Annotated in this window: 50 protein-coding genes and 3 pseudogenes (1 of these 53 only partly in view); 26 read left to right on the top strand and 27 right to left on the bottom strand. The window is 60.9% G+C overall.

What is annotated here, in order from left to right; translation table 11 throughout:
- Window positions 1–601, top strand: partial view of a hypothetical protein gene (locus tag ACFX4T_RS13120; protein ID WP_377652249.1) — the 3' portion only. 152 nt of this gene lie to the left of the window's left edge; the window shows 601 of its 753 coding nt (coding positions 153–753); its start codon lies off the left edge, out of view; the stop codon is at window positions 599–601.
- A 44-nt stretch (window positions 602–645) separates the two neighbouring features.
- On the opposite strand, the gene ACFX4T_RS13115 is transcribed toward ACFX4T_RS13120, so the two are convergent.
- The 6 genes and pseudogenes from ACFX4T_RS13115 to ACFX4T_RS13090 all read right to left on the bottom strand — a co-directional run bounded on the left by ACFX4T_RS13115 (window position 646) and on the right by ACFX4T_RS13090 (window position 5,583).
- Window positions 646–1,254: a recombinase family protein gene (locus ACFX4T_RS13115; protein ID WP_377652248.1), complete on the bottom strand. Its 609-nt coding sequence runs from the start codon at window positions 1,252–1,254 to the stop codon at window positions 646–648.
- A gap of 303 nt (window positions 1,255–1,557) precedes the next feature.
- A complete protein-coding gene (locus ACFX4T_RS13110) occupies window positions 1,558–1,836 on the bottom strand; it encodes an aspartate 1-decarboxylase (RefSeq protein ID WP_377652247.1) in 279 nt (92 codons plus the stop codon).
- Between the two features lie 168 nt (window positions 1,837–2,004).
- A complete protein-coding gene (locus tag ACFX4T_RS13105) occupies window positions 2,005–2,235 on the bottom strand; it encodes a hypothetical protein (protein ID WP_216926680.1) in 231 nt (76 codons plus the stop codon).
- Between the two features lie 157 nt (window positions 2,236–2,392).
- Complete coding sequence (locus ACFX4T_RS13100) at window positions 2,393–3,529, bottom strand: bifunctional 2-methylcitrate synthase/citrate synthase (RefSeq protein WP_377652246.1); 1,137 nt, start codon at window positions 3,527–3,529, stop codon at window positions 2,393–2,395.
- A gap of 26 nt (window positions 3,530–3,555) precedes the next feature.
- Window positions 3,556–3,935: pseudogene (locus ACFX4T_RS13095) on the bottom strand (methylisocitrate lyase); the annotation flags it as partial.
- 448 nt (window positions 3,936–4,383) lie between these two features.
- Window positions 4,384–5,583, bottom strand: a complete 1,200-nt coding sequence (locus ACFX4T_RS13090) for an FAD-dependent monooxygenase (protein WP_377652302.1) — start codon at window positions 5,581–5,583, stop codon at window positions 4,384–4,386.
- Window positions 5,584–5,718: 135 nt separating this feature from the next.
- Here ACFX4T_RS13090 and ACFX4T_RS13085 point away from each other — a divergent pair, with 135 nt between their 5' ends.
- The 4 genes from ACFX4T_RS13085 (at window position 5,719) to ACFX4T_RS13070 (ending at window position 9,332) form a co-directional block, all read left to right on the top strand.
- Window positions 5,719–6,507, top strand: a complete 789-nt coding sequence (locus tag ACFX4T_RS13085) for an IclR family transcriptional regulator (protein ID WP_377652245.1) — start codon at window positions 5,719–5,721, stop codon at window positions 6,505–6,507.
- A gap of 115 nt (window positions 6,508–6,622) precedes the next feature.
- A complete protein-coding gene (locus ACFX4T_RS13080; protein ID WP_377652244.1) occupies window positions 6,623–7,756 on the top strand; it encodes a cupin domain-containing protein in 1,134 nt (377 codons plus the stop codon).
- Window positions 7,753–8,577 carry a fumarylacetoacetate hydrolase family protein gene (locus tag ACFX4T_RS13075; RefSeq protein ID WP_216926676.1) on the top strand — a complete coding sequence of 275 codons (825 nt, stop codon included), beginning with the start codon at window positions 7,753–7,755 and terminating at the stop codon, window positions 8,575–8,577. Before ACFX4T_RS13080 ends, ACFX4T_RS13075 begins: the two co-directional genes overlap by 4 nt.
- Window positions 8,577–9,332 (top strand): maleylpyruvate isomerase family mycothiol-dependent enzyme, encoded by a 756-nt coding sequence (locus tag ACFX4T_RS13070; RefSeq protein ID WP_216926675.1) that lies wholly within the window; start codon window positions 8,577–8,579, stop codon window positions 9,330–9,332. The genes ACFX4T_RS13075 and ACFX4T_RS13070 overlap by 1 nt, the downstream gene beginning before the upstream one ends.
- 165 nt (window positions 9,333–9,497) lie before the next feature.
- Here ACFX4T_RS13070 and ACFX4T_RS13065 read toward each other — a convergent pair whose 3' ends face one another.
- On the bottom strand, window positions 9,498–9,824 hold the full coding sequence (locus tag ACFX4T_RS13065) for a hypothetical protein (RefSeq protein WP_216926674.1): 327 nt from the start codon (window positions 9,822–9,824) through the stop codon (window positions 9,498–9,500).
- A 339-nt stretch (window positions 9,825–10,163) separates the two neighbouring features.
- Window positions 10,164–10,868: a mycofactocin system transcriptional regulator gene (gene mftR, locus ACFX4T_RS13060; RefSeq protein ID WP_377652243.1), complete on the bottom strand. Its 705-nt coding sequence runs from the start codon at window positions 10,866–10,868 to the stop codon at window positions 10,164–10,166.
- Window positions 10,869–10,965: 97 nt separating this feature from the next.
- Here mftR and ACFX4T_RS13055 point away from each other — a divergent pair, with 97 nt between their 5' ends.
- The 6 genes from ACFX4T_RS13055 (at window position 10,966) to ACFX4T_RS13030 (ending at window position 19,763) form a co-directional block, all read left to right on the top strand.
- Window positions 10,966–11,520 (top strand): alpha-hydroxy-acid oxidizing protein, encoded by a 555-nt coding sequence (locus ACFX4T_RS13055; RefSeq protein WP_377652242.1) that lies wholly within the window; start codon window positions 10,966–10,968, stop codon window positions 11,518–11,520.
- A 70-nt stretch (window positions 11,521–11,590) separates the two neighbouring features.
- The gene (locus ACFX4T_RS13050) at window positions 11,591–12,868 is read left to right on the top strand and encodes a cytochrome P450 (protein ID WP_377652241.1); all 1,278 of its coding nucleotides are present in this window, start codon (window positions 11,591–11,593) and stop codon (window positions 12,866–12,868) included.
- A 1,202-nt stretch (window positions 12,869–14,070) separates the two neighbouring features.
- Complete coding sequence (locus ACFX4T_RS13045) at window positions 14,071–15,771, top strand: thiamine pyrophosphate-binding protein (RefSeq protein ID WP_216926670.1); 1,701 nt, start codon at window positions 14,071–14,073, stop codon at window positions 15,769–15,771.
- A gap of 55 nt (window positions 15,772–15,826) precedes the next feature.
- The gene (locus ACFX4T_RS13040; RefSeq protein WP_216926669.1) at window positions 15,827–17,065 is read left to right on the top strand and encodes an FAD-dependent monooxygenase; all 1,239 of its coding nucleotides are present in this window, start codon (window positions 15,827–15,829) and stop codon (window positions 17,063–17,065) included.
- Entirely contained in the window at window positions 17,062–18,756 is a 1,695-nt protein-coding gene (locus ACFX4T_RS13035) for an FAD-dependent oxidoreductase (RefSeq protein WP_377652240.1), read from the top strand. The genes ACFX4T_RS13040 and ACFX4T_RS13035 overlap by 4 nt, the downstream gene beginning before the upstream one ends.
- A complete protein-coding gene (locus ACFX4T_RS13030) occupies window positions 18,753–19,763 on the top strand; it encodes a hypothetical protein (protein ID WP_377652239.1) in 1,011 nt (336 codons plus the stop codon). The genes ACFX4T_RS13035 and ACFX4T_RS13030 overlap by 4 nt, the downstream gene beginning before the upstream one ends.
- An 875-nt stretch (window positions 19,764–20,638) precedes the next feature.
- On the opposite strand, the gene ACFX4T_RS13025 is transcribed toward ACFX4T_RS13030, so the two are convergent.
- Window positions 20,639–20,911 carry a transposase gene (locus tag ACFX4T_RS13025; protein ID WP_377652238.1) on the bottom strand — a complete coding sequence of 91 codons (273 nt, stop codon included), beginning with the start codon at window positions 20,909–20,911 and terminating at the stop codon, window positions 20,639–20,641.
- A 330-nt stretch (window positions 20,912–21,241) separates the two neighbouring features.
- On the opposite strand from ACFX4T_RS13025, the pseudogene ACFX4T_RS13020 reads away from it, so the two are divergent.
- Window positions 21,242–21,334: pseudogene (locus tag ACFX4T_RS13020) on the top strand (IS5/IS1182 family transposase); the annotation flags it as partial.
- 23 nt (window positions 21,335–21,357) lie between these two features.
- Entirely contained in the window at window positions 21,358–21,714 is a 357-nt protein-coding gene (locus ACFX4T_RS13015; protein ID WP_377652237.1) for a hypothetical protein, read from the top strand.
- A 26-nt stretch (window positions 21,715–21,740) separates the two neighbouring features.
- On the opposite strand, the gene ACFX4T_RS13010 is transcribed toward ACFX4T_RS13015, so the two are convergent.
- From ACFX4T_RS13010 to ACFX4T_RS12990, 5 genes are all read right to left on the bottom strand, one after another.
- Window positions 21,741–22,532, bottom strand: a complete 792-nt coding sequence (locus ACFX4T_RS13010) for an SDR family NAD(P)-dependent oxidoreductase (protein WP_216926664.1) — start codon at window positions 22,530–22,532, stop codon at window positions 21,741–21,743.
- A 40-nt stretch (window positions 22,533–22,572) separates the two neighbouring features.
- Entirely contained in the window at window positions 22,573–23,055 is a 483-nt protein-coding gene (locus ACFX4T_RS13005; protein ID WP_377652236.1) for an HtaA domain-containing protein, read from the bottom strand.
- A complete protein-coding gene (locus ACFX4T_RS13000) occupies window positions 23,052–23,372 on the bottom strand; it encodes a 2Fe-2S iron-sulfur cluster-binding protein (protein WP_216926662.1) in 321 nt (106 codons plus the stop codon). Before ACFX4T_RS13000 ends, ACFX4T_RS13005 begins: the two co-directional genes overlap by 4 nt.
- A 1,289-nt stretch (window positions 23,373–24,661) precedes the next feature.
- Window positions 24,662–25,915, bottom strand: coding sequence for an NAD(P)/FAD-dependent oxidoreductase (locus tag ACFX4T_RS12995; protein ID WP_216926661.1), 1,254 nt, complete (start codon window positions 25,913–25,915; stop codon window positions 24,662–24,664).
- Between the two features lie 124 nt (window positions 25,916–26,039).
- The gene (locus ACFX4T_RS12990; RefSeq protein ID WP_377652235.1) at window positions 26,040–27,218 is read right to left on the bottom strand and encodes a M24 family metallopeptidase; all 1,179 of its coding nucleotides are present in this window, start codon (window positions 27,216–27,218) and stop codon (window positions 26,040–26,042) included.
- A 430-nt stretch (window positions 27,219–27,648) separates the two neighbouring features.
- Here ACFX4T_RS12990 and ACFX4T_RS12985 point away from each other — a divergent pair, with 430 nt between their 5' ends.
- Both ACFX4T_RS12985 and ACFX4T_RS12980 read left to right on the top strand, forming a co-directional pair.
- Complete coding sequence (locus ACFX4T_RS12985) at window positions 27,649–28,758, top strand: zinc-binding dehydrogenase (RefSeq protein ID WP_377652234.1); 1,110 nt, start codon at window positions 27,649–27,651, stop codon at window positions 28,756–28,758.
- Window positions 28,759–28,815: 57 nt separating this feature from the next.
- Complete coding sequence (locus ACFX4T_RS12980) at window positions 28,816–29,658, top strand: HpcH/HpaI aldolase/citrate lyase family protein (RefSeq protein ID WP_216926658.1); 843 nt, start codon at window positions 28,816–28,818, stop codon at window positions 29,656–29,658.
- A gap of 1,027 nt (window positions 29,659–30,685) precedes the next feature.
- On the opposite strand, the gene ACFX4T_RS12975 is transcribed toward ACFX4T_RS12980, so the two are convergent.
- The 3 genes from ACFX4T_RS12975 to ACFX4T_RS12965 all read right to left on the bottom strand — a co-directional run bounded on the left by ACFX4T_RS12975 (window position 30,686) and on the right by ACFX4T_RS12965 (window position 32,884).
- Complete coding sequence (locus tag ACFX4T_RS12975) at window positions 30,686–31,033, bottom strand: DUF4286 family protein (RefSeq protein WP_216926657.1); 348 nt, start codon at window positions 31,031–31,033, stop codon at window positions 30,686–30,688.
- 13 nt (window positions 31,034–31,046) lie between these two features.
- Window positions 31,047–31,433, bottom strand: coding sequence for a hypothetical protein (locus ACFX4T_RS12970; RefSeq protein ID WP_377652233.1), 387 nt, complete (start codon window positions 31,431–31,433; stop codon window positions 31,047–31,049).
- Window positions 31,434–31,726: 293 nt separating this feature from the next.
- Window positions 31,727–32,884, bottom strand: coding sequence for an epoxide hydrolase family protein (locus ACFX4T_RS12965; RefSeq protein WP_377652231.1), 1,158 nt, complete (start codon window positions 32,882–32,884; stop codon window positions 31,727–31,729).
- A gap of 227 nt (window positions 32,885–33,111) precedes the next feature.
- On the opposite strand from ACFX4T_RS12965, the gene ACFX4T_RS12960 reads away from it, so the two are divergent.
- The 7 genes from ACFX4T_RS12960 to ACFX4T_RS12930 all read left to right on the top strand — a co-directional run bounded on the left by ACFX4T_RS12960 (window position 33,112) and on the right by ACFX4T_RS12930 (window position 42,583).
- Complete coding sequence (locus tag ACFX4T_RS12960) at window positions 33,112–34,293, top strand: PucR family transcriptional regulator (RefSeq protein ID WP_377652230.1); 1,182 nt, start codon at window positions 33,112–33,114, stop codon at window positions 34,291–34,293.
- A 71-nt stretch (window positions 34,294–34,364) separates the two neighbouring features.
- Complete coding sequence (locus ACFX4T_RS12955; protein WP_216926653.1) at window positions 34,365–35,198, top strand: mycofactocin-coupled SDR family oxidoreductase; 834 nt, start codon at window positions 34,365–34,367, stop codon at window positions 35,196–35,198.
- 38 nt (window positions 35,199–35,236) lie between these two features.
- A complete protein-coding gene (locus tag ACFX4T_RS12950) occupies window positions 35,237–36,709 on the top strand; it encodes an aldehyde dehydrogenase (protein ID WP_216926652.1) in 1,473 nt (490 codons plus the stop codon).
- Between the two features lie 594 nt (window positions 36,710–37,303).
- Window positions 37,304–39,253: an acetate--CoA ligase gene (locus tag ACFX4T_RS12945; protein WP_377652229.1), complete on the top strand. Its 1,950-nt coding sequence runs from the start codon at window positions 37,304–37,306 to the stop codon at window positions 39,251–39,253.
- A gap of 250 nt (window positions 39,254–39,503) precedes the next feature.
- The gene (locus ACFX4T_RS12940) at window positions 39,504–40,901 is read left to right on the top strand and encodes an NAD(P)/FAD-dependent oxidoreductase (RefSeq protein ID WP_216926650.1); all 1,398 of its coding nucleotides are present in this window, start codon (window positions 39,504–39,506) and stop codon (window positions 40,899–40,901) included.
- A 52-nt stretch (window positions 40,902–40,953) separates the two neighbouring features.
- On the top strand, window positions 40,954–41,790 hold the full coding sequence (locus tag ACFX4T_RS12935) for a mycofactocin-coupled SDR family oxidoreductase (RefSeq protein WP_377652228.1): 837 nt from the start codon (window positions 40,954–40,956) through the stop codon (window positions 41,788–41,790).
- A 19-nt stretch (window positions 41,791–41,809) separates the two neighbouring features.
- On the top strand, window positions 41,810–42,583 hold the full coding sequence (locus ACFX4T_RS12930) for an SDR family NAD(P)-dependent oxidoreductase (protein WP_216926648.1): 774 nt from the start codon (window positions 41,810–41,812) through the stop codon (window positions 42,581–42,583).
- Between the two features lie 903 nt (window positions 42,584–43,486).
- Here the strand turns inward: ACFX4T_RS12930 and ACFX4T_RS12925 are convergent.
- The gene (locus ACFX4T_RS12925; RefSeq protein ID WP_377652227.1) at window positions 43,487–43,780 is read right to left on the bottom strand and encodes a hypothetical protein; all 294 of its coding nucleotides are present in this window, start codon (window positions 43,778–43,780) and stop codon (window positions 43,487–43,489) included.
- A gap of 141 nt (window positions 43,781–43,921) precedes the next feature.
- Here ACFX4T_RS12925 and ACFX4T_RS12920 point away from each other — a divergent pair, with 141 nt between their 5' ends.
- From ACFX4T_RS12920 to ACFX4T_RS12905, 4 genes and pseudogenes are all read left to right on the top strand, one after another.
- Window positions 43,922–45,433, top strand: a complete 1,512-nt coding sequence (locus ACFX4T_RS12920) for an aldehyde dehydrogenase family protein (RefSeq protein ID WP_377652226.1) — start codon at window positions 43,922–43,924, stop codon at window positions 45,431–45,433.
- On the top strand, window positions 45,430–47,037 hold the full coding sequence (locus tag ACFX4T_RS12915) for an NAD(P)/FAD-dependent oxidoreductase (RefSeq protein ID WP_216926644.1): 1,608 nt from the start codon (window positions 45,430–45,432) through the stop codon (window positions 47,035–47,037). Before ACFX4T_RS12920 ends, ACFX4T_RS12915 begins: the two co-directional genes overlap by 4 nt.
- A 573-nt stretch (window positions 47,038–47,610) precedes the next feature.
- Window positions 47,611–47,954: pseudogene (locus ACFX4T_RS12910) on the top strand (transposase); the annotation flags it as partial.
- A 117-nt stretch (window positions 47,955–48,071) separates the two neighbouring features.
- Entirely contained in the window at window positions 48,072–48,878 is an 807-nt protein-coding gene (locus tag ACFX4T_RS12905; RefSeq protein ID WP_216926642.1) for an IclR family transcriptional regulator, read from the top strand.
- Between the two features lie 169 nt (window positions 48,879–49,047).
- On the opposite strand, the gene mftG is transcribed toward ACFX4T_RS12905, so the two are convergent.
- The 9 genes from mftG to ACFX4T_RS12860 all read right to left on the bottom strand — a co-directional run bounded on the left by mftG (window position 49,048) and on the right by ACFX4T_RS12860 (window position 57,417).
- Window positions 49,048–50,715 (bottom strand): mycofactocin system GMC family oxidoreductase MftG, encoded by a 1,668-nt coding sequence (gene mftG, locus ACFX4T_RS12900; RefSeq protein WP_377652225.1) that lies wholly within the window; start codon window positions 50,713–50,715, stop codon window positions 49,048–49,050.
- Window positions 50,712–52,127: a mycofactocin biosynthesis glycosyltransferase MftF gene (mftF, locus tag ACFX4T_RS12895; protein ID WP_377652224.1), complete on the bottom strand. Its 1,416-nt coding sequence runs from the start codon at window positions 52,125–52,127 to the stop codon at window positions 50,712–50,714. Before mftF ends, mftG begins: the two co-directional genes overlap by 4 nt.
- Window positions 52,124–52,879 carry a mycofactocin biosynthesis peptidyl-dipeptidase MftE gene (gene mftE, locus ACFX4T_RS12890; protein WP_216926639.1) on the bottom strand — a complete coding sequence of 252 codons (756 nt, stop codon included), beginning with the start codon at window positions 52,877–52,879 and terminating at the stop codon, window positions 52,124–52,126. The genes mftF and mftE overlap by 4 nt, the downstream gene beginning before the upstream one ends.
- On the bottom strand, window positions 52,876–54,078 hold the full coding sequence (mftD, locus tag ACFX4T_RS12885; protein ID WP_216926638.1) for a pre-mycofactocin synthase MftD: 1,203 nt from the start codon (window positions 54,076–54,078) through the stop codon (window positions 52,876–52,878). Before mftD ends, mftE begins: the two co-directional genes overlap by 4 nt.
- A gap of 33 nt (window positions 54,079–54,111) precedes the next feature.
- Window positions 54,112–55,347, bottom strand: coding sequence for a mycofactocin radical SAM maturase (gene mftC / locus ACFX4T_RS12880; RefSeq protein WP_216926637.1), 1,236 nt, complete (start codon window positions 55,345–55,347; stop codon window positions 54,112–54,114).
- The gene (mftB, locus tag ACFX4T_RS12875; protein WP_377652223.1) at window positions 55,344–55,646 is read right to left on the bottom strand and encodes a mycofactocin biosynthesis chaperone MftB; all 303 of its coding nucleotides are present in this window, start codon (window positions 55,644–55,646) and stop codon (window positions 55,344–55,346) included. Before mftB ends, mftC begins: the two co-directional genes overlap by 4 nt.
- A gap of 15 nt (window positions 55,647–55,661) precedes the next feature.
- Window positions 55,662–55,778: a mycofactocin precursor MftA gene (mftA, locus tag ACFX4T_RS12870; RefSeq protein WP_216926635.1), complete on the bottom strand. Its 117-nt coding sequence runs from the start codon at window positions 55,776–55,778 to the stop codon at window positions 55,662–55,664.
- A gap of 643 nt (window positions 55,779–56,421) precedes the next feature.
- Window positions 56,422–56,988, bottom strand: coding sequence for an AAA family ATPase (locus ACFX4T_RS12865; protein ID WP_377652222.1), 567 nt, complete (start codon window positions 56,986–56,988; stop codon window positions 56,422–56,424).
- Between the two features lie 195 nt (window positions 56,989–57,183).
- Complete coding sequence (locus ACFX4T_RS12860) at window positions 57,184–57,417, bottom strand: hypothetical protein (RefSeq protein WP_377652221.1); 234 nt, start codon at window positions 57,415–57,417, stop codon at window positions 57,184–57,186.
- Window positions 57,418–57,671 lie beyond the last annotated feature (254 nt).

Below are 57,671 nucleotides of genomic sequence, written 5' to 3'. Positions count from 1 at the left end.
CGACGCCCGCGTGAACCAGCTGGCGCACTTCGTCGACAGGTACCGGCCCGGGTCCAAGTTCCAGGTCCTCGCCGACGCGATGGTCAAGAACGACGAAATCCGCACCATCAAGAAAGTCGCCGCCCGGTACGAATCCCGCAAAAACGCCTACCTGCGCCGCAACGCACCTATCGCACCAGTAGACCTCACCCCTGCCATCGTCGACCAGCTCACCACCCTGATCCGTGCCTCCTGGGACCGTCGGGCCCACGGACCCACCTGGACAGAGATCCGCACCGTCATGGGATGGGACGCGGCCAAACCAAGCAGGCCCTCACGCAACTCCGCACCGGCGGACTCATCTCCTTCACCGACGACAGCGGTTCCCTCACCCTCACCAGCAAAGCCGCGCACCACGGCGCGACAGCCAAGAAATCGCCCTGACGCCGTCACTGTCGGGCTCAGAACCAGAAAGAAGCATTGGACGATTAAGTCTTACCGCTCTTCCGAGACGGCCGCCGAAGCCAATTCCTATGGCCACCCACCGAGTGAGCGAGTACGCATGCACGCGATGTTCAAGGAATCCCCACCCTGTGAGTCTTGTGAGTCTCGAAGAAATTAGTTCACTGTTTACCAACGCCGGTAGACGATTTCTCCCTGTCGGCTTCAAGGCGTTTGCGTTTTGAGTAGCGCAGGGACACTCTTCTGTTCCTGCGCTTGAGCGAGACGAAGGTACTGGTAGACGGTCTCCCGGCTGATTCCGCATTCCCTGGCAAGGACCGATTTCGGCACCCCAAGGGCAGCACGGCCAACAAGTTCTGCCGCCTTATCCACAGTGAGGGACTTTTTACGTCCACGGTACGCCCCGCGCTGTTTGGCCAGAGCGATGCCTTCGCGCTGCCGTTCCCTGATCAGCGACCGCTCAAATTCAGCGAAAGCACCCATCACAGAAAGCATGAGGTTGGCCATCGGGGAGTCCTCGCCGGTGAAAACCAATCCCTCTTTGACGAACTCGACCCGAACGCCCTTCCGCGTTAGCGCCTGGACGAGGGACCGGAGGTCGTCAAGGTTCCTGGCCAGCCTGTCCATGCTGTGCACGACGACGATGTCGCCGTCGCGGGCGAAGCGGAGCAACTCGGTCAGCTCGGGCCGGTTCGCGTCCCTTCCTGAGGCCTTATCCGTGAAGACGCGGTCGAGAATTTCACCCTCGAGTTGTCGCCGTTCGTTCTGGTCGAGAGTGCTGACCCGCACGTACCCGATTCTCTGGCCAGCCATAAGTGCCTCCAACCTCGGCATGTCAGGTTGAACTCTAAGAATCCCACCGGGGCCTGTCCAAAAAAAGGCCATCGGGCTCTAACCTGACGTGATATTAGCCGCGTGCCTGACGTCAGGTTGGGGTGTAAGCAAAACCCGACACCGACGTTGCCCCCGCAGGGCGGATAGCCTGTTGTCAGAGCCGGCGTCAATGTATATGGACGACGCTGCTCATCTTCTGTCGCGAACGAGCGTTTTCGTGTCGCTCAGACTGGTGGGTTATTCAGGGCGTGGGACGGGCGCAAGAGCCCTGGCGTGAGGCCTTCAGCCGGGTCGTTGCCCAACTGAATTACCTTGTTGTTGTAGTCCACGTGGCTCGTAGGATTTGGCTTCCTCCGTGGTCATTTCGGCGTAAGTGATCAGAATAACAATGTCGTTTTCCTGTACCAGATGGGCTGCCGGGCCGTTGATGCCGATCACGCGCCCGAGCCGCGCTCTCCAGCGATGGTGTTCGAGCCTGGCGCCGTTGGTTACGTCCACAATGGCCACAAGTTCACCGGGGAGTATGTCTGCAGCGTCAAGGAGGTTCAGGTCAACGGTCACGGAACCGACATAGTGTTAGTCGGCATGGGTGACGGTGGCACGGCGAATTTTGGACTTGATCATTGTTCGATTCATAAGAAGCTCCGGTAGTTGGTCCTTGTTTTAGACTGGTCCACAGGAGCTTGGGATGAAAGTTTTCAGCGTCGAAGGACCGGCCGAAATTGATTTCTAATAGAAGTTCACGGATTCAGGTGCCGGCAGGAAGTGCGCGAAAACCTGGCATCCCTCCTTGCGGAAAATCATCTGCCTTGAGGTGGCACCTTCCGCCGAAATCCAAAGAATCGATTGGTCTGGCATTACGGCCTCTACCGTTCCGTTACGGAAGAATTCCCCGTCTCTCCAAATCTCTACACGCTGCCCAAGGGCGCGATGCCAATCTGGTTGCAGGTGAAGGTCCATAGGGTTACTCCTTTATGCATGCGAGTTGGCTTGGAAGCGCTGTGTCAGTGTTCGGCGAGCCTTGGCGGTGAGGTGCCGCATGGCGTTGCGATAGTTAATGATCCGGGTGATCATCTGACACCTCACCGCAGGATTTTGGGCTGCAGGAGGCTGCCAGCTAGACGGGACGCTGTTCATGCCCGTTATATTCGCTGAGGGGGCGGATCAGAGAGTTGGAGGCCAGTTGTTCCATGATGTGTGCGGTCCAGCCTGTGATGCGGCTGGCGACGAAGATTGGGGTGAAGGTGGGGGTGTCGAAGCCCATGAGGTGGTATGTCGGTCCGGCAGGGTAGTCGAGGTTTGGCTTGATGGCTTTTGCCTCATCCATCGCCAGCTCCAGGCCGTTGTACAGGCCCAGTAGTTCATGCCGGCCGTAGTGGGCGATCATCTTGTCCAGCGCGTCCTTCATGGTGGTCACGCGGGAGTCGCCGTGCTTGTAGACGCGGTGTCCGAAGCCCATGACTTTCTTCTTCTGGGCCAGCGCGTCTTCCATCCATGCCCGGGCCCGTACCGCGGCTTCCTCCATGGCTTCTTCGCTGCGGATGCCGATCTCGTCGAAAGTATGCATGACGGCTTCGTTGGCCCCGCCGTGCAGCGGGCCTTTGAGGGCGCCAATGGCAGCGGTAACTGCCGAGTGCAGGTCCGAGAGGGTGGAAGTGACCACACGGGCGCTGAATGTCGAGGCGTTGAAGGAGTGCTCCGCGTAGAGGATCATCGAGACGTTGAACGCCTCAACTACCTCATCCACGGGGTCTTCGCCGAATGTCATCCACAGGAAGTTCGCGGAGTAGTCCAAGTCCTCTCGCGGTTCCACCAAGTCCAAGCCGTGGCGGCGGCGCTGGTCGAAGGCCACCACGGCGGGCATGGCGGCCCACAGGTCGATGGCTTTTTTCATATTGGCCTCGGGGGAGGAATCCCCTGTCAACTCGTGCCGGGCACCGAGAATGGATGCCGCCGTACGGCATACGTCCATGGGGTGCCCATCTTCCGGCAAGGCATCGATGATGAGTCTGAGGGCCGGATCGAGGGCGCGGCCGGCCCGCTCACGGGCGGTGAATTCAGCGAGTTGGGCCTCGTTTGGCAGTTCACCGTTCCACAGGAGGTAGGCGACCTGCTCGAAGCTGCATTTGGCGGCCAGTTCCTGGACCGGGTACCCCCGGTACAGCAGAGAGTTCGTGTCCGGGTTGACCTTCGAGACGGCGGTGTAGTCCACCACGACGCCGGCGAGGCCTTTTTTGATCGTTGTATCAGTCATGCGAACTCCTTCGTTGCAGTTCTCGTTTATCGTGTGCCGGGGATTTGGAAGTTGAAAATGCCGGAATCGAATTTGTTGTAGGCCTCGTAGTCCACTAGGTCGTAGAGTCGGGTTCTGGTGAGCATTTGAAGCACGCGAACCTCCTGGCTTCCGAGGCTTCTTAGCGTGTCCAAGAACTGTTCAGTGGCGACCATCGCACTGCGCATTAGCGTGACGGGGTAAATGACTATGTTCACTCCGACGTTCTGCAGCTGTTTGGTGGTGAAGAGGTCGTTTTTGCCGAACTCGGTCATGTTGGCCAAGTTGGGCACGTCCACGGTGCCCCGGATGGCACGGAATTCATGGAGGTCACGCATGGCTTCGGGGAGATCGCATCAGCGCCGGCGCCCACGAGGGCCTTCGCCCTGGCGGTTTTGGATTTTAGGCGGATCATCGAAGCCTCTGGGACGATGGAATCGTGATGGTTGCGGCGCGCAAGGCTATAGGTTCCAGCGTTTCGTGCCTGTGGTGAAGCAAGAACTCGTGCCTGTAATGGAGCCCGATCCATGGGGAGGCAGTCATCTCATCGATTTCCAAGCTTAGATGTGAAGGGGACGTCTCTTTCTGAGCCCCTGAGTTGGACGCCCGAGAAGAGGACGCATCTTCGTCACGGCTTGCCGTTGGCGAAAGATCTTGACGTTTGCGCAGGAGCATGGTTTGTCCAGCTTTCGGAGTAGCAGGAATGAAGTGGCTGCGCTGGGGCCTTGTGGTGGTTCCTGTAGGTAGCGCGGAAGAAGAGGATATGGTGTGTAGGCGGAATGCGGCTGCTAGGTGGAGGGGCGGCTGCAGCCGCATCCGCCCAGCTAACTTTGCTGCTAGATAGAGGCCTTAGCCGACTGGCCGGCCACCGGAGCAGGGACGCCAGGTGCGTCCTGTCCATAGAGCCAGTCGCAGTATTGGTAGTTGCCGTCGCCGCGGCTCTTGAACAGCAGGTTCCGCAGCACCCTGCCGAGGCCCGAGACGTGCCAGGACTCGCCCCAGGTGCGGGCGGTGCGCTGGACCTTGGCGGTGCGGGCGGCGCGGGCCTCGTTGAAGGCTTTAAGCGCTTCTCCCCACGCCTCGTTATCAATCCCGTCAGCCTTGAAAACAGTGTCCCGGCTGATGTCCTGCAGTACCGCGGCGTCTTCAAGGGCCTGGCATGCCCCCTGCGCCAGGTACTGCAGCATGGGGTGGGCGGAATCGCCGATGAGCGTCATGCGGCCGTTGACCCAGTTTCCGATGGGGTCCCGGTCGTACATGGGCCAGCGCATGCTGGTTCCAAGGTTCTTCAGTGCGTTGCGCACAGCAGGTACGCAGTCCCGGTAAGCCGCTTCGAGTTCGTCGACTCCGCCGTACTGCTCCTCACCGCGTTCAAAGGATGCGGACTTGAAGACAGCGACCGTGTTCAGGAGTTCGCCCTTCCGAAGCGGGTACTGAACGAGGTGGCAGTCAGGTCCGAGGTACACAATGACGTCTTCCAGGTCCGCTGTTGACGTTTCCGGGGAAATGGGAACCGTCCCGCGGTATGCGACGTAGGCAGATGAGACCGGTCCATCGTTCGCGACGGTTTGGCGCAGCGTGGACTTGAGCCCATCGGCTCCAAGCACGGCATCGGCTTCGAAAACAGCGCCGTCGGCAGCATATGCCCGGGCCCGATTGTCTAGCGTATCTACCCGTTCGATCTTAACGTTGTTCTGCAGGGCAACGCCCAGCTCCTGGCAGGCTTCCAGCAGGATCCGGTGTAGATCACTGCGGTGAATCACTACGTAGGGGGCGCCGTAGCGCTCCTCGAATTCGCCGCCCAGGGTCTGGCGCGTGAGTTCTTCTCCGGTTATCGCATCGCGGAACACCAAATGCTTCGGCCGAACGCCGATCTCCAGTGCCTTCTCAAGCAAGCCCCAGCGCTTCAGTGTGCGGGTGGCATTGGGTGCCATCTGCAGGCCAGCGCCGACTTCGCCGAATTCAGGGGCCATTTCTACCAAAGTGACGTCGGCTCCGTTTTCCCGGAGCGCCAATGCTCCGGCAAGTCCCGCCATTCCGCCACCGACGACGAGTACATCTGTGGACGATGAGGTTTTAGACAAGATTTACTCCTATTTGGGCTGTGCTTCTGTGTGATAGTGGGCACTAGCATCGTTCGCACCCGGGAATCGCAGCAATACAATTCTGATATGCAGAATCAGCGCATCCAGAAAAAACCGATGTACCCCATTGAGGCAGTAGACAACGCGCTTCGCCTGCTCCAGTTGCTGCGCGATGGTGGAAGCCTTCGGCTCAAGGACGCGGCGGCCGAGCTTAGTGTGGCGCCCTCAACTGCGCACCGGCTGCTCGCAATGCTGGTGTATCGGGGGTTTGCCGTACAGGACGAATCACGAGTGTACTACCCGGGTGCAGCCGTCGGCGCGGGGCCATCGGGGCTTGGCTGGGCACGTCTCCTGCGCACAGTTGCCCAACCTCACTTGGAGCTCTTATCTACAAAGATCAACGAAACAGTTAATCTGATGGTCCGGGTCGGCACCAACGTCCGGTTCCTGAGTACCGTCGAAGGTACCAACGCACTCCGGGTCGGAGACCGTCAGGGGAGCGTCATGCCAGCGTACAAAGCATCCGGTGGCAAGGCCATCCTGGCGGAATTGGATCCGGAGATGGTCAGGAAGCTTTTCGGCAGCGGCACCGCTGAAATCTCGGGGGACAGTATCCCAAGCCAGGACTATCCGGCATTCGCCAAGGAATTGGAGCTTGTCCGCCAGCGGGGCTTTGCTGCCAACTTTGAGGGTACTGAGGAGGGCATCAGCGCGCTAGGGATGGCTCTTCATAATGGTAAGGGTGAAGTAGTGGGCGCATTAAGTGTCGCCACGCCTGTGGCGCGCTTCCGCCCCTTGTTCGATCGGGACCTTGTGCCCATCATGGCTGAGACAAGACGGCAACTCGAGATCGATATAGCTGCCAATCCCGCCTAACCCCGTTCAGAGAAATTTGGCGAACAGATTCTTTTGGCCAGAATATTCTGTGGTCCCGGGGAATGCACGCTTACTGTGGCACTAGCCAGTGAACTTTGCCCTCGAGGAGGCCCCCGTGTCCATCAGTGCCGAAAACGCTACTCACGAGTCGGTAGCGGCTGCTCACTCTGTTCCGGAGCATACGCCTGAAGAAGCTGTCCAGCTCAAGCAGCTGTATAAGGACTTCGACCGGGAAAACCTGATCCCTTTGTGGACGCAGATCGCAGACCTGATGCCGATGGTCCCGTCCCCTAAGGCGCTGCCGCATGTCTGGCGCTGGAATGATCTCTACCCGCTCGCTGCACGCTCCGGAGACCTGGTTCCGGTTGGCCGGGGCGGGGAGCGCCGGGCGATCGCCCTTGCCAACCCGGGGCTGGGTGGCAAGCCCTATGCGACACCGACGCTGTGGGCAGCCATCCAGTACCTCGGCGCTCGGGAAACAGCCCCCGAGCACCGGCACTCACAGAATGCCTTCCGGTTCGTCGTCGAAGGGGAGGGCGTCTGGACGGTCGTGAACGGTGATCCTGTCCGAATGTCCCGCGGCGACTTCCTGCTGACCCCGGGTTGGAATTTCCATGGGCACCACAACGACACCGATGAGCCGATGGCTTGGATCGATGGCCTGGACATTCCTTTCGCGCATTACGCCGATGCCGGGTTCTTCGAGTTCGGCACCGAACGGGTCACCGACGAAGCCACTCCTGACATCTCCCGCTCGGAGCGGCTCTGGGCCCACCCCGGACTGCGCCCGCTGTCCGGCCTGGACAACACCACAAGCTCCCCGATCGCCGCGTACCGCTGGGAATACACCGACCGGGCACTGCGCGAACAATTGCTGCTGGAGGACGAAGGACACCCGGCCACCGTTTCGCAAGGCCACGCCGCGATCCGGTACACCAACCCGACCACGGGCGGCGATGTCATGCCCACCATCCGCGCCGAATTCCACCGTCTCCGAGCCGGCGCTGCCACTGACGCAGTGCACGAAGTCGGCTCCAGTGTCTGGCAGGTCTTCGAAGGGTCCGGTACGGCCGTCCTGAACGGCGAAACCCGGACCCTTGAAAAGGGGGACCTGTTCGTGGTCCCGTCTTGGGCTGCGTGGTCTCTTCAAGCGGACACTGAGTTCGACCTGTTCCGATTCAGCGACGCCCCCATCTTTGAACGTCTGAACTTCAACCGCACCTATGCAGAAGGACGCAAGAACGCATGAGACTACTCACCCTCCGTACTGAAAACGGCACCAAAGCGGTCCGCCAAGACGGCGACACCCTCACCGAAATTCCCGGTTTCGCTGACGTCGGCGAACTCCTCCAAACCGAGAACTGGGAAGCCACGGCGACGGCAGCCGACGGCGAAACGCACGCCCTCGGAAGCGCCGACCTGGCCGCAGTTGTGCCCGCACCGGGAAAAATCATCTGCGTCGGGCACAACTACCGCAACCACATCAAGGAAATGGGCCGGGAAGTCCCGGAATTCCCTACCCTATTCGCGAAGTACCGGGAGTCCCTCATCGGCCCGAACGATGACCTGGCGGTGCCGCAGGAATCGGACACCGTCGACTGGGAAGCCGAGCTCGCCGTCGTGATCGGCAAGAAGGGCCGGCGCATCAGTGAAGCCCACGCCGCGGACCACATTGCCGGCTACGCGGTCCTGAACGACATCAGCATGCGCGACTACCAGTTCCGCACCGTCCAGTGGCTGCAGGGCAAGACCTGGGAGAAGTCCACGCCCTTCGGACCCGCGTTGGTCACGAAGGACGAGTTCACGGTAGGGCCGCTGATGACCTCGGCCGTGGACGGTGAAATCCAGCAGCAGACCCCCACGGGCGACCTCGTGTTCACTCCGGAATTCTTGGTTTCCTACATCTCCACGATCATCACGCTGAACCCCGGCGACGTCATCGCGACAGGGACGCCCGGTGGCGTCGGCCACGCGCAGGACCCTAAGCGGTACCTCCAGGAGGGCCAGGTCTTGGTGACCACCGTCGAGGGCCTGGGCAGGCTTACGAACCGCGTGGTCAAGGAAGCCTGATGGTCGCCCGCCACGACAAGACGACGAACCCGAACCTGCTCGACGGGTTGCTGCAGGCGCGGCGCGGCACTGCGTTCTTTGCACGCAAGCTCAACGAGCTCAACGATGAAGAGCTCGACGACGGTTCGCTGCTGCCGGGCTGGACGCGCCGCCACGTCGTGGCCCACGTCGGATACAACGCCCGGGCCATCGCCCGGCTCATCGAATGGGCCGGCACGGGGGTGGAAACTCCGATGTACGTCTCGGCCGAGGCCCGGAATCACGAGATCGACTTCGGCGCCACGTTGCCGCCGTTTGCCTTGCGGAACCTCTTCGACCATTCGGCGATCCACCTCAGTGTGGAATGGCGTGACCTGGCCGCCGACGCGTGGCACGCCAAGGTGAAGACCGCCCAGGGGCGCGTTGTTGCGGCTGAGGAAACCATTTGGATGCGGACTCGCGAAGTCTGGGTGCATGCCGTCGACCTGGCCAACGGCGCGACGTTCTCAGACATCCCGGTCCCCGTCCTTGAGCGGCTGCTCAAGGACATCACTGGCGTCTGGAAGACCCGGGGGACGGACATAGGGCTGATTGTCAGAGTCACGGGCCGGCAACAGGAACTGGTGTTCGGCGATATCGGAGCGGAGGATCCGGTCACGGTGAGCGGAACGCTCGCCGACGTCGCTTCATGGGCGACGGGACGGGACACAGCGGCTGTTACCGCCGGCCGTGCTGGCACCATAACCCCGGTGGTGTCGGCGCCCGCCTGGATTTGATCCGCGGTTCTACGTCCGGGATTGGAGCGATCGGCTGCTCGAGCTCGACGAACGTCCCGTCAAGGACCAATGAGGGCCGCGACTGCGCGGGCTGGTTGTTCGTGGCGTCAGGACCTGGCGGTACTGGAATGCGGTAAGGCAAATAGGCGCGCTTGCCTCCACCGCCTAGGCGGTGAGGAGAAGTTCCTGGGCAATAGATCCGGTCTCGCCGGCGTTCAGGATACTGATCCGGCACTCGGTCTGGTGCGGATCGATCCGAGCAGGCAGGTGATGGGATCTAGAGCAGGCGCGCAGTTGCGCCAGAGCGTCAGGTTCGACCCAGGCGCCGGTCATGTCGACCTCCAGGGTCAGGCCCCGCATGAGTGAGTTGGCGCGCTTGACCACCACATAAAGAGCCTGAACGCTGCGGACGGTGACATGACCCTGGGCCGCGACCCTAGCCCTTGCGCAATCGAGATCCACGCTGACCAGAACCTTGAGCTTTTCATTCATCTAACAACTCCCCCTTTGCCGGCCGCGACGCTGCGGCCTCCAAAAGAGTAAGGGTGAAATGTGATCCAGGCAACAAATGCACTGTCATTACATACGCCGCACCAGCGGTTGTTAGCGTGCTCGTCGTGATACCTGAAAACCCCCGCTTCGAGCACTGTCTCGAAGCACGGCGAGCCCATTGAACGTCTGCGTCAGGGTTTTGTTTGCGAATTATCTCGGCGATGCTCGGGCCTCAGGGTCTGGTTCTCTCGACGCTGTGGCTGTGGTTTAACGCTTTCGCCGTCGACGAAGGGATGACTCGTTGCGGGAACAAGTGCCGGCTCTGGGAGCCCGAGCCCGTCACCACTCGTTCCCTTTCGGTGATGGCGGCCCCGACACGGACTCTCGGTAGGTGGGAAAGTCGCTGGGAGCTGAGGCGGAGGTTCCGGCAGCCCCGAAAAGTAAACCCAACGCGGCGAATGATTCGTCGATCAGCTCGAGAAGGTCCGAGGAGTCATCGGCCAGCCATTGCTCGTATGCGGAAAGCGAAATCCCCAAGCACGCCCACGAGAAGGCCTGTGCCACCGGGGACCGACTCACCAAGCCCAGGCGTTCCCCGACGAAGTCTGCGATCACCGCGCGCCACGCCGAGTACCGCATCGTGGAGTGAGCGACCAACTCGGGGGTCTCGAGAACGATCCTCATGCGGTGTCGGTGGTTTGTGTGCTCCTCATCGGGGATCTCGTTGAACTTACGCACGGCATCGCGCACGGCAAGTACCAACGGGCGGCCCGGCACATCATGCAAGTTAGCCCGGAAGTCGACCAGCAGCTCCTCGAAATCGCCCCATGCCACGTCGTTCTTCGACGCGAAGTAGCGGAAAAAGGTCCGCCGTCCAATGCCGGCAGCATGCGCGATGTCCTCGACCGTGACGTTGGAAAAGCCGCGGTCAATGAACAAGCTCAACCCGATTCGTCCGAGTTCTGCCTTCGACGTGGAGCGGGCGCGGCCGCGTCTTGAACCGCGATGAGAAGCTGTGGGCTCGCCCACGACGGGATCGTTCAAGAAGAAACTCTTTTCATTGGCACTGAATGCCATTATTATAGGCGGAGCCGCAACGGTCGTGGCAGGCTGAAAGATCTTCGAAGAAGAGAGTCGCACGATGAACCCCAGCCTGCTATTCCCTCACACGTCGCCCCACGCTGACCGCGCCAAGGCGGCGGAGTTGGAATCGCGCATCGAAGAGGTGCCGATCAGTTCGCGAGCAGTGGGACGGGCCAATGATGCTGAACGGGATTACAGGTCTGGACGACGTCCGTCTGTGGATGTCGGAATGAGTGCGATCTCGGTGTCTAATCAGGGCGGGAACAAACCTCGACTCCGCGTGGGTGGCGATTGGGATGATCCGTGCCATCGTCGACGAGGTCGACGAAAGCATCGAAGTGCTGCTCGATGGGGGATCCGACGCGGCAATGATGTCGCGAAAGCTCTCGTATTGGGCGCGAAGGCTGTGCTGATTCGCGCTTGTCTCTGGGGCCTCACAGCGAAAGGTCGGGCAGGAGTCGAAACGTGCTCGACATTCTCCGTTCAGGTTTGGACTCGGCGACTCTCGGCCCGACCTTCTACCGTTGCAGGATCTGCGCCGCGAAGACTTATGGATACCCGAGGCGCATGTCGGCTGGGCGTGCCGGCCGACGAGAACCTCGCCGTTCGCTGATCCCTCCACGACAATCGCACCCGAGTAAACGACATTTGCGCATCGACGCCGACGAAAGGAACGAACGGCTATGGCCGATCTGTCTGAATACCATACGAAGCTTCTCAACCCCGACTTCTATACATCGCTCGCGTACAGAGACGCCTTCAAACAGCTCCGGGACGAAGATCCCGTGCACTGGGTGGAGGACTCGGACTATGGGAAGGATTACTGGACAGTCACGCGCTACGACGACGTCAAGGATTACCTAGAGTCACCGGACAAATTCAGCTCGCGCTGGGACACCCGTGTCCCTCGCTCGCCGAAACGTCGGACGCCGGAGGAGCGCCATGCCCAGGGGATCGATATCGAGATATCCCGCAGCGACAACCCCTGGCACGACGTCTACCGCCGCCCGATGAACAAACACTTCTCCGTGCCGGCGGTCGCCAGGCTGGGCCACGACATCGACGCGATCGTCGATGAGATCATCGACGACGTGGCAGAGCGAGGCGAAGCGGACCTCGTCGAGGACATCGCGGGCAGGCTGCCCATCCTGGTCGTGCTGCGCATGCTGGGCGTGCCCGAGGAGGACTGGGACCTCATTACTCTCGCCTCCTGGCAGTGGTTCGCCTCCGCCGACCCGCGCTACATCATCGACGGCGACGAGATGAAGACCCACCTCCATGGCTTAAACACCGTCATGACCTACTGCGCGGCCTTGGCCGCGGATCGGCGGAAGAACCCGCAGGACGACTTCGCGACCGTGATCGCTAACATGGAGGTGGATGGAGACCCGCTCTCGCCTCACGAGATGAAGACGTGGTTCGCGACGATCATCGCCGGCGGCCTGGAGACTACACGCAATTCCGCCTCGGTCGGCACCTGGCTCTTCCTTAACAACCCGGATCAGCGGCGATTGCTGCTGGAGAATCCACGATCTGCCAAGGGCGCGGTAGAAGAGGTGTTCCGCTGGTCGACTCCTGCCAAGAACCGGCTTCGCATCGCGAACTACGATTTCGAATGGCATGACAAGAAGATAAGAACTGGCGACTGGGTCGTGGCGTGGCTGGCATCGGCGAACATGGACGAGCGGCAGTTCGAGGATCCAAATCGCTTCGACATCACCCGATCGCCGAACGAGCACCTTGCACTGGGCACAGGCGTGCACATGTGCTTGGGTCGTAACCTCGCCCGGCTGGAGCTGGGGACATTCTTTCCGAAGCTGCTCTCAACCTTCCCCGACCTCGAAGTCGTCGAAAACGAGAACCCCAGCTGGATCGCGGACCGCAGCGTGACGGGCTTTACGGAGATGAAGGTGCGTTTCACCCCTGTAGCCCGAGGAACGAGTCGACGCGGCCTTTCGTGATCATCGCTTATGGCAGGCGGATGGAGCCTGCCCGCTGGTAACCCTTGTGATCGGCCCAGGCGCTCCTCGAGCTTGAGGTGGTGGCCCACACGAAGGTTGTCGAGGAGCGGCCTACCGGCGGTGATCTTGGCCGGTTAGTCGGAATAGTAGGCCGCGGTTAAAAGGCACTGTCGGTATGGGTAGGGCCGGGCATGTCCAGGACCGCGCGCTCGGTGATGGCCATCTGTCGGTCGGACACAGCGCGCTGAACGCTCCTCCGTCGTACTCGATAATCGTGGGGATCGCCAGGTCGGCGCCGGCGTCCAGATAGGAGTTCGCGCGCTACATCTGGTTGTTGTAGGAAAAGCTGTCGCCGCCTGTCCGGGTGTCGATCACGAGGTCGAGCTTGACGCGCGCACCCACTGCGATCGAGACGCGGTCGACCGCTTCCTAGATCGACACCAGTTCGAGCTTGGGCAGTACTGCGCACTACCTGGGTACGGTTTGATCTTCGAGGTGGAGCTCCGCTTTCTCGGCCGATCGAACGGTGCGATAGATGTTCCGGGTTCCTCCGAAACGCGTGTCGACGCGTTCGAGATCATAGGAAACTCGATCGTGTTGGCGATGCGCTCCGTCTGCTGAAAAAGCTCATGCATCGTCCTCTAACCTATTCCGGGACGACCTAGGTGGCCGGCTTCCACCGAGAAGCCGATTCCTCGCCGGTCGCATCGTAGAAGCGGATGCGCCCGGCGAACGCCAGGATCCCGCTTTGGCGAAGGTTCAGCACGTTGTACCGATGCGAACGTAGCCGGCTTTCTCAGACCTTTTCCGAATCACGTCCGTCGCGCGGGACGGGGCCACAGCGACGACGGAGCCGATGTTGTCGTAGACGGCTTCCCGGGTGAACGTGTCTTAGAAGGCTGACTCTAACGATCCCTAGGTTCCTTCGGTCACGAAACCGAATCACGATCTCACTCGGGGTCATGGCTGCTTGCTTCCGCACTCGACATCGTTGCGAATTGGCAACGCCATGCTCCGCAGTGGTTGCGCCGCCATCGCGGTCAGCGTAGCGGTTGCCCATGCGGCTTCCGTCGACTAGAGTTTGATCTGTTATGCAGAGCACTGTTCTGCAAGTTGATATATGCCACTGGTGCTCATGGACGGGTGCGCCCCGCCGCTCGGTGTCGAGTCGGTCCCGCACCTCCACACGTATAGGAGACTTCATGGATGTTTACGAGGCATTCGCCATCGAACTGCGCAAGGCCGGTGTCGAGAAGGCCTTCGGGCTCATGGGTGAGGAGATCGCCAACTTCATCGCGCTTCTTGAGGAGCACTCCATCACGTACTACAGCGGTCGCCACGAGCAGGGATCGGTCGGCATGGCGGACGGCTATGCGCGGGCGACCGGGCGCCTCGGCGTGGCGATCCTCAGCCGAGGGCCCGGAATCACGAACGGCATCACGGCGGTGAAGACCGCCGCGATGGCGCGGACGCCGATGATAGTCCTCGCTCCAGTGAGCGCGATTGGGTTGAAGAACCCCGGGATTGCCATCGCTGCCGCGAAGGCGCCGAAGCACCTCGACAACGAGGCTATCGCCGCGGCCGCCGGCATTGTCAGCGTGACACTCCGGTCACCCGCGACGGCGGTCGCCGACTTCCGCGCCATCATCGCCCGTGCCAGCGAGGGTATGACGATCATGGTCAACCTTCCGCCCGATGTGTTGAACGAAACCGCGGGGTCCGACGATGCGCAGGTCGTGCTTCCGGTGAGGCCGCCGGCGGGCGCCCCCGTTCCCGCTTCGGTGTCGGAGGCCGCCGACCTGATCGAGGCGCAGGGCGCCTCGGGCCGAGTCGTGATCCTCGCGGGTCGTGGTGCCGTTTTGGCTGGCGCTCGATCGGAGTTGGAGCGCCTCGGTGCGCTCACAGGAGCATTGCTGGGGAACTCCCTAATGGCCCGTGGCTACTTCGCCGGCGACCCGCACAACATCGGCACCATCGGCGGATTCTCCACCCCTGTTGCGAGACGGTTGCTTCGCTCCGCCGACACGATCCTCGTCTTCGGGGCTACACTGAACAACTTCACCACCTACGTCGGCGAACTGTTCCCCGACGCCAAAGTCATCCAATTCGATGTCGACGCAGCCGCTTTCGGGCGGTATAACGCCGTGGACGTGTCCGTGCTCGGGGATGCCGGCCTCGCGGCCAGCGCACTGGCGGACGAGTTGGACCGCCGCGGCCACCACGTCGCGGGGTTCCGCGACAACGGCGTTGTCGCTGAAATCGCCGCGCTCGATCTCAGCGACACCTTCGACGATCAAAGCAGTGAGGGCGCCCTCGACCCGCGGTCAATCTGGCTGCAGCTGGATCGCATCCTCCCGCGCGAGCGTACCGCGGTCGTCGACGCCGGTCACCACATGGCTTTTGAAGCACAGTACCTCCAGGCGCCTGGCATTGGTTCTTGGATCTGGCCGCTCCAGTTCTCTGCGGTCGGCACGGGACTCGGTGTTGCCATCGGCGTCGCACTCGGGAAGCCCGAACAGCTCACTGTCGTCGGTATCGGCGACGGCGGCCTGATGATGCACTTAGCGGAGATCGACACCGCGGCTCGGTATGGCGCACGTCTGCTCGTCGTCGTCATCAACGACGCGGCCTATGGGGCCGAGGTGCAATTCATGCAGATCGACGGGATTCCCGATCGGCTTGCGCGGTACGACGACCGCTCGTTCGAGGAAATAGCCCGCGCTCTGGGCGCCGAGGCGGCGACGGTGCGTTCACTCGACCAGATACCGGCGCTCGCAAATCAACTGCAGAACCTGAACGGCCCCCTCGTGATCGACTTCAAGGTCAGCGACGAGGTTCGCGGCCACATCATTGACGAATGGGCTAAGTTCGCCGCCCCCCAAGCGGCAGCACTGGACCGATGAACAAGACCGACCGCAGAGCTCACCGGCGAGCATTCCCAGGAAAGGACCGGACACCATGAATCGCATCGCAATAGTGGGTGGGGGGATCGGCGGTTTGACGGCCGCCTCCCTCCTGGCCGGCGAAGGCTTCCAAGTCGACGTCTACGAGCAGGCTTCGAAGATCGCCCCCGTCGGGGCTGGGCTGGGTCTGTTCCCAAATGCCATGCGAGTCCTCACCAAGATGGGGCTTCGGGAAAAGATCGAGCTTCGCGCCGTGAGGCAATCACTTGAAGTCTTCCGGCGATTCGACGATGGCAGAGTGATCCGATCCGCTCGTGAGGAGCGACTCGAGCAGGACTTCGGTTCCCCCCGGTTTACGATCCATCGGGCTGACCTCCTTGACGCCCTAATCTCGGCGCTTCCCGCTGGAGCCCTTCATCTCGGTGAGCGGCTCCAGACCCTCACTCAGGACGACGACGGCGTCGATCTTCAATTCGTCAGCGGACGACGCGTGCGAGCTGACGTGGTGCTGGGAGCCGACGGCATCACCTCAACGGTCGCTCGGCTGCTCAATATCGGCACTCGACCGCATTCGTCCGGCTACGCGGTGAATCGCACAGTGATTCCTCGGGAACGAGTCGCTCATCTCGATCTGGGACCGGAGGATGCGACGACCATGTGGCTGGGACCGCACCGCCACTTCTCCCACTACTGGGTCTCGTCAGGCCGAGCGCTCAACGTCATGGCGACGGTGCATTCGCCGCTCGACTTGGAGGAGGCCTGGACCGTTGCAGCTGACCCTCTCGAGGTGAGGGAGGCATACAAAGACTGGCATCCGCAGGTTCGCGGCATTCTCGAAGCGGCGGAGAGCTTCTCCCTGTTTGGCCTCTTCCACCGGTACGCCAGCGAACGGTGGAACGTCGGACGAGTGGCACTACTGGGCGACGCTGCTCATCCGATGGTGCCCTTTTTCGGGCAGGGTGCTGCGATGGCGATGGAAGATGCCGAGGCTCTCCGGGCCTTGCTGACGGGTGCGCCAGGGTTAGACATCTCGCGTCGGCTCGATGTGTACTCGGCAACTCGATTCGAGCGCGCTCGTCGCTGCCAGAACATCGCGACCGATCACGCCCGGGAATGGGAGCTGCCCGATGGTCCTGAACAAAGTGCCCGTGATGCCCGCCTCGCCGGCACGACGGACGGCGCTGCTTCAGACGATGAATCAGGCAGCTATTTCTCGCCCAGTCAGTGGCTCTACGGCTACGACCCCGCAGAAGCCGTGCTGCAGGCACTTGAGACTGAAGGAGCGAAGCGATGACAGATCACCGCGTAGCCCAGCGTGGACTTTCGGCCCCAGTGTCTCCTCAATATAACGGCGCCACTTTCGAGACAGACGTCGTTATCGTGGGTGCCGGGGGAGCGGGTTTGACGACCGCCTTGTTCTCACGCTGGCAGGGCGATGAAGTGGCTGTCCTTGAGAAGGCGCCCGCTGTAGGCGGGACCGCCGCGAAATCAGGATTCGGCATTTGGATCCCGAACAACCGGTATCTGCGTGAGCAAGGGATCGTGGACTCCCGCGAGGACTACCTCCGCTTCGTCGCGCGCGTGTCCCGACCCGAACGCTACGAGCCAGATAGCCCAACATTCGGACTCGACGCGTGGGAGTTCGAGATGGTCGCAGCCGTTTACGAAACGGCGTCGCCGGCATTGGATCTGCTGACCGAGAAGGCGGGAGTCCAGTTCGAAGTTCACCGAACCCTGAGCCCCGAGTACTACGGTCACCTCAACGAGTCCGTCGTGGAGTGGGGAAGGTCTCTCTCACCGGTCGGTTCGGCCGGACTGGCCGGAGGGGGAGGAAGGGTAATCGTCGACCAATTAGTCGACGTCGCTTTGGACGCCGGCATCCAGATCGCGACTGATCGCCGGGTGCAGCGTGTCATCGTGAGGGACGGCGAGGTCATTGGTGTTGAGGCGACGGACTCGCACAACCACCTGTACCGTATCCACGCTCGCAAGGCCGTGGTCTTCGCCTCGGGCGGCTTCTCCCGGAATCCTGCCCTGCGCTCCGCGTTCCTTCCCGTTCCGTCGTTCTCCGGGTGCGCGGCGCCCACCAACGAGGGTGACTTCGTCCGGATCGCAGCGCACCTGGGTGCAGAGCTGCGCAACATGAACAGCATGTGGGCATGTCCCGTACCGCTGGAGAAGGTACTGACGAGCCCCGACGAGGTCGTCGGAATGTTCCAGCTCCCTGGCGACTCTATGATCCTCGTCAACAAGCACGGGCGGCGAGCGACGAATGAGAAACTTCCATACAACGAGCTCGCGCAAGCGTTCTACGGCTGGGATCCGATGGCGGTCGAATACCCAAATCTCGTCCTCATCCAGATCTGGGACGAGCGATCGCAGCGGCACAGTTCCGGTGTGAAGGGAGGCCTCATCGTCGGTCCCGGCGAGGACGACGCACACGTCATCGTCGGCGAATCCCTCGAAGCGCTCACCGACGAGATCGCGGCGCGTTTGGAGCGCCATGCAGGAGCGACCGGCGGATTCCGCCTCGGCGAGGATTTCCTGCCAAATTTGATTCGGACCGTTTCACGTTTCAACGACCTGGCCGAAAAGGGGCAGGACGACGACTTCGGCCGGGGGAGCGCAGCAATCCAGCGTGCTCTCAATGGCCCGGTGCGTGAGGAGCAGGGTCGCACTAACCCGACTATGTGGCCGATCAGCGGGCAGGGTCCGTATTACGCAGCGCTGGTCACTGCCGGTTCTCTGGACACCAAAGGGGGTCCGCGGACCAACACGGAGGGCCAAGTGCTGGATGATTCCGGAGAGCCCATCCCCGGGTTGTACGGCGTCGGCAATTGCGTTGCGTCTGCCTCAGGCCGGGGTTACTGGGGCGCGGGCGCCACGCTAGGCCCGATCATCGCCTTTTCGTATCGCGCTGCGCAGGCTGCTCACCGCGAGCGATCGCGCTCCGCGTTCGAGCAGAGCGCGGGGAAAGTGTCGTGAGCGCCATGGCTAACCAGCGGCCGAATGTGCCACTTACCCTCGCGATTAACGACTCCGACCAGGTCCGCGACCTCGTGTCGGGTCGTGTCGCAGTCGACGGTGTGGACCTGACGTGCCTGCTGTACCCCGTCGAAGAAATATTCTTCCGCTTCACGAAATTTCGTGAGTGGGAGGTATCAGAGATGTCCTTAGGCAAGTTCACGGCTTTGAGGTCACGGGGAGATACCTCGATCATCGGTCTGCCTGTCTTCCCGTCGCGCTCGTTCCGTCACTCAGGGATCTTCGTTCGTGCAGACGGACCTGTTGACGACCCGGCGGCGCTCGCCGGAGCCCGCATCGGCATACCGGAGTGGACGGTGACCGCCACTGTCTACCAGCGCGGGCTGCTCGAGCACGAGTATGGCATTCCCCTTCACGAGGTCTCGTGGGTGCAGGCTGGTATCAACAGTCCGGGGCGGGTCGAGACCCTTCCGGTCGGCTTGCCGCCTGGGGTCGAGATCGATCAGCGTCCCGATGCTACACTCAATGATCTCTTGCTCGCGGGCGAGATCGACGCGATGCTCGTTCCACACCCACCGCGTTCGTTCGAGGACCGATCCGGCGAGATCGTGCAGCTGTTTAGTGAGCCGCGGCGCGTAGAGAGGGAGTACTTCCAACGAACGGGCGTCTTCCCTATTATGCATCTGATCGTGCTGCGCGCAGACGCCTTCGCCGCGCATCCGTGGATCGCCATGAATTTCCTCAAGGCCTTTGGTGAGGCGAAGGACCGCAGTTTGAGTCGCTTGCGCGATGCCACCGCGCCGCACTTTCCCTTGCCCTGGGGGCCGGAACGCGCGAAAGAGGACGAGCAGATTTTTGGCGCCGACCTTTGGCCATACGGCATTGAGGCAAACCGCACCACGCTGGAAACTTTCCTCGGCTTCGCCTTGGAGCAAGGACTCCTGGAGCGCGAACTCGCAGTCGACGACCTCTTCCCCGACGAGGTTCGCGAGGCATTCCGCATCTGACAGTCAGAGACGAATCCGTAGATTAGTCGCGCCCAAACGAATTGGTTGAACCACCCGCGTGCGGGCACTCGTCGTTGTCTCGCGCAGGCATTCGATGATCATGCCGGCGGCCGGCGCGCGACGGTCTGAAGTTGCGGTTCTTCTGGAGGTCGTTGATAGGTGTTTTTGTCCTGATAGTGCGGACCCTCTTGACTCCCCGTGGCTACAGGAATAATACGCCAATCCCAGCCCTCGATCGAACGCGGATGTCGCTACCTGCTCCGGTGACGACAGACCCGCGTCGCCAGTGTCGCTCGATGTGCACGTCCGCTCCCCCAGCCCGGCGTTTCATGAGATAAGTGAGGGCGTGTTAAAAGGCGGAAGGATGCTCTGAGCTGGGTAAATAGTGGGTATCGAGTCCGCTATTTCACTAGGCGAAGGAGCACCCTTCCGCTGGGTGTCCGCAGCACTGCCCTCGAACGCAACCGTCCACCCATTTTTCGAACGCACGGTGATGAACCCGGACTTGCCCAGTTATGGCTTCGAGGCCCCCCGGGAAGCACGGGCCAGGAACATGCCGTCGGAACGCACAAGGGCGGATACGGGTTCGCATCGTTCATCGCCAGCGTGGACTACGGCACGGCCACGGCACCGGGGAAAGTCCTAGCTTGCCTGCTGCGCTCCGGCATGCCGGGGGGCGAACAGCACCGATGAACACATCCGCGTTTTCAGCACCGCCATGTCCCAGCTTCCCGAGGCGTTCTTCTCTGTCGGGAGGCTGGAGGGGCGAAGAATCCTGGTCCGCACCGACAGCGCCGGCGCATCCCGGAAATTCCTGCATTTACCTACACTCCGTGGACGTCAGTTCTCCGTCTCTCCTCCCCTGTCCAGGCGGGCTAAGCCCACATTTGGGCTGGCTCAGTGTCAAACAGTACTGTCAGCCTGCCCGGGACCACGAGGGCCCATGTTCCGTCACCACTGTAGCGGCGATGCCGTTTCCAGATCGTCTGCCGCGGATCAAACTCGGCGGGCACATCGCGCCAGGCAATCCCGCACCGATGCCGGCAAGCAATGCCCTCCACAACCCGTCGATCGTCCCCGGAGCGGACGACCCCGACTACCGGCAGAGGACGACAGCAACGGCTGAATACAGGCCCGGGGCCGGGCATCCAGAAATGGGTAGTGCTAGCGCGGTGCGCTGGTCAGGAACGCGGTGATGCGGTGCCCGTCGATATCGTGCAGGGATTGTTTCGCGCCGCGGTGAAGAGGCTCTGCCAGCAGGTAGATGGTCGGTGCCCGGCGGGTAGTGCGTCAGGAGGATCAATTCGCTAGCGTGGATGCCCCCCCATCGGTACAGTCGGTAGATCCTGGCCGGGCTGCTGTTGTCGGCCGCGGTGACGTGGATTGGTCCATCTCTGTTGACTCGCGCCCACCAGCATCGCACCAATCTTCCCTGCACGACAGGGGACACTGTCGAATCACATGAATCTGTTTGAGCAGCCATGCCATTGGGCCGTTCCCGCGGCCGACTGAGTACCAAGATCCATGCCCTAGTTGATGGCACAGGCCAGCCATTGGTGCTGATGGTTCCCCGGGCAGGGCCCGAGACGCGCCAATGTTCACCCACCTCATGAATCATTTGAGAATCAACCGAACCGGTCCGGGCAGGCAACGAACCCGCCCGAACCGTGTGTGCGGTAACAAAGCTTACTCTTCCAAGGCGATCCGGACCCACCTGCGGGACCGAGGCATCGTGGCTGTCATCCCGCAACCGTCCGATCAGATCGGTCATCGGACACGACGCGGTTCCACCGGCGACAGTCCGCCAGCCTTCGGCAAAGAGGAATACAAGGGCCGGAACGTCGTCGAACGAAACTTCACACCTTCAAACAGTGGCGGGCCCTGGCAGCGCGCTACGACAAACTCGCTGACCTACGTCGGCGGAGCCGTTCTCGGGTCAATTAGCATCTGACTGGCAGCTTTAGGAGACGCGCTAGCTCAGAGGAAGTTCGCTCCACCGTCCGCAACTAGCGATTGTCCGGTTATCGCCTCAGAATCGTCTGATGCGAGGAACAGCGTGATGCCGACGATGTCTTTCGAGGTGAGTCTTCGTCCGATGGACTGCGAAGCGATGATCCGGCTGGCCTGGTCTCCGGAGACACTGCCGCGCGGGATACCCGTCTCTACCGAACCGGGCAGAATGGAATTGACCGTGACGCCGAAGGGGCCCAGTTCACGGGCTAGGCCACGGGTGATCCCGAGAACGCCCGCCTTCGATGCGACATAGTGCAGATAATGTGGGCGACCGAACAGCACGGTCGCTGACGACATGTTGATGATGCGGCCGGTGCCTTGTCTGCGCATCGTCTCGGCAACGGCCCGACAACAATTGAACACGCCCGTGAGATTGACATCGATCACCTTGGTCCACTCCTCGGAAGGGATCTCATCGAAGGGACGCATCTCGATAGTAGAGAAGATTGCAGCATTGTTGACCAGCACATCGATGCGCCCGAATTCCGCGATCGAAGCGGCTACCAGGTTCTCGACGCTGGCCGCGTTGCCGACGTCGACCTGAACGGCAAGCGACGCCATCCCGCCGGCCTTAAGGTCGTCTGCCACCCTCCGCGCACTGGCGACATCGAGATCAGCGATAACTGTCTTGGCGCCCGCAGCAGCGAACTGTTCGGCCAGTGTCCTCCCGATGCCCTGTGCACTTCCAGTGACGATTGCGACTTTACCACTCAACGTTCCGCGCTCCGGAATTATGGTCTGGGTAACAGAACTCATATATAGAACCTATCTGCTCGAATGATTGCTCGACAACGTTCTAAGCCGCGTGCGAAGCGGCCGAAACGGTATAGCTCAGCGGCGCCAACTCGGTGCCGGCGGGATAGTTGTCGTCGAAGATACGGACTCCGGTCCTAGCGAGAGTAACTTTTGCCTCGGTCATGCTCGCGAGACTCGCGGCGGGATTGGTTGCCCCCGGCGTGAGGTAGGCAACGACAACGCGCGGAGCATCGGACTTTCGATTCATGGAGTCCACGACGGATAGCTGAATAGTTTCACCAAAGGTGATCCAAGGATCCTCGAGGCAGACCGCAAGGATTCCCCGGTAGGCGCTGATCTCCACTCGGCCGCAGAATTTCAGAGTGGCATCGCGGGTTGGGGAGTCGACTGGCGAGGCAGGCCAGACGAAGCCCCCATCTTCCTCCAACGCTCCGTCAGAGACCTGCTCCGCGCCGTCCTCGATTGTCCGGACGTACTCGCGGAAGCTGTCTTTGACCCGCCAGTGGAGGAAGCCGCTATTCATAGCGTCGGGGCGACTTCAACCTCGACACCGTCCAGCTCAGACTGGACGACGAGCTGGCAGCCCAGCCTGCTGCGATCCGGCACGAAGGAGTCCATGATCTCCATGAGGTCCAGTTCCTCGTCACTTGGATCGCCGATACCCGAGGAAACTTCCGGCGAAAGGTACATGTGGCAGGTGGCACACGATACTTCGCCGCCGCACTCACCGGTCACGCCGGGCACATCGTTGTCAACCGCGACGCGCATGAATGACTGCCCGTCACACGCATCGACTTCCTGGCTGCCCCCATTGAGCAGCTTGAAGGTGATCTTGGTCACTGTCCCTATCAGTCCTTTGCTGTTAGTTCCGACGCTGATTATTTCAGCCAAGTTCTTCTGGAAAGAACACACTCCCATGGTACAGAAGACATACTTGTGCCCGCAAGAGCCCGCGCTGACTCTCAGAAAACCTCCGCGTGACGGAGGGGTTGGGGGGTCGGCTGCGGATGAGGGTATGCCCGTTTCATGGAGCTAACGACGGCCCTGGGGCAAGCTGTGTCGAAAAAGAAGGAGGCGCTGGCGCAGGGGCGCGGATCGTGTGGGGAAGTCCCGACCATTAAAGCGCTGGTCGAGTGGACAGGTTGGGACGGCGACTGTTTCGGGCCGCGCTGCGGGAGGCTCTGGTATTGAAAATCGTCAAGCCCACGCCGGGCAGGCTTCTGGCCCCGATGCTGCCGGTGCTGGCGCAACTGCTGCGCCGGGACGGGAGCTTGAGCTCAGCTATTATCGACCAGAAGACTGGCGGGGAACTCTGCTCGAGTCCCGGATTTCGATCCGCCCCGGGCCCAATGAGACGGTCACCGTCCCGGGGGTTCGAGGAGATCGATCCGGTCGGTCACCAAGTGGCAACAGCTTCCGTGAATTCTGCTGAACCTTCACGGTGACCGATACCAAACAAGGCCGCCAAATGGGTCTTCTGTATTAGCCAGAGACGTCAATGACAGTCGGCGTGGTGTGGTGACACGAAGAAACGACCTCCAAGTGGGGTGGGGCTTGTCTAGAGTCCCCCCACAAGGAGGGCTTCAATTTCCCATGCTAACGCGATCCTGACGCCGAAGGGTTGGCTCCGTCCGGCTCGGTGCATCGTCGATGGTAAGTGACCGCTGCGTCGCGCGGCGAACGGTTACAGGTCTCGTTCACGACCGCGGAGCGATGGGCGCAGATCACCTTCACCAAGGTCCCACCCTGAAAAAAGAACGACGGCGCCCGCGTGGAGCAGAAAAGCTGGTCCTTTGGGTTCGGAACTGGTCGGCTAACTGTCTACCAACCCCAAACACCCACAGCCGCTTGACGAAGAACATAGGCACTTTCACGCCACATTCTCTGCGCTGACAGCCGAGCTGGAGACCCGGGCACTGGTAAAGGTGCCCGCCCGCATCGAACCCGTCAACCGTGCCTGGATCAACCGAGATCAGGCGGACGTAATCTCACTGAGGCAACGTAGCCAACTATCCGGAGGCTTTCTAAGGACGCAACGAATCACTCTTTCCAGAGGTATTGCAATGAGGCGCAGAGAGTCTGCACTGGTGCTTGGATCCCTTATAAAGGTGCGGCGCCCAGGGGACTGGTTACAGCTGGTCTGCTTGCACTTCGTTACGCGCGAGCAGCGACTTCAACAGATCGACGTCACGCACCTCGCCTGCACTGGCGACCGCGCCTGCTTCAACGAGCTGACGACCCTGCGCGAAGTCGCGCACGTTATTGATGCAGTCCAACGCGATGATCCTTCCATCGCGGAGGTAGACCACGCTGAACTTCGCGTTTTCGACGTCGCCGCGCACGATCGCTTCGTCGTAATCGGTCATGAGCCCCACCGTCTGCAGTTTCACTTCATACTGGTGTGACCAAAACCACGGAGCGGGAGTTTTGCCGTTAGGGATACCGAGAATAGCGTTCGACACGGCTTTGGCTTGTTCGGTGGCATTGGGCACCGACTCCAGCCGCACTCGTTCGCCGTTGGCAAAGGGATGGTGCTTGTTCGCGCAGTCTCCAGCGGCGAAGACCCCGTCAACGCTGGTGCGGCCGTCTGCATCGATGTTGACCCCGTTGCTGCACTCCACGCCGCCCACCGCGAGGGCCTCGATGCTCGGCACCAGACCGATGCCGACGAGCACGAGGTCGACGGGCAGGCTCTCGCCCTCGATGAGAGTGACCGCGCTGACCTTCCCGTCGGTGCCGTGAATCTCGCTCACGCCGCTGCCGGTCCGGATATCGACCCCCCGATCGCGATGCAGTTTCTCGTAGAACGCCGAGACTGTCGGACTGGTGACGCGCGCAAGCAGTCGGTCCGCCGCTTCGATCACCGTGACCGAACAGCCTCGCAGGCGCAGCGCAGCAGCGACTTCGAGACCGATGTGGCCGCCGCCGATGATGACCGCCGTGCGGGCGGTGCGCATTGCCTCTCTGATCGAGATCGCGTCCTTCAGGTCGCGCAGACTGTATACCCCGTCGAGTTCGGCCCCCTCGATGGGCAGTCGGCGGGGGCTGCCGCCGGCTGCCCAAACGAGGTGACGGTACTCGAACCGGTCATCCATAGACGTGTGGATGAGGTGGTCGGCGGGGGAGACAACGTTCACCGTGGTGCCGAAGAAGGTCTCGATTCCTTGCTCGGCCCAGTACGACGACGAGCGCAGCAAGAACTGGCTCGCCTCCACCTCGCCCCTGAGAAACGCCTTGGACAGGGGCGGTCGCTCATAGGGTTGGTGCGGATCATCGCCGATTAGGGCAATGCTGCCCGCGTATCCGCCCTGTCGGAGCGACTGAGCTACCTGGACTCCCGCCTGGCCTGCCCCGACGATCACTGTGTCGTATGTGTAGTTCATTTCCCGTACCACTTTCCTATGAGCTGGCGGTGTACGATCTGCGGAAAACAGGACATCTCGACCGTCGCGATCCTCATTCTTTAATCTGCCTTTGCCAGGCCATGCCGATGCACCCGAGGGTGGGTCACTGGACGTTCCAGCCTCGCCCTAGGTCGGCAACCAGTTCCGGCCCATTTGCGTTGACGAAAACGGTATCTTCGATCTTCACAAATCCGAAGCCCTCCTTCTGAAAGGAGGTCTCGATGGACACGACATAACCCGCCTGCAGCGGTTCGTCGATGTGGTCGGGTGTCACGTCGCCCAGGCTGATGAGACGCGGTTGCTCGTGGGTCACGTAGCCGAGACCGTGAATGTCGAGGAACATGTCTTCATGGAAGCGCGACTCGCGAACTGAGCGGCGGCCAAGATCGACCACATCCCGACCGATGTTGCCAGGCCGGAGAGCCTCGGCGATCCGGTTCTGGATGCCGAGAATGTCGTCCATGATGTCGTTGAGCATGCTGGAGGGTTCGCCGCGAATGCCCATGCGAGCAATGTCGCCGATGAATCCGTTCAGGTTGCCACCCGAGTCGAGTGATGCGAACTGGTTGGCCTGCCAAAAGACGTCTGGCGAGGGTTTGCGAAGTATGCTCGTCCCTGCGCTCACGAGCGAGAAGTCGAAAGTCAGGTCTCGCTTGACCTGCTCGTCGCGAAGGCGATTGTTCAGCTGAAGGGTCGACTCGCCGACGGGTGCCTCGGAGAAGACGGCCATCATCGCCTGGGTCACTTTTTCGGTGGCGGCGCGAATCTGGTCGAGTTCCCACGCCGCCTTGATGGCGCGCTGCCGCTCCAGGATCGGGCCAGCCTCGATGAAGCGTGCCTTGGGCAGACCAGCCCTCAGAACATCGAACGCGTCCACTGTGAGGAAGCTCCGCTCGATCGCAATCGTCTTGGTGTCGAGGCCGAGTCGCTTGATCTCCTCGACCGTGTGTTGCGCGCCGAGGTGCTGGGCGATGTTGCTGTTGCGGACATTCTTTAGCCACAACGGCTCAACAGTCTGGTGCCAACCGTCGATGAGGTTCCCGACGTAGAACGTCTCGTCGGAGCGACCCGCGGGGTAGCCGACGAAGGGGAGCCACTGCGTGTTGCCTACTGCGGGCTCGGTTGCGTTAATCCAGTAGTAGTATCCGCCGAGCAGGTACCGACTGTTGGGTCGAGACGTGGCCAGAACGAGATCCACGCCCGCCTCCGCCAAAAGCGCGTCAAGCCGCGAAGTGTCGAACGGTGCGTCCCGCGTCGTCTTCTGAGCGGTGTCAATGCTCACAGCGGTGAATGATTCTTCCTGGGTTCTGTTCATCCTGGTTTTCCCCTCGCGTGTGCTTTCCAACATTTGCTTCCGCTAGATGGTCGACGCTCGCTCATCATTTCAGTCACGAATGCATCCATGAACGGCTTTGCGTACTGCTCCGCGAAAAATGTTCTTCTGAAAAGAACTTGGTTCTTCTGCTGCGATTACTATAGACTGCTAAACGCGGAGGATGTCAAGAGAAGCTGTTCCTCACAGCCGTCCATCGGTCCTCCGCTACGCGTTGCCGAAAACAGTTCGGCTCCCGTCGAGGAACCCGCTGTTCGCCTCTGCGACCAGCGGAACGCATGTGCCCTCCGGCATCGGGGATCGTTGGCACCCGGCGGAGCACCGACGTCCCAACACCCGGGTGCGGTGTGCTCCGCGCCGCGTCAGGAAGGAACCAAAGATGTCTACCTCCACCGCCACTGCAGTTGTCTACGAAGGGCCCCGCGTTCTTACGATGAAGGAGATACCCCTCCCCACCATCGGACCGCAGGACACATTGCTCGAGGTCGTTTTGTGCGGTGTGGACGGCTCGGAATTGCATATGTACAACGGCAATTACGACTGGCTCAACGACAAGGCGCCCGTAACCTTCGGTGACGAGATCATCGGCCGAGTCATCGACATCGGTGTCGCTGCCAAAGAACGCCACGGCCTGGTTATTGGCGACCTCGTAACGGTGGAGGCTCGCTGGCCCTGTGCGGCAGGCTGCGAAAACTGCGACCGAGGGCAGTACTTCCTATGCATGCACAATACGACTTTCCGCGGTTACGGAACCATCTCCCTAGCGGAACCGCCGCATCTGTGGGGAGGATATGCCACTCACGTGTTCGTTCCCGAAGGAGCGCTTCTCTACAAGGTGCCTCAGGAACTGCCGCTCCGCACGGCGCTCTTCGCATGCTCCGTTCTGGCGAACGGGCTGCGCTGGAGTGAGGTAAACGGAGCGGGCCCTGGCAAGACCACCGTGGTGATCGGCCCTGGTCCCCAGGGACTGGCATGCACGATCGCAGCAGCGAGAATGGGTTCGACAGTGGTCGTGGTGGGCCTCGAGCACGATGGGGAGCGTCTCGCGCTTGCAAAAACCCTCGGCGCTGCACACACCTATGCCATCCCGGAAGGCGAAGAACCAGTCGAAACAGCGCGCAAGATCCGCGCACTGGTCGGGCGAGTCGACGGTGTGATTGAGGGGGCCGGCTACACCCCCGCGCGTGATCTCGCCTTCGAGGTCATCTCACCACTTGGCATAGTCACGCTGGTCGCCGCTCCCACGCCGCCCGTCCAGGAGATCAATTGGCGGAAGGTCCGCGAGGTCACGATCAACAGCCCGCTCTCGCATCCCCACACGATCGCTCGTTCGTTCGACTTCGCGGTCCAACTCCTCGAGGAGGGAATGGACGTTGGGAGCCTGGTGACGCACGAGTACTCCCTCGAGGACGCGGAAAAAGCCATCGCGGTCGCGTCGTACAAGACCGATGAGCACCCTATCAAGGTCGTCCTGAACCCCGCGCTCTGATCGCCGACCCACAACATCCGATCGGCGCGAAGCCGAATTCAAAAGAAGCGAGCATCGATGGTGCACTTAAACGGTTTGATCCATGGGCTCACGGAGTCCTCGAGTTTTCCGGTCGGCGGGTGGTTCAGCAACGCGGACTACCTAACGGCGCGGATGATCGGTGACTCTTCAGCAGATTTCACCATCATCGATATGGAACACACCGGCTTCTCGATGCCGGATCTCGGCCAGACGATGCAGTGGCTGATCAGCCGCAGAAGGCTCGCGCAGGCGCGCCCGATCCCGGCATCTCCCATCGTGCGGGTCTCGCCTAATGCCGCGGAACGCAACCAGTGGGTTACCAAGCAGGCGTTGGACTACGGCGCCTTCGGCATTCTTGTTCCTCAGGTAGTTGATCCCGAGGACGTCGTCGCTGCCGTCTCGGCCATGCGATACCCCCAAGGACCGGGTGGCAAGGGGCCGGAAGGTGTGCGCGGAGCACTGCCCACCCATTCGTCGCGCTATTGGGGTATCTCGGTGCCAGAGTATATAGAGCGGGCCGACCTGTGGCCCCTCACCGAGTCCGGGGAGCTCACCCTCCTGCTGCTTGTGGAGAACGTCAAGGCCTGGGAACGGATCGATGAGATCCTCGCCGTGCCCGGCGTGGGCGCCTTGATCTGGGGACCCGCAGACGGTGCGATGACCCTTGGGGTACGCGACTTCAACCTCGCCGACTCCAAGCTTGACCCCTATCGCCGAAAGGTCATCGAGGCGGCCAAGGCTGCGGGTGTGCCGATCGGCACACCCGGAGCGGTCGACGTCTTTCAGGCTATCGACGAAGGGATGGACTTCCTCTGCCTACCCAAATGGAGCGAAGACACGGCCAACGCAATTCGTGATTATGCCGCTAAGAAGCGCTGACCGAGACGGGCCGCGTCGGTCCTGACGAGCAGTGGCGGTTTCTAGGGATCGTTGCAACACCTATTGGTTAGGTGGGTTAGTAGTAAATCACATAAACGCTCGGCTAGGGTTTTCCAGTCGGGCGTTTTGCGTGAGCGTCCGCTGAATTCCTGGGCGGCGTGTTCTAGGCCTCAGGCCCGTAGACGGACAGATCTGTGCCTTTGGGGAAAGTACTGGCGCAGTAGTCGGTTGGTGTTCTCGTTTGAGCCGCGTTGCCAGGGTGCTGGCGGGGTTGCAGAAGTAGACCTGCATGTTGGTAGCCAGGGTGAAGGATTTATGTCCGGCCATTTCCGGGCCTGGTCCAAGGTCCGGAATCCTCGGGGGTGCGCCGGTGGGACGGCCATGGTGTTGATGAGTCCCGTCGCGGACTGTTTCAGTGGTGTGGTCATCCGGGAGGTGGACGAGCATCAAGTAGCGGGTCGTGCGGTCGAGCAGGGCTGCGATCGCTAACTGGTTGTATGCCCCGGGGATGAGGTCCCTTCCTTACGATGGCGGGTATGGCGCGATCCTCTACCTTGGGCGGACGCTTGGAGATCATGACCTTGGGGTCGATGAACCTGTGGGGTGCGTTGTCCTCCGGCGTCCTGGGGTAGAGGGCCTGGTATATCTTCTCTGGGCTCACGCGCATCCGGGTTCCTGGGGAACTCTTCGAGCAGCGTGTGGCTGATCTGTTCCGGAGACCAGCATGGGAGCAGTTTGTCCTTCACGTAGTCACGCAGGTCCGGCTCAACAGCGAGTTTGGCGGGTGCTTCCGTACCTTGCACAGGGTCAAAACCTGCCTCGCGAATCCATTGATGACAGGTCACCACACTGAACACCCGAACTCCCTCGCTGTGGCACTCAGGCTCTGAACCCGGTCGAGTAAGCGCAAGAACTGACCTTCTGTTCCGGAGAATATCTCCGACACCTAGCGGGCTTGGCCGTTAAACACGACGCGGTCGTTGCAACTCCCAATCAGGATGTTGCAACGACCGCCATAGCCCGCCAGTCAGGCGTTGTCCGAGCGCGTCCAGTCGCCCAATTCGTCATACACGATTGCGAACTGCTCGGGCGCCTTCGCGGGGCTCATGTGGATGCGCCCTCCACGCACGGCAGTCACCAAATTCTCTAGAGCCACCGTAGGGTCGCCCTCGATCTCGTAAACGGCGAGGTACTCCAGCGGATCATCGGCGGCCGCGGTGTTACCGGCCGACTGTGTCACCGACTTGCGATACCGACGGGCAGCAACGAACCCGGGAACGGCAAGCATCTCGGGAAGATGCTGCGCGTCGTACCAATCGTTGTATTGCTCTTCGCTGCCGAGTACGGGTTTGGTCTTGACGATCAGGATGGGCATGCTGCAGGTTTCCTTACTTTGAGGCGGATAGTCCGGGTAGCCAGAGTGCGATTTCCGGCCATATGACGAGTGCGATGAGCATCAAGTTGAAGGCGCCGATGACCGGCACGACACCTTTGAATACGCCGGTGATCCTCAGTGTGCACCCCACGCCACTCGTCGCCGTCGGGCGAGGGACAGCATGGTGAACGTCAGATCGAGGATGCTGAGCAAAGGGTGATGAAGATTGCCGGCCGTTGACGTCGATCAGAATGTTCAGCATCAGTCCGAACGCCAGCACCCTTCCGAGGGTTGCGGCAATAAGGCGGACCCGGTCGATGGCGCCAGGGGAACCGTTCGGGGACCGCTCATTGCGCGTGCAGGATCGGCAATGCTCCAGCGAGAGCTCTGGGTCGGACATTAATTGCATACTGCATCACTCTCAACTCCCTCGTTGAACGCTGGCGCCCGCCGAGACCCGTTGTGATTACGACCATAACACGACGGGACCGTTTAGAAGAACACAATTCTGCAGGATAGATCCGTGCACGCACGACGATGGGTCAGGCTAATAGCTGATGTAGAGCCGCTTGAACGCCCTCACATGGTCTGAGCAACACATTCGGGATCAGCAACCATGACCATCGATCGTCCCGGGGGTCGAAACGCTTGGCCGCGGGGTAACCGCCACGGTGAGCAGCAAAGGTTTCATCGTCACCCCAGGTCCCTTAGCCCTTCGGCAATCGCCGAAGCAACTAACTCGGGCTGTTCCAAAGCCGAGAAGTGCCCCCCGTTTGGCAGATCGACCCAATTGACAATGTTCGCATGGTGCTCGGCCATTCGTCTGGTTGTCCGATACGGCTCGAAGGGCGGCATGGCGATAGCCGTTGGTACCTCGATCCGATGGGGAGAAGGGCCGAACTGGCCAGCGGCGCCGGTCTCGTAGTAGAGACGCGCCGCCGAACCGGCAGTCCCAGTCAACCAGTACGTCGATACGATAGTGAGAATCTCATCCCGGGAGAGGCCAGTCTCAACATTGCCGTCGTTCTCCGTCCACGCGCGAAATTTCTCAACTAACCATGCAGCGAGTGCCACAGGAGAATCACAGAGCCCGTATGCGAGCGTCTGAGGCTTGGTCGACTGGATCGAAATATAGCCCGTTTCCCAACGTGCGTACGCGGCCTGTTGATCGTGTAGTCGTTTCTCCAATGCCGTCGGCTCCCCATCCTCTGGGCGCAGTCCTGCGGTAGTGAGGAAGGTCAGGTGCACACCCATCACGCGATCGGAGTAGCGCCGGGCGAGATGGCCGGAGACGATCGCGCCGAAGTCGCCACCGTGTGAGAAGAACCGTGCGTAGCCGAGGCGAGTCATAAGTTCGGCGAACCTATCAGCTATCCCAATGGGGGTGAGACCCGTCATTGTCGTCGGCCCGCTAAACCCGAAGCCTGGCAGAGAGGGGATCACCAGATGATAAGCGTCTTCGGAGCGGCCGCCGTGGGCGACCGGATTGCTAAGCCGGTCGATGAGGCCGGTGAACTCGAAAGGCGAACTCGGCCAACCGTGCAGAAGCAGGAGAGGGCGAGCGTCGGGGACAGCGGAAGGTACGTGGTAAAAGTGGATACTCACACCGTCGATCAAGGTCGTGTACTGGGGGTAGGAGTTCAACCGGGCTTCGAACGCAGGCCAATCGAAGGATGATCTCCAGTACTCGACGAGTCCGCGCAGGTACCCGAGGTCGGTGCCCTGGCTCCAGCCGATCCCGCTGGGCTGGTCAGGCCATCTCGCGTCCCGGAGGCGTCGACGAAGGTCTTCGACTTCGCCATTGGAGATGTTCACGGTGAAAGGTGTGATGAACGCGGAGGACTCCGCCATGTGCACTCAGAGCTCCCTGTCAGTGCCGAGCCTCAGGGCTCAGTCGTCGGATCTAGGTTATGAAGATACTGCATCGACACGCGTGGTGGCCGTCCGCTCCGACTTTCAACACATGTAGCACAGCAGGGTTTGCCCGGTTGCCCTTCCGTCGGCGTGGGTCTACAGTTTGATCTGTACAGCAGATCAGTGTTCTGTAAAATTCCCTCGGCCGATGAGGAGCAAACCTCGTGACACCGCGATACCAAGAGTTGGTGGATGCGCTCTACACGCGCTTCAGCACACCGGTCACGCTCTTGGACGCGCACTTCAACATCGTGGCCTTCTCTTCCCAGCCGGCGCACCTCATCGACTCCTCACGCGCGGACGCGATCCTACGCCGCCCGCCTAAGCCGGAGGTGCGAGCCTATCTGGATACTGCCATGCAATCGACGGATGATCGTGGAAGGGTCAGCGCCAATGAGGCGCTCGGTCTCCTTGAACGGGTCTTCGTCAAGGTACACGCAAAGGGCCGCCTGATCGGATACCTGTGCATCATCGATCCTGAGCGCGCCGTCACTTACGCCGCCCTGGATGATCTCAGCGAGAACCTCAACGCTGTCGGCAACGAATTGCAACTGGACCGGATCACGCGAAACGGCGTCCGGGAGGCCGTTCCCAGCCTCCTGACCGGGCAGATGCCGGAACGAGAGATTGCGGCCGAGCTGATCGCCGCGAGGGCGCACGTCGGTTACGGCGCCTATCGCGTAGTGATCATCGACGCGGGCGCCAACCGGGCGGCCTCCTCCGAAGCGACGTGGGCGCAACTCTTTCACGCAGAGGTCGCTTGGGGCCGGATCGGTAGTCAGTGCGTGGTGATCGTGGGAGGTTCCAGCGATCACGTGCTCCGCCGCATCCGGCAGGGAGCGCTGGACGCGGCCGGCGAGCGACCGATCGCTGCGGCTGGCGGAGTGGTCGACCGGCTCGAGGACGCGCATCGGTCCTACAGGGAGGCCACCCTGGCGCTGCAGGTTCTCCGCAGCGAGGCGCTCGCTGCGCGGACCGTGTGCTGGGACTCGCTCGGCGCCTGGCGGCCACTACTGCTGCTGGGTCGCGAAGAAGCGCTCCGGTGCATAGATCCGCGAGTCAACGAACTCATCAGGACATCGACGCGCACGACTATCCGCCTTCTGCAGCGCTACTTGGAACGCGACTCCGACACCACCACTCTGGCACTCGACTTCCACCTGCACCGCACGACGGTGTACGCGAGACTTCGGAGGCTTCAGGAGCGGTATGGACTGTCCTGGGAGGATCCTGAGGACCGGTTGGTTTCGATCATCGGAGTGCGAATCGCCCTGCTCTATCCCGTCGAGCAGGAGCCGGATAAATTGCTGGACACCCAGAGCCTCCCGATTCGCGGAGTCTCCTGACCCTACTGTCCACCACCCGTGCACGCCGCGCGGGATCGAGTGGCTGATATCGAGATAAGAGGACGAAGGACATGACTGGACGCGTTGAAGGCAAAGTTGCATTCATTACAGGTGCTGCGCGCGGGCAGGGTCGCTCGCATGCAGTCAGGCTTGCCCAGGAGGGAGCCGACATCATCGGGCTGGACGTCTGCGCCAATACCGGGTTCGACTATGAGGCGTCCACCAGCGAGGATCTGGCCGAAACCGTGCGACAGGTCGAGGCAGTGGGGCGCCGGATGCATGCCGGCGTCGGCGACGTCCGTGACTACGAGTCCGTGAGCAGTGTTCTGGCGGCGGGGGTGGAGCGTTTCGGAAAGGTCGACATCGTCCTCGCGAATGCCGGGATCGCCAACTCGGGCAAGCTCTCGCACGAATGGAGCGACCAAGAGTGGCGCACGATGATCGACACCAATCTCACTGGCGTATGGAATACCACGAAGGCAGCAACCCCCTACTTTATCGAGCAAGGGACGGGCGGATCAATGGTCATTACCAGTTCGCTCGCCGGAATGAAGGGCGCCCGAGGCTGCGTCGGCTACGTCGCGTCGAAATGGGGCGTGCTCGGGATCACCAAGTCGCTTGCTCGCGAACTGGCGGAGTACCGGGTGCGGGTGAACGCGGTGAGTCCCACCAACGTCGAGACGCCGATGCTCGATAATCCGATGATGTACAAAGTGTTCCGGCCGGACCTGGAGGCCCCCACCCTCGACGACGCGATAGGCACGTACGCGACAATCAACCTTTGGCCCATCCCTTGGATCCAGCCGATCGACGTGTCCAACATGATTCTCTTCCTCGCATCCGAGGAAGGTCGATACATTACCGGCGCCGTGCTGCCGGTCGATCTCGGCGCGAGTGTTCTCTAGCCGTCGGTCATCACACGACATACATTGAGAGGAAGTTTATGACCATCATCAAAGACGCCCCCACTGAACTGTTCCCGGACCCATTGCCCCTTATAGGCAAGGGCCGACCTCGGTCGGTGAATGGGGGGTTGCACCAGCACATCTACCCCGCGACCGGCCGCCCGACGATTGAGGTACCTCTGGCCGGACCTGACGACGTGGATCACGCCGTCGCGACGGCCCGGAGCGCAGCCCGAGAATGGCGCGACACGCCACCGAATGTGAGGCGTCGGCTGCTGTGGCAACTTGCCAAGTTGGTCGAAGCGAACATCGAGGAGCTCACCGCTATACAGGTTGCGGAGAACGGCACTCCGATCGTTTCCGCAGGCCGGTACGCCAGTTCGGTCGTGGATGTGCTCGAGTATTACTCCGGGTGGCCTGACAAGCTGGTCGGTCAAGTCCATCCCGTGTGGCCGGTCGCCGCATTCGACTACTCAGTGCGTGAGCCGCACGGCGTTGTCGCAATCATCATCCCGTGGAACAGTCCCCTCTTCAGCGTTGGTACAGTGGTGGGACCGGCCCTGGCCGCCGGCAACACGGTGATCGTGAAGCCGCCGGAACTCACGCCTTTTACTTCGTTGAGGTTTGCCGAGTTGGCGCTTCAGGCGGGCATCCCGGCAGGCGTGGTCAATGTCGTTCCGGGCGGTGCAGCAGTCGGCGCCGCTCTCGTATCGCATGCCGGAATCGACATGATCCACTTCACAGGCAGCGGACGAACCGCAACGCGGATACTCCAATCGGCTGCTGAGAACCTCACACCGGTGGGCCTGGAGCTGGGTGGCAAGTCGCCCAACCTGATCTTCGCCGATGCTGATCTCGAGAGCGCCGCTGCTGCCGCCGTTCGCTACAGCTTCCAGAACGCCGGCCAAGGTTGCGTGAACGGCACCCGGCTCCTGGTTGAGGATGCGGTTTTTGACGATGTCGTGTCTTTGGTGAAGGAGCGCTCCGAGGACACTTATCGCGTCGGCGATCCGGTGTCTCCGGAGACGACGCTGGGCCCGGTGATCAATCAGGCCGCGGTCGATCGCATCCTCGGAATGATCGATCGTGCCAAGACATCGAGCGGCGGTCGCGTGATCAGCGGCGGTGCCCGGTATGGCGGCGAGTTCGCCGACGGGTACTTCCTGCAGCCTACCGTCATCGCCGACGTGGATCCACGCGCGGAGATCGCCCAAGACGAGGTCTTCGGCCCGGTTCTCTCGGTCGTCCGGTTCTCCGATGAGGAGCAAGCCGTCGCAATCGCGAACGACACGAAGTTCGGTCTGGCTTCGTACATACAGACGTCTGACATCACTCGCGCGCACCGTCTGGCGAACGAGCTCGACACCGGGATGGTGTGGATCAACGGGGCCGGCGGGCTACCCCCGTCGATCCCCTTCGGCGGCGGAAAAGACAGCGGTGTCGGCCGCATCGGCGGCCTTGAGGGCCTCCAGCTGTTCAGCCGAACCAAGAACGTGTGGATCGCACTCTAACGCGTCAACGATCGTCAGCCTGCTGTTCCTCGACGTCAACGATCGATTCGAAGACGAAGAGCAGCAGGGCTGACGACCGTTCTCCCATGCCCAGTGTCACTCAATATTCCAAACGAACTCAGAACGGACTCGGGGAAATCTCCAGATCGGTCCCGTCAGGCGGCGAGTGCTCGTCGATGCGGCCGAGCCGGCGACGGGCGCTTCGCCAGAGTCCTCGCGCCGACGATCGTATCCCTGGTGGGAACGTATCCCCGTTGCCGGATGATCGCCGCGCCCACAGACCGGTCCCGCCGGTCTTGCACGCATCAACGCGACAGGCGTAGGGCCGCTGCTGCTGACGATTGGGCCCTGCTCAAAACAGCGCGATAATTCTGCTATACAGATTGACATCCGATGTTGCAGAACGCTATTCTTCAAATCGGTAGTTGTTGAGCGCCGCAAACGATGAAGTTTGAGTGGTTGAAACGATGATCGTTACAAGGTGGGCACACCGGCCCAGAGGTGTTGCGGCCCTGCTTTGGGCCCCATTCAACTGCGGCTCTGCGTTTCTTCCGTAATCCAGCGGACCTTGCGTCCGCGAGAGAGGACCAGCTTGTGACTTCACCCCAAGCGCACAGTACGTATGAGCACGAATTCGCACGCTCTGTCGAGGATCCGGAGGGATTCTGGCGCGAGGCAGCTCAGGACATTGGATGGGTACGACCGCCGCAGCGGATCCTCGATGACACTCGCGCGCCGTTCTATCGATGGTTCGCCGACGGTGAGCTCAACGTCTCGTGGAATGCTCTCGATCGTCATGTCGAGGCGGGCCGCGGCTCTCAGGATGCCATCATCTTCGACTCAGCAATGACGGGTCAGCGCAGGCGAATCAGCTATTCCGAACTGCTAGATGAGGTATCGCGGTTCGCGGATGTGCTGCGCAGGCATGGCGCAGCACGCGGGCACCGCGTCATCATTTACATGCCGATGATTCCGGAAGCCGTCGTTGCGATGTTGGCATGCGCGAGGATCGGCGCCGTCCACTCGGTCATCTTCGGCGGTTTCGCCGCACCCGAGCTCGCCGCGCGGATCGACGATGCCCGCCCAAATCTCGTCGTTACCGCATCAGGCGGGATCGAACCTTCAGGGCCGATTGCATATCTGCCGATTCTTCGAAGGGCTCTTTCCCTTGCGAGCAACGGGAAGCAAGGTACTGTCCAGGCCGTGATCGTCAAGGAACGCGCGGAGGTGCCCGGAAACGCCATCGGACTGGACAGTGTGGCGGGAGAGGGCTGGCTCGACTGGAACAGCGAAATCGCCCAATCTCAGCCGGCGGCGCCCGTAGCTGTATCCGGAAGCGATCCGCTATATGTTCTGTACACCTCCGGGACGACGGGGCGACCGAAGGGCGTAGTACGGGACAGTGGTGGCTACGCCGTTGCACTGGCCTGGAGCATGCGCAACGTGTACGGGATTGATGCCGGAGACGTCTGGTGGACGGCATCCGATGTCGGGTGGGTGGTTGGACATTCCTACATCGTTTATGGTCCGCTTATCGTCGGCGCCACGACGGTGCTTTACGAAGGCAAGCCGGTAGGCACCCCTGACGCCGCGGCCTTCTGGCGTGTGATCGAACGGTACCGAGTGCAGGCGCTTTTCACAGCGCCCACCGCGATTCGCGCGATCCGACGCACCGACCCCGAACTGGAGTTGCTGGGCGGAATCGACGTGTCCAGCCTCGAGGCGGTCTTTCTGGCCGGAGAGCACTTAGACACCGAAACCTACCACTGGCTGGCTGACGCCTTAAGCGTTCCCGTCGTCGACCACTGGTGGCAGACCGAAACCGGCTGGCCGATCGTAGGAAACCCCCGCGGCCTTGGGCTCCTAGAGGTCAAGCCCGGATCAGCGACCGTTCCCATCCCGGGTTTCCAGGTCGAGGTTGTGGACGGCCGCGCTTCCCGCTGCGAGGCTGGGACCGCGGGGAACATCGTGGTGAAGCTACCACTTCCGCCCGGAGCCCTTATCTCCCTCTGGAGCGGCGAAGAGCGTTTCAAAGAGGCCTATTTAGATGCCTTCCCCGGCTATTACTCCACGGGCGACGGGGGAATGATTGATGAACACGGATACGTCTTCATCCTGGGGCGCACCGACGATGTCATCAATGTCGCCGGACACCGCCTGTCCACAGGCCAGCTTGAAGACACTGTGCTCACCCACCCGTCCATCGCTGAGGCCGCGGTGATCGGGGTACGCGATTCACTCAAGGGCGAAAGACCGTGTGCCTTCGTCACATTGAAAGCAGGACTTGAGACCAGTGATGATGCGGCGCTCAGGGACCAAGTCGTCGACCTGGTCCGCAACACCATTGGACCGGTCGCGTCATTCAAGGATCTGTTCGTGGTGCCAAGGCTTCCGAAAACGCGCTCGGGCAAGGTTCTCCGCAAGACGTTGCGGGAGATCGCGAACGGTGATGGCTTAACGGTGCCGGCGACCCTCGATGACTCCGACGTCTTGCAGGCGTTGCAAGCCGCCGTTACGACCAACACAAAGGCCGTGTCTCGATGATCTGGTCATCGCGACACGGAAGATCCCATCTCGAAATCCCGAAATCGAGATGCCACCAAGCGGAGCAAGAGGATGACCGCCGATATGAACCAGCGTCACGCAACAGCGCGTCTTGCCGAGCAGCGGATTCCCGCACCCCAACCAGATCGGTTGCAATGTCTTCGAATCCGCATTCGCTGAGTTCGCCGCTTTCCCTCAGGACTGGCCAGGCGAGCGAGTCGCAGACCCCACATCAACTTATGGAGCCATCATGACAGAGACCAATGAGACAAAAATCGGCCCGAGGTACGGTCGGGCTGTCATCATCGGAGCGAGCATCGCGGGCAGTGCCACTGCCGCCGCAATCGCACCGTACTTCGATAAAATCACCATCATCGATCGCGACCGGCTGCCTGAAGAGCCCGGACGCCGAACGGGTGCACCGCACAGCTACCAGTTTCACTCCCTGACGGCGGCCGGCCTCGAGAACCTGGAAGCTCTCTTCCCGGGCTTGACCAAGGATCTCACCGAACGCGGTGCACCGCATGTCGACCCCTCACAGGTGTTGCGATACCGCTCCAAGCGTGGGTGGTTCCCTCGCCAGCAGTCCGGCATGCGGCAATTGCGCGCGACTCGACAGTTGCTGGAGTGGTATCTGCGCAGCAAACTCCGCGAACTTGAGAACGTCGAAGTGGTGCAGAAGACCACAGCAACTGGACTAATCATCGAGAACGGACACGCCGTAGGTGTGCTCACTGAAGGCGAGTCCTCCGGCGAGATTCGGGGCGACTTCGTCGTCGACGCAAGCGGTCGCCCTTCCCTCACCCCCCACTGGCTGGAAGCAGCGGGCTATCCGCGACCGAAGGAGACAGTCGTCGATGCCCACTGGGGCTACACGACGATGTATCTCAAGGTTCCGGAGGATTGGGATCCGGGTTACTCCTCCATGCTCATCGCGCCAAGGATCGATGGCGATGGTCCCGCGGCCACACGGGGAGGATGTGTCGTCAAGCACGAAGACAATCTCGTCGTCATGACCGCGCAAGGGTGCGCCGGCGACTATCCGCCCCGCGATATCGAAGGTTTCAAGGATTTCCTCGGTAGCTTCGAGTCGAGCGAGTTCCTCGACATCGTCGAGAAATTTGAGGTCGTCGGTCCGATTCAGTCGTGGACGAATACCGCCGGTCGCCTCCGCGACTATGTGAACCTGCCTACCAGGCCCGAGAACCTGGTGGTCCTCGGGGATGCGGCTGCGGCACTCAATCCCGTCTACGGCCAAGGCATGAGCTCCGCCGCGATCGGCGCTCGAAAGCTGGGTACGGCCCTCAGGTCATACCAGGACGACGGAGCAACGACGCTAGACGGACTAGCAGAGAACTTTCAGAAGGATCTCGACTCCATCATCCAATTGTGCTGGAACTTCTCCACGAATGCGGACTACTCCATCCCGGGCGTGGAGATCGACGGAGTCGTTCAGGAAGGAACCAAGTCGGAGGCAGCGGAATACACCGACCGTGTCCTCGCATTGGCGACGGAAGAGCCCGAAGTGTCCTTGAAATTCCAGGAAACGGGCAACCTCGTGCGCGGTGGCGAGTGGCTTTCCGATCCTGAGTTGCGACAGAGGATCCAAGAAGACTGGGATCGTCTCGGAGCGCTGGGCAAGGGCTGAAGCTCGCCGCGAGACGCTTTTAGAAACGCCGTACGACGAAAGGAAACCAGACATGTCAGGAAGAGTCGAGGGCAAAGTCGCCTTCATCACCGGAGCGGCGCGAGGGCAAGGACGCAGTCACGCCATCCGTCTCGCAGAAGAGGGTGCGAACATCATCGCGGTGGATATCGCGGCCGAGATCCCGGACAACATGGCTCCCGGGGCGACAGGGGAAGACCTCAATGAAACCGTTCGGATGGTCGAGGCACTCGGTCGGCGCATCGTCGCCACGAAGGCAGACGTGCGCGACTACGACGCGCTCAAAACAGCGGTGGATGCCGGCGTGGCCGAACTGGGACGACTCGACATCGTTGTCGCGAATGCGGGCATCACCGGCCTAACACATCTTGGCGAGGATTTCCCCGAAGAGCAGTGGCAAACGATGATCGACATTAACCTCAGCGGCGCCTGGCACAGCGCGAAGGCGGCGATCCCCCACATCAAGGCCGGTGGTGGCGGCGGGTCAATCTTGCTCATAAGTTCTGCCGCGGGGCTTCGGGGTTTCCCGCGCGCGGCGCACTACTCCGCGGCGAAGCACGGCCTCGTGGGCTTGATGCGCACGCTCGCGCTCGAGCTCGCCGGAGATTTCATCCGCGTGAACACCATCCACCCCACGCAGGTGAGTACCGAGATGATCCTCAATGACAGCATGTACCGGCTCTTCCGTCCGGATCTTGAGAATCCCACGATCGAGGACTTCCGCCCGGCATCGCAGTCGCTCAATGCCATTCCTGTCCCATGGGTTGAGCCCGTGGACATATCGAACGCGGTGCTCTTTCTTGCCTCGGACGAGGCACGCTACATCACAGGCGTCGCGCTGCCCGTCGATGCCGGCGCCGTAATCAAATAGGACAAGGAAAGGGAATATCATGACACGATTGTCAGGGAAAGTAGCCATCATCACGGGAGCGGCGAAAGGCCTGGGCCTAGCCGCAGCACAACTCTTTGCTGCGGAAGGCGGCCGCATCGTCCTCTGCGACATCTCTGAACCCGATCTGGCGGAAGCCGTTGACAGTATAAAGGCGGCCGGTGGCGACGCAATCGCTGTTCGCCTGGATGTGACCTCTGAGGACTCGTGGAACCACGCCGTCACTCGAACACTCGAGGCCTACGGTTCGATCGACATCCTCGTGAACAACGCGGGCATCATTATTACCAAGGGCGTTCTGGAGACCGAACTCGACGAGTGGAATAGGGTTCTGGGAGTCGACATCACCGGTGTCTGGTTAGGTGCCAAGCATGTCATCCCTCACCTGAAGGCTGGAGGGGGCGGATCCATCGTGAATGTCTCGTCCGTCGCCGGTATTGTGGGCGGGTTCGCGGGAGACGGTGGCAGCGCCGCTTACAGCGCCTCAAAGGGCGCTGTGCGCTCGCTCACGAAGCACATTGCCCAATGGTTCGCGGGGGACAACATCCGCTCAAACTCTGTGCACCCTGGTCCGATTTTTACGCCGATGTTTGTGCTGAACGGGATACCTACGCGCGAGGCCGCTGGGGAGATCTTCAGGGGTTACGTGCCACTGCCTCCGCACGTGGGCGAACCGCAGGATATTGCTTACGCGCTGCTATATCTCGCCTCTGACGAATCCAAGTTCGTCACCGGCGAAGAACTGATCGTCGACGGCGGTCTCGTGAGCCACTGACCCGAGACCAGCGACTGGCGCAGTGGAGCCTGGAGCCGGAGAGAGCGCTCCGCTGCGCCCTTGCATGTCGCTCAATAGATCAGTAACGGGCCACACCCTCTTGCCCCAGTGAGATACCTCCGCCTGATCTCAGTTGTTCCAAGGGCGACTGGTTGAACGTGGGCGGGCTTCTTTGCCAGTGGCAGGGTTTCCAGGTCGGCTGCCAGAGCCAGGATGTGGCGTGAGACTGCCTGGGTTTGATCTTTTTGAAGGCGGCTTTCATGTGGATGACCAAGCGTTTGCGCATCCTTTCGTGCCTGACCGCGCGTTGGTGAGGCGTGGCGAATGCGTCGTGTTTCTCGGCGACCTCGCCCCCGTGGCGCTGTTGGAGACCAGCTTCTGCTGAGGCAGTAGATAACTGGTGAATACCCTGTCCAGCGCCCAGATTTCGTTGAGGTTGGCCAGAACAGCGGCGCTGTCGAAGCGCAGTTAGTCGACCAGCTCCCGGACCCGGAACCATTTTTCTGCTCCGCGTGTGCGCAGTCGTTCTTGTTCCAGGGCCGAGACCCGATGAAGGTGATCTGACGGGCGCGGCAGTAGTTTGATCAGGAGCTAGTGGATGACCTCCGAACCGTCGTCCGAGCTAATCCGAATCGATCCCGATGATCGGGACGGGACACCGCCGTGACGTGCTCCAAGGCTTCGAAGACCCATCTGGCGGCCTTGTTTGGCAAGTGTCCACGCGGTGGCGATATCGATCACCGTGAAGGTTCAGCAGAATTCACCGAAGCTGTTGCCATCTGGTGACCGACCAGATCGATCTCCTCGAACCCCGGGACGGCGACCGTCTCGTTGGGCCGGGTGTGGATCGAAATCTGGGGCTTGAGCAGAGTCCCGGCTTGGTCTGGGACCGTCCCTGCGGGATCAGTTTTCGCCCGTTCCCCGCCAGTCTTCCGGTCGATAATCGCTGAGCTCAAGCTCCCCATCTCGGCGCAGCAGTTGCACCAGCACCGGCAGCATAGGGGCCAGAAGCCTGGCCGACGTGGGCTTAGGGATTTTCAACACCAGAGCCTCCCGCAGCGCGACCCTGAAACAGTCGCCGTGCCAGCCGGTCCACTTGGCCAGCGCTTCAAGAATCCAGGACTTCCCCGCACGATCCGCGCCCCCTGGGCCAAGGCCTCCTTCTTTTTCGACACAGCTTGCCGCATACGCGGTCAATACCCCCACCATTCCGTCACGCGGGAGGTTTTCAAATGAGGCAACGCGGACACTTGACAGTCGCGGTGATCGCCAAATATGGTCGTATTGTTCTTCTAGATCGACTACCTATCTGTATTACAGAACAGAATCGGGGAAACAGTGACTGACATCCTTCCCGTCGCACCCTCGGACGCGGGAACGCTCGGGCCCCCACGCGACTGGTCATTATTCATCGGGAATAAGTTCGTTCCCTCCGCTGGCAAGCGCATTCCAGTCATAAACCCGGCAACAGGCGAACAGATCGGCACGATCGCCGATGCGACCGCCGAAGACGTAGACCATGCGGTGGAGGTTGCAAGATCCGCGCAGGTCTCGTGGGCGCGTAAGGCTCCCCGCGCGAGGGCAAATCTGCTCCTGCAAGTCGCGGAGGTCCTGGAGGCTCACGCCGAGGAGCTCGCTCTGATCGATTCCGTCGACAACGGAAGTACGCTCCGCATGATGCGCGGCGACATCGCACTCGGCATCCGGCAAATCCGGTACCTCGCCGGGCTGACCACGGAGCTGAAGGGACAATCGATCCCCACCGATGAGCGCGACAGCCTGGACTTCACCATTCATCAGCCCTTTGGTGTGGTTGGCAGGATCGTGCCCTTCAACCACCCATTCATGTTCGCCGCGTCCAAGGTAGTCGTACCCCTTGCCACCGGCAACACAGTGATTCTTAAGCCGTCAGCGGAGACCTCGTTGTCCGCTCTGCGGTTCGCAGAACTCGCCGCGCAAGTGCTCCCACCGGGCGTCCTCAACGTGCTAACCGGTCGCGGAAGCCACGCCGGGGATCTGCTCGTGCGCCACCCCGACGTCCCTCGCATCGCTTTCACGGGCAGTGTCGAGGTGGGTCTGCAGATCCAGCGTTCTGCAGCGACCAACCGAGCCAAAGTCGTTACCCTTGAACTCGGTGGTAAGAATCCGCTGATTGTATTCGCTGACGCCGACCTGGACGCTGCAGTTGGCGGTGCCGTGCGTGGGATGAATTTCACTTGGCAGGGCCAGTCGTGCGGTTCGACCTCCCGGGTGTATGTCCACCGCAGTCTCTGGAGCTCATTCATCGAGCGCATGGGCCGCCAGCTGGAGGCGATGCAGGTCGGCGATCCACTCGATCCAGCATCCGATGTCGGCGCAATCGTCTCTCGCAAGCAATACGATTCGGTACGCGGCTTCCTGGAGGAAGGACTCGCCGATCCGAACGCTCGCCTCGTCACAGGCGGCCTGGAGGACAGATCGAGTGTGGGCACCTTCATCCGGCCGACCTTGTTCGCCTTCGATGGAGGGGGCAGCAGATCGCGCTTGGTGAACGAGGAGATCTTCGGGCCGATCGTGGTCGCGATGCCCTTCGACGACTACGACGAGGTGATCGAAGAGGCTAACCGCCTCGACGTCGGCCTCACAGCGAGCGTGTGGACAACGTCGCTGGCTACCGCCATGGCTGCTACCCGCGACCTGCAAGCAGGATACGTCTGGGTCAACCACAGCGGACAGCACTTGCCGGGCGCTCCGTTCGGCGGCATGAAAGACAGTGGTATTGGCCGCGAGGAGAGCTTGGAAGAGTTCTACTCGTATGCCCAGCAGAAGAATGTATATATCAACTATAGTGAGAGCGGTGCTCGAAAGTGACCGAAACGTACGACGGAATAATCATCGGATCGGGACAACACGGCTTGGTGCTGGGCAGCTATCTCGCCAAGCAAGGTCTGAAGATCGCGGTCCTCGAGCGACGGATGATGTTCGGGGGAGGCCTCAGCACCATTCAGCCGGGCCCCCCAGGCTTCTACCAGAACCCGCATTCGATTAATCACTTCAACCTCACCGAGACTCCCTGGTATAAGGATCTCGGGCTTAGCGCGAAGGTCAAGTACGCTACTCCGCGATACGACTTCGCCCAGCCTCACGCTGACGGCACGTCCCTCGTTTTCTCCCGTGACGCGGAGGAAACCATCGCCTCGATCGGCCGCTTCTCGCAGAAGGATGCTGAAGTCTTCCGCGACTGGAATAAGCGCGCCGATGCCATCAGCAACGCAATCTTTCTTCCCGAGCGCTTCTCCGAACCGTTGCCAGAGGCAGAGCGCACCGCACTCCTGGAGACTTCGAAGCTCGGGCGCGACTTCCTCGAGATCATCGAGCATCAACCGATCGACCTGATGAACAACCTGTTCGAGAACGAGCGTGTGCGGCTCCTGATGCTCTTTAAGCTCTCCCTGTTCGGTACGGTGCTTTATGACGCGGTGTCGGAACGTAGCCCGATGGGTGCGGCACTCAGAGGATTTGATCTTGCGGCCGGATACCAGGTGGCCGTCGGGGGGAGCTGGAACCTTGCCCGTGGGTTGATGGAGACGTTCATCGCTGCAGGAGGTACGTTCATCAATCACGCACAGGTCGACCGGATCGTCGTTGACAACAATCGCGCGACGGGTGTCGAGCTGGCCGATGGCCGGCGACTTCGCGCGCGCCAGTTCGTCGCGAGCACGATCGATGTTCCGCAGACCTTCAATCGCCTGGTTGGCCTCGACCAGCTGCCTTCTGACTACCAGGAGAAGGTTAAGAAATTCAAGCAAACCGCGTGGACACTGTTCGGATTGCACCTCGCGCTCAAGGAAGAGCCCTCCTACATCGGCGCCGACTTCGACCCGAACATCAACCGTGCGCTGAAGTACAACATCGGCTGCGAGTCGGTCGATGAACTGTTCGAGCTCCACTCCCAGGTAGCAGCGGGGCGGGTGCCCGACCCTTTGTCGTTCGGAACAGGACACATCACACAGTTCGACCCTTCCCAAGCCCCTGACGGCCAAGCAACCGCATACGCGTGGCTCGCGATGCCTTACGCGCCAGGAGGTGCTCCTGAGAACGTCGAGTCCATGAAAGAAGAGATTACCGACAAAATCATGGACAAATGGCGGGAGTACGCACCCAACCTCACACCCGACAACGTGTTGCATAAGTACGTGCACACTGCGCACGACTACAGTCGCGACATCACCAACATGGTGGAAGGGGACATCTTCATGGCTTCTTTCGCCGGCGACCAGACCATGTGGAACCATTTCGGCTACCGCACGCCTATCGAGGGGCTTTATATGGCGGGATCGCCTACCCACCCCGGCGGGGCTATCTCAGGCGGGGGAGGCTATATCTCGGCCAAAGTCATCGCTGAGGATCTCGGGTTGACACCTTGGTGGACTCCGGTGGACGCCCGCTCGGCCCTCGAGTCGATTAGGGACTAGTACTGCAGTTGCGCTTATTTTCTCTGCGGTCGGGGCGCTTAGTCTGTGTTCGAGCATGCGGATGTGTTAATCCTGGGCGGTGGGCGATGATATTTGCGTGGCGGCCATGGACATGCTCCGCGTCCTGGACGCAGGAGTCCCGGCAGCCTGGGTAGCAGGGGACGGTCTACGGCCAGTACCCCTGCTACGCGGCCCACGGAGAAACGCGGCCTCCATTGTGTTCGCCTCTCGGTGTCCCAGCGCGTCATTGTCAAGGACGGAATCTTTGCTGGCACCGAAAGCCAACCGATGCTGCCGCGGCTGACCTCGCACCGGCCGCGTGGCGGCGCAGCCGGTGCGAGGTGATGGCTGCGGAGCAGCTCCGTGTCACTTCCGCAGGAATGGGTCGCGCTGTCGCCTGGCCCGCACCGTCACGCACGTCGGGTACCAGGTTGTCGAGGCCGCGCGGATGAACGCCCGCTCCGACCGCGTTATCGGCAAGTCCGATCCTTTGGACGCCCACCGCATTGCCTCCGCATTCCTGCCCTCGGCCGTTACGAACTGCGCCTCCCCGCAGGGATGACGGCGGCGTCGGGGGCCATGACCGCGGCAATCGCGCTGACCGCCTGGTCCCACCTCGGACGAGTTCGTTCCGAAGCCGCGTTCGCCGCCCTTGCCGGCACAAGCCCCATCCCTGCTTCCTCCAGAAACACCATCCGCCATAGACTCAACCGCAGGGGCGATCGGGGCCTCAACAGAGCATCAAGCACTGCCACAATCACCCGCATGTCTCACGACCCGCGCCCCGCACCTACGTCGAAAAATGGAGTGCTGACGGCCGCACAACAAAGGAGATCCGCCGCTGCCTCAGGCGATACGTGGCCCGCCAGATCCACCGCGTGCTCAATGCTGCCGAGGCAACACCTAGCCCCGTTTGACAAACACAGAAGGATCCTTGGACCGTAGCGCCGCTTGAAGCAATTGGTTCGCGTGACCCGGGGAACTGGTACAGTCTGATTGAACGATGTTCCACCAAGCAGAATTTGGAGACCACTGTGAGTGAATCAAGATCCGCCCTAGCGCTGGTGGACGAGGCGTCCGGCGACACGCCGAACTATCCGATCGGCTCTGTCGATAACGCGCTGAGGCTCATCGTGATGTTCAGCGAACGCAAGTCCGTACGCATATCAGATGCGAGTCGTCTGCTAGGTGTCGCGCGTTCCACAGCGCATCGAATGATCCAGATGCTGCAGTATCGCGGCTTCGTGGTGCAGGACGAGGACACGCGGGCCTACGTGCCCGGGCCGCAACTGCTGCGCATCTCGTTCGCGATCGTGCAGAACCTGGATCTGCGCACGGTCGCCCAGCCTGTCATGGAGCAGATTCGCGATGAACTAAATGAGACCGTGCATCTCACCGAGCTTCGTGGGAAGGATGTTTACTTTCTGCACTCCATTGAGAGTACCCGCTCGCTTCGTGTGGGGTCCCGGATTGGAATGACGCTGCCCGCTTACTGCACCTCCTCCGGCAAGGTGATGCTGGCGGACCTATCCTCACAAGAGCTCACAGAGGTCCTTGGGACAGCTACCCTGCCGAAGCTGACGGAGAGAACGATCAATACGCGGAAGGAACTAGATGCCGACCTGCAGCTAGTCCGTGAGACCGGGTTCGCCACGAACTTCGGTGAGAGCGAGCCAGAAGTGCACTCAGTCGCGGTGCCGATTCGTGATGGCAAAGGGCGCGCCAGGGCTGCTTTGGCGATTGCAGCGCCGCCCTCAAGGCTCGAGCCGAGCCAGGCTGAAGAGATAGCTCGAATTCTTGAAACGGGTGCGTCAAAGATCGGTGAGTCGCTCCCGGCTTGATGAAACTCAAGGCAGTCGTGGGCGACCTGTGTCGAGGTGCTCGTCGCGCGAGCTTGCACGGATTCTAGTTTTTCCTCCGAGCTTTCGCAAAGGCGTACAGGGCCACGCACGGGGGCTGGGTATCAGAGGCTCCGAGCCCGGGAGAGAAGGATAGAAACGGGCGGTTGGGTTAGTCTCGAATCGAACGGATACCACCCGAGTGCCGTCGTCTTGGTGTTGACTCGGGATTCAGCATGAAGTGAGCGATTCGTTCGCCGATCATTATCGCTGTGGCTGCTGGTCCACGCGTTGGCGCCCAAGGCAGGATTGATGTATCTGCGAGGCGAAGTCCCTCGACGCCATAAACCCGGCCGAATTGGTCTACCACTGCTTCAGGATCGTCAGGTGTGCCGAATTTTGCTGTCCCGCAAGTATGGAAGGCTGTTCCAAGGTGGTTCCGGATCCACATGTCCAGCAGATCGTCGTCGGCCACCGTTTCGTCCGCAAGATCTGGAAGCCTGTGGAACAGTGGCCGAAAAGCCGTTGACTTTAGAAGTCGGACAGCGACACGGACGGCTTGCCTCATGCGTTCGATGTCGCTTCGCGTAGAGAGATAGTTGAATTCGATGCGCGGTTGCGCGTCGGGGTCAGATGACTCCAAGGTGATATCACCACGTGAAGTCGCTGCTTGGAGTGACACAAGAAAAGCAAGATCCTGGCTGTCTTGATCTGCCCCGTGGAGCATGTAGCTCATCGGTTTCAGCAGCGGGATAATCTCAAGGTCGCCAATGACGTTAGAGCCAGACGCCGTGAAGTTGAGGACCCCACCCATCGATTGGGGCGTGCCGTAATCCACAATCGGGGTTTTTGAACTCCAAGTTACCGCGATATTGGGATGATCGCTGAAGTTCTTTCCTACTCCTGGCAGGTTTCTAATTACGGGGATGCCCAACGCCCCCAGCTCCGCTTCGGGTCCTAGACCGGAGACGAGCAAGATGTGGGCAGTTTTTATGGCGCCTGCGGCGAGCACGATTTCTCGTGCTCGGATGACTTCAACCCGTCCTTCACGAAGAACCTCTACTCCTGTGGCACGTTTTCCGTCAAATAGCACCTTTCGTACGTATGATCCGCCGCGAACGGTGAGGTTTGGGCGAACCAGGGCGCGACTAATGTAGGCGCTACCGGTGTTTATCCGAAGGCCTCGGGGACTGTTGGTGGGCATCGGGCCATAACCGGGGGAGTGTTGGCCATTTTTGTCTGGTTCAAGAGGAAATCCGAGTTCTCTAGCAGCTTCGGCAAAGGCTTGATTTGCTGGATGATCCTGCGGCGGGCGGGAGATAATCATTGGTCCCCGCCGGCCGTGCCCCTCCGCGTCCCCAAACTGCAGGTCATTCTCGAGCTTTCGGTAGAACGGCAGTACTCTATCCCAGCCCCATTCGTCGCTGTCGCGCGAGGACCACCCATCGAAATCCTGCTTTCTGCCACGAATGAAGTACGTTCCGCTGATCGAAGTCGAACCTCCAAGGATCCTTCCGCGTGCTAGCGTGTATGGCCGACCCGCCATTAGGTTGCTCTTGAATGACCAGTTGTTCGGATGGTCGGGAGCGGCTCCTTCTACGGTCCCGGCGTTCAGCAGCTCCGATGGAAAGTTTGTGGCCTCAGTGGGTACGGGTCCGGCTTCGAGTAGCAGGACAGAACAGCGGGGATTTTCGCTCAGGCGTGCCGCTAGAGGGGCGCCGGCACCCCCTGCCCCGACGACCAAAACGTCATAGGCTTCATCATTTCCGTATGTCCGCGTAACGTCGCGTCTTTGACTCAAGGTTTCAGTAGTCCTGACCGCAGTATTCACCAATGTCATTTGGAAGTTCGCCAACGGATATCGGGCAGCAGACAGCGAATCGCTCCTCCTTTAATTGCGCCGAACCACACTCCGGCCCCATACGCGACGTCGTCCAGCCGCCGTGCGAGCAGAAAACGAAGCGGATCGAGATGTGGTTTGGACCGGCGGTATTCCCAGGCAGCATCGGCAAGGCAAGCGACAGCAACGGCGCGGCGCATCCGTCGGGAGAAGATGCAGCCAAGAAGAGCCAGCGGCCACCAATGACGAAGGAGCAGGCCCATAGTTTGCGCGTAAGCTGCTATGGATCCCCTGGTCGCTAGATAGAGGCCCAACTGAATCGGTTGCTCGCTGCGACTTAGCTTTCTCGAGATTTGCACGCCTGCGGCTGCGGTGATCGCCAATGCCGCCGCGATGGACCATCTTTTCTGGAGTAATGTCACCGCTACGACCGCGACCGACCAAGGTGTTAGGACAGCCGGTGCGACCGCTGTCGAATGACGGAGAGCCAGTGGATGTGCGGAGGTTCCGTAGAAGGCTTTTCGGGAAAGCCAAGTGGTCAGGGATTGCCGATGCTCATGCCATACCTTTGCCTCCGGCTCGAACCTGACACGCCACCCGTCTTCAACCAGACGCCATACGAGGTCGACATCTTCCCCAACGCGGGACGTAGATGAAAATCCTTCTGATATGGCATGCGTTCGGGCAAGCAGGAAAGCTCCCGGTAGCCAGGAGACCGGTGACCTTGGGCGCACCGTACCAGGTCGGCCTCCAAGATCGAGTGACGATTTTGCATGTTCGTAGCGTTCGATCCAGGTCATTCCCGACCCGCGTTTCAACCCATGTATCCGGGGTCCAGCCAAGGCAACCCTGGGGTCGGCGAAATGCTTGGAAAGGATTTCGATCGTGTCCGTGGCCACGACAATATCTGAATCAACAAAAGCAACGTAGGGAGTGTTAACGCGCTTCAGGCCTTCGTTGCGTGCGTGGCCTGGACCACCGTTCTCCCGGAGACGTACCAGACGCGCATGATGTTTTTCCGTGACGGCCAGGATGGCTTCCTGGTCAGGGGAACAATCGTCAACAACTACAACGTCGTACTTTCCTGCCATGCTGGCGAGCAACCTGTCCAAGGCAAGGGGTCGTCCGTATACGGGGACTACGACTGTGACTGACGAGGGGTCTGCGGCCGGAAGGGTAGAGAGGCAAGGGTCCGCCATGCCGGCATCCAGCAGGTGGTCCACGAGCTTGCGGCTATTGTCATCAGCGACGACGGCCCTTCCGTTCGTGATGAGCCGACGAGCTGACGCTGAGAGATAGAGCACGCGGGTGGGGGAGCCACCAACGAGGTCTCGTCCGGTACGCCCAGTCCGGACGAGATCATTGAGCTCAACGGCGAATCCGTGTGGCAAACCAAGTCCGCTAATCTTCACGCCGACACCCATGTTGAAGCAGGATTGTTTTGTAGGGTGAGCATTCCGTGAATGTTGGTTCGTCCGTGCAGGCACCGATGCTGGGAATCGACGACCATCTCATGGAAGATCTTGCGGCCTTCATCAGCTGTTGCGTCGGTAGGATCACCGAGCACCCCGGAAGGTGAAACGGATCCCACGCCTCCGGCCTGAAGGAGTGGAAGTATCTCGGCCAAAGACCGTTTGTCTCCGGCTCCACATTTCGCAGCCCGTACGCTTTCCGGCTGAAGATGAAGCATGAGTGATGTTTCGGCCTTTCCGGCGTGAAGGTCACCGTTTCTTGGTGTACATGGGAGCCAGGCAACATCGTGTTTCTCTGCGATCAACTGCTGCACAGCAGCCGACAACGCGGAGACATTGCCCCCATGGCCGTTGACTAGAATGACGGGGCCCGCCCATGTCGAAAGGGACCGCACGAGCTCGACCACCAGGATTCGTAGAGCTTCAAGCCCGATGGACGTCGTCCCTGGAAAGGACTGGTGCTCTCCGCTTGCACCATAGCTCACAGCCGGGGCGACTACGACACCTTGGGGCGTTTCTTCGGCGATAGCGCCGGCCAAAGCCACCGCCAGTGCCGCGGCCACAACAGTGTCGGTGTCAATCGGCAGGTGGGGTCCATGTTGCTCGGTCGAGCCCAAGGGTACAAGAACCAATGGTCTTGTGTGAAGTTCCTGCCAAGTGAGGTTGCCCAGCAAGTGCGGTGCAGTTGTCATGACCGGGTGGTGGCGGGCAGGCCCAGTACCCGCGGAAACGATTCGGGGATGATCAAGTGTTCCGGTCGAAGGTCTTGTACCGATGCGACGTTGAGGCCCATCAGTGCGGAATCGATGCCTCCACGCATGATGTCCAGTACATTTTCAACACCAGCCTGCCCGTTCGCGGAGAGTCCCCACAGATATGCCCGCCCGATCATGACAGCACGCGCTCCCAGAGCCAGAGCCTTCACCACATCGCTGCCACGCCGGATGCCGCCGTCGAGGACGACTTCCACCTGATGGCCCACAGAGTCGGCGATAGCTGGCAAAACCCTTATCGGTGCAGGGGTTCCATCGAGGTTATTACCGCCGTGGTTCGAGACCGAGATCGCAGTGACACCCGCGTCAACGGCACGCAGTGCGTCGTCAATGCGGCAGACACCCTTTAGCATGACCGGCCCGCCCCACTCTGTGACCATCCATTCGATGTCCTGCCACGTCGGTGGGGGCGTCTTCATCCACTCGTAGTAGGCCCCAAAGAACGTGGGGCCCTTTTCCCCAATAGGTGCGAGATTGGGAGCGGTCAGGTCAGGCAAGTCACGGGCAAACGAGGCTAACCACCGGGGCTTGAGTGCAACTTCGGGTGCGAGCCTGATGGCCGCCTTGAGGTTGACTTTCTCAGGGATTTCGGGGCTTCCCCAGTCCCGCCCCATAGAAAATGACCAGTCAGTGGTGATGATCAGGCCTTTCGCGCCCGCAGCGCGGGCTCGATCCATGCGGCTGAGCATCTGCTCCCGCGTTCCAGTCCAGTACATCTGGTAGAACGTCTTCTTGTTTGCCGCGGCGACCTCCTCAACGGATTTTGAAGCGAAGGAACTCAACCCGACAACGGTTCCCCTCGCGGCCGCGGCGCGAGCGACGGCAACTTCGCCTTCGGGATGCACCGCTTGGACACCCGTGGGGGAAATCATGACCGGAAAGGATATTTTCTGACCCATGACAGTGGTGGCCAGGTCCCGTTCAGGTGGTTGACCGACAACGTGCGGCGCAAACCCAAGCTCAGCAAAGGCCGAGATATTGTCATCAAGGGTTGTCCCACGCTCGGAGCCGGCAACAAGGGCGGCGTAGACAGAAGCTGGCAATCGCTTCTTCGCCCGGCGCTGCGCCTCGGCTACAGATTCGAACCAGGGGTTTTTGGCCCAAGGATTCTTAAACATGTCTAACCTTTCAAAAGTGTTTTGTGCTAACGTCTAGGGCCGGAATCCGGCCAGAGGGCTTGCTGCACAGGCCGACACCGGAGGATCTGTAACTTCCGGACGCCGAAGACTCAACTGGACCATGACGGGTTGCACCCGCTTAGGCAGGCTGGAACGTGAGTGGTCTTGGCTGGGCTGGGGCCTGCTACGGTCTGCAGCGAGGGCCACTTCGCCGTACCCCTGCACACATTCAGGATCCGGACCATCCAAGGGGAGGCCTGTGAAGAATTTGGCCGCCATGCAGCCGCCTCGGCAGCTGTCAAAAAACGTGCACCGAGTGCAGGCCCCCGACGTCTGGGGATTACGCAGATCGGTGAACAGGTCCGACTCCTGCCAGACTTTCTTAAATCCCCCCTCATCCAGAACGTTTCCTGCCAGGAACGTGTCGTGGATCGCAAAGGGGCACGCGTAGACATCTCCAACAGGGTCGATCAAGCACACCACCCTCCCGGCGCCACAAAGATTAAGCCCGGGAAGGCTTTCCCCGAAAGCGGCGAGGTGGAAGAAGGAATCACCCGTGAGGACGTTTTCCCCATTGGCCATCAGCCAGTTGTAGATGGTCCGTTGTTGCTCAGGAAGAGGATGCAGTTCGTCCCACACATCGGCGCCGCGCCCGGACGGGCGCAGCCGGGTCAGCCGCAGTAGGGCCCCATGTTCATCGGCAATTCGTTTGAATTCGTCGAGTTGGTCAACGTTTTGCCGGGTAACAACAACGGAAATTTTGGCGTTCCTGAAACCAGCTTCTTTGAGGTTCTTAAGGGCGCGGATCGCAGTGTCATAGGAGCCGGGTCCCCGGACGTAGTCGTTGACCTCGGCAGTGGCCCCGTCGAGGGAGATCTGGACATCCACGTAAGGCGTGGAGGCAAGGAGAGCCGCTTTTTCCTGATCGATGCGGATTCCGTTGGTGGAGAACTTCACGCCAACCTGGTGGTCGACAGCATACCGAAGGAGGTGCCAGAAGTCGGGACGGACCGTAGGTTCTCCACCTCCGATGTTGACGTAAAACACCTGCATGCGCTGAAGCTCGTCAATCACGGCTTCGCATTGTTCAGTTGTCAGTTCGCGCGGATCCCGCCGACCGGAAGAAGACAAACAATGCACGCATGCCAGGTTGCAGGCGTAGGTCAGTTCCCATGTCAAGCAAATCGGTGCGTCCAATCCGAATTCGAATTGGTCCACCAAAGATCCGCCGGACGGGCGTTTCACGGGAGTGCTGATACTTTGGGTCATTGCTCTTTTCCTTCACGGGCGCGGGCGCGGATCATGTCTGTTTCAGCCAGACTTCGCAGCGCTGTGATGTAGGCGGGCCACTGGTGTTCTGGTAAACGGGCCACCACCATTGCCTCCCGCACCGTGGCGCATCCCGCCAATGACTCCACCAGTCGCACGATTTCCGGCCGCTTCAGGAAAGTCAGTCTCCGGTTATCGAAGTGGTAGGCCATGGCACCGAATGGCTCAGGCCTCAACGCCACCGCCGGGGACAGCACCCACGCTTCATCAAGCATGGTGTCTGTGCTGGTCGTATTCATGAGTTGGCGGTCCGCTTAGTAGACGCCGCACATGCCATCGATTGACACGTCTTCGATGAGATCCTCTGCCACTAGTTCGGTGTCCTTGTCCGCTGCTGCGGATGTTTCAAGGTTCGGGTTCACGTACTCCATGGTTCTTATCCTCTGGGTATGGGTTGGTCGTCTCCCGTTGAGCTCCGGGGGTGAACTCAGAGTAGTGGCACTCAGGGCAAAAAAGATAGGGGCTGTGGGAATCGGGCGAAGAAATGACCTCACAATGATCCTGCAGACTGCGTCTGGGCTGCTGCCAACGTAGCGGTCCATGTCTGGATCGCGCGTTTGGGCAGCAGAAAGTGGATGCGACGGCGATGAGCAGCAGCTCACTGCTGAATCAGCAGGCGTGTGGGTGGCTCGTGGCCGCATTTCCATTCAAAACGCGCCCTTGGGAGCCGGCTCCATAGGACCGCCGGGATCTCGCTACGGTACCTGGTCGCCCCCGGGGGCGTGCCCATTTGATCAAAATCCCATGCCGCAGCACCTGTGCGCGCATGAGGTTGATTTGAGACGAGGCCCCTTCAGGAGCATTTCGAGGATGAATGGGCGGCGGAACGCCCCCATGGCTACTTCACGACGCCCTAAACCGTGGGTCAGTCGGAGGCCGTGGGTTCCTGGGTTGAACAAGGCGGCGTGCCAAACTACGTGGGAAGTGATCCGGCTGGGATGCCCCAGGTCGACCGCCTAGGCGACGTCTCGAGAACCTGGCCGAAACGTGCCTGCCTGCAGGAGTCGTCCGAGCTTAGTCCCGCCCGGTTCTCATCCTGTCAACATGCGGAAGGCTAGGCCAGCGCCCCATAGCCCATTCAGACCATCCGACCCATCCAGGCGGAGGCTGGTACTGTGCCGCCGCTCCTGAGATCTCCTCCGGCGTGGGTTCTTGGAAGTAGTCAAGAAAGGATTCGAAGCGCTCAACTGATACAGGGTAGACCTGGTCGGGATCCTTGGCTAGGCGGCGCAGTGAGCGCTCCAGTTGTGTTGCTGGATCGATCGGCAGGTAGACGATCTTCGGTTGGACGCCTAGTTCTTCGGCCAGCCATACCAATGCCGAGCGCTCATCCCTAGACCATAATCCCAGATCCAGTACTACGTTTAAGCCAAGCTGAACTGCCCTGAAACCAATTGAAATCAACTGGGCTTCCACCACGTTCCGCTTGCTGTCGGGGTCATCTCGGCCAAACAAAGGAATCATGCATTCGTCTGAGCTAAGCCGGAGTGCGCGCTCAGTCTCTTCCAGCCGGCGGGCTTCAGTCGACTTGCCGGAAGCCGGAAGTCCGACGAGAAGGAAAAGTAAGGCTTTTGAAGGCATACGCCATTATGGGCGGCTCAACTGCTCCGGCAGTAAAGAAGAATCAGCGTGTCGGCCGCTTAACAAATCATCGGAACACAAGGCGAAGCGGAGATCCTAAAGTACACGAACCATTGATCCGCAGGACAGGACAGCGGGCTGCGGCGTGCCGGATGTCGCAGCTTGAAGGCCGAAGGTGTTTTCCAATCTGTGCCACTAAAAGAAGATTCCATTCCTCTGACCTAATGCCAGGCTGTGGTCGGCGGCGTATGCATTTCTGGGTACACGTCGGAGGTCCTTCTCAACGATTTGGCGGTGCCCGGCGCCTTCCTGGGCCAGCCAAAGGATCGAACCGTCCGGAGTCACCAGGCCAACGATGCCACGGTCGACGAGTTTGTGACTGCCACAGATTTCCACGGCGAACCCCGGCAGCCTGGTCCAGTCATTCACTGGTTCCAATCCACGTCCGATACCGCCGATTGTTCCTTAGCTGGCTAGTTTGGTCATTTTTTCTCTTCGGTTGCGGCAGTGGTGCGCGCGCCGGCTCAAGAAGTTCGGCACCGCCAAGGGGTTTGGGAGCGGTGAACAGCGTCGTCGGGATCAACCCGATCCGAATTGTCAATCCCCGTAGGCACCCACCGCATGGCCGTTACTCGTGTCTCCGTCCAAGCGATCGATGCGCTGGCATCATCGAGATTGGGTCA

Source organism: Paenarthrobacter sp. YIM B13468, from assembly GCF_042788025.1.
GTDB lineage: Bacteria > Actinomycetota > Actinomycetes > Actinomycetales > Micrococcaceae > Arthrobacter > Arthrobacter aromaticivorans.
This window is presented reverse-complemented; position numbering and strand designations above follow the sequence as displayed.

Coding starts and splice junctions, on each gene's coding strand:
- ACFX4T_RS13075 (WP_216926676.1), top strand. CDS start 7,753: ATGAGACTACTCACCCTCCGTACTGAAAACGGCACCAAAGCGGTCCGC.
- ACFX4T_RS12930 (WP_216926648.1), top strand. CDS start 41,810: ATGACACGATTGTCAGGGAAAGTAGCCATCATCACGGGAGCGGCGAAA.
- ACFX4T_RS13015 (WP_377652237.1), top strand. CDS start 21,358: ATGTTCACCCACCTCATGAATCATTTGAGAATCAACCGAACCGGTCCG.
- ACFX4T_RS12985 (WP_377652234.1), top strand. CDS start 27,649: ATGTCTACCTCCACCGCCACTGCAGTTGTCTACGAAGGGCCCCGCGTT.
- ACFX4T_RS13090 (WP_377652302.1), bottom strand. CDS start 5,583: ATGGCGGGACTTGCCGGAGCATTGGCGCTCCGGGAAAACGGAGCCGAC.
- ACFX4T_RS13010 (WP_216926664.1), bottom strand. CDS start 22,532: ATGAGTTCTGTTACCCAGACCATAATTCCGGAGCGCGGAACGTTGAGT.
- mftA (WP_216926635.1), bottom strand. CDS start 55,778: ATGGAGTACGTGAACCCGAACCTTGAAACATCCGCAGCAGCGGACAAG.
- ACFX4T_RS12965 (WP_377652231.1), bottom strand. CDS start 32,884: ATGGCGGAGTCCTCCGCGTTCATCACACCTTTCACCGTGAACATCTCC.
- ACFX4T_RS13025 (WP_377652238.1), bottom strand. CDS start 20,911: ATGCCCGGCCCCGGGCCTGTATTCAGCCGTTGCTGTCGTCCTCTGCCG.
- ACFX4T_RS12980 (WP_216926658.1), top strand. CDS start 28,816: ATGGTGCACTTAAACGGTTTGATCCATGGGCTCACGGAGTCCTCGAGT.
- mftD (WP_216926638.1), bottom strand. CDS start 54,078: ATGTTTAAGAATCCTTGGGCCAAAAACCCCTGGTTCGAATCTGTAGCC.
- ACFX4T_RS12940 (WP_216926650.1), top strand. CDS start 39,504: ATGACAGAGACCAATGAGACAAAAATCGGCCCGAGGTACGGTCGGGCT.
- ACFX4T_RS13105 (WP_216926680.1), bottom strand. CDS start 2,235: ATGGACCTTCACCTGCAACCAGATTGGCATCGCGCCCTTGGGCAGCGT.
- ACFX4T_RS13070 (WP_216926675.1), top strand. CDS start 8,577: ATGGTCGCCCGCCACGACAAGACGACGAACCCGAACCTGCTCGACGGG.
- ACFX4T_RS12975 (WP_216926657.1), bottom strand. CDS start 31,033: ATGCCCATCCTGATCGTCAAGACCAAACCCGTACTCGGCAGCGAAGAG.
- mftB (WP_377652223.1), bottom strand. CDS start 55,646: ATGAATACGACCAGCACAGACACCATGCTTGATGAAGCGTGGGTGCTG.
- ACFX4T_RS13100 (WP_377652246.1), bottom strand. CDS start 3,529: ATGACTGATACAACGATCAAAAAAGGCCTCGCCGGCGTCGTGGTGGAC.
- ACFX4T_RS12995 (WP_216926661.1), bottom strand. CDS start 25,915: ATGAACTACACATACGACACAGTGATCGTCGGGGCAGGCCAGGCGGGA.
- ACFX4T_RS12955 (WP_216926653.1), top strand. CDS start 34,365: ATGACTGGACGCGTTGAAGGCAAAGTTGCATTCATTACAGGTGCTGCG.
- mftE (WP_216926639.1), bottom strand. CDS start 52,879: ATGACAACTGCACCGCACTTGCTGGGCAACCTCACTTGGCAGGAACTT.
- ACFX4T_RS13050 (WP_377652241.1), top strand. CDS start 11,591: ATGGCCGATCTGTCTGAATACCATACGAAGCTTCTCAACCCCGACTTC.
- ACFX4T_RS13085 (WP_377652245.1), top strand. CDS start 5,719: ATGCAGAATCAGCGCATCCAGAAAAAACCGATGTACCCCATTGAGGCA.
- ACFX4T_RS12970 (WP_377652233.1), bottom strand. CDS start 31,433: ATGTCCGACCCAGAGCTCTCGCTGGAGCATTGCCGATCCTGCACGCGC.
- ACFX4T_RS13115 (WP_377652248.1), bottom strand. CDS start 1,254: ATGGCTGGCCAGAGAATCGGGTACGTGCGGGTCAGCACTCTCGACCAG.
- ACFX4T_RS12865 (WP_377652222.1), bottom strand. CDS start 56,988: ATGCCTTCAAAAGCCTTACTTTTCCTTCTCGTCGGACTTCCGGCTTCC.
- ACFX4T_RS13040 (WP_216926669.1), top strand. CDS start 15,827: ATGAATCGCATCGCAATAGTGGGTGGGGGGATCGGCGGTTTGACGGCC.
- ACFX4T_RS13005 (WP_377652236.1), bottom strand. CDS start 23,055: ATGAATAGCGGCTTCCTCCACTGGCGGGTCAAAGACAGCTTCCGCGAG.
- ACFX4T_RS13065 (WP_216926674.1), bottom strand. CDS start 9,824: ATGAATGAAAAGCTCAAGGTTCTGGTCAGCGTGGATCTCGATTGCGCA.
- ACFX4T_RS13045 (WP_216926670.1), top strand. CDS start 14,071: ATGGATGTTTACGAGGCATTCGCCATCGAACTGCGCAAGGCCGGTGTC.
- mftG (WP_377652225.1), bottom strand. CDS start 50,715: ATGACATTGGTGAATACTGCGGTCAGGACTACTGAAACCTTGAGTCAA.
- ACFX4T_RS13055 (WP_377652242.1), top strand. CDS start 10,966: ATGAACCCCAGCCTGCTATTCCCTCACACGTCGCCCCACGCTGACCGC.
- ACFX4T_RS12950 (WP_216926652.1), top strand. CDS start 35,237: ATGACCATCATCAAAGACGCCCCCACTGAACTGTTCCCGGACCCATTG.
- mftC (WP_216926637.1), bottom strand. CDS start 55,347: ATGACCCAAAGTATCAGCACTCCCGTGAAACGCCCGTCCGGCGGATCT.
- ACFX4T_RS12935 (WP_377652228.1), top strand. CDS start 40,954: ATGTCAGGAAGAGTCGAGGGCAAAGTCGCCTTCATCACCGGAGCGGCG.
- ACFX4T_RS13035 (WP_377652240.1), top strand. CDS start 17,062: ATGACAGATCACCGCGTAGCCCAGCGTGGACTTTCGGCCCCAGTGTCT.